Source organism: Catellatospora sichuanensis (assembly GCF_007483665.1).
Taxonomy (GTDB): Bacteria; Actinomycetota; Actinomycetes; order Mycobacteriales; family Micromonosporaceae; genus Catellatospora; species Catellatospora sichuanensis.
Genome location: NZ_VIQO01000023.1, coordinates 229,273 through 285,814, shown reverse-complemented (window position 1 = coordinate 285,814; position 56,542 = coordinate 229,273). Strand labels below are relative to the sequence as shown.

General features: G+C 72.0%; 52 protein-coding genes (2 of these 52 running past the window's edge). 29 read left to right on the top strand and 23 right to left on the bottom strand.

Annotated elements, in window-relative coordinates; genetic code table 11:
- The 4 genes in view from FLL47_RS29465 to FLL47_RS29450 are tightly spaced (at most 37 nt apart) and all read left to right on the top strand, a layout consistent with a single transcriptional unit that may run on beyond the window.
- Positions 1-417 carry the final stretch of an MIP/aquaporin family protein gene (locus FLL47_RS29465; protein ID WP_144124642.1) on the top strand. Its footprint begins 450 nt before the window's first position, so 417 of the gene's 867 nt are visible here — the last part of the coding sequence; the start codon falls outside the window, past its left edge; its stop codon occupies positions 415-417.
- Positions 418-454: 37 nt separating this feature from the next.
- Positions 455-1,972: a glycerol kinase GlpK gene (glpK, locus tag FLL47_RS29460; protein ID WP_144124639.1), complete on the top strand. Its 1,518-nt coding sequence runs from the start codon at positions 455-457 to the stop codon at positions 1,970-1,972.
- A 10-nt stretch (positions 1,973-1,982) separates the two neighbouring features.
- On the top strand, positions 1,983-3,683 hold the full coding sequence (locus tag FLL47_RS29455; RefSeq protein WP_144124636.1) for a glycerol-3-phosphate dehydrogenase/oxidase: 1,701 nt from the start codon (positions 1,983-1,985) through the stop codon (positions 3,681-3,683).
- Between the two features lie 19 nt (positions 3,684-3,702).
- Complete coding sequence (locus FLL47_RS29450; protein ID WP_144124633.1) at positions 3,703-5,160, top strand: M1 family metallopeptidase; 1,458 nt, start codon at positions 3,703-3,705, stop codon at positions 5,158-5,160.
- A gap of 215 nt (positions 5,161-5,375) precedes the next feature.
- Here FLL47_RS29450 and FLL47_RS29445 read toward each other — a convergent pair whose 3' ends face one another.
- Together FLL47_RS29445 and FLL47_RS29440 are read right to left on the bottom strand one after the other, a co-directional pair.
- The gene (locus tag FLL47_RS29445) at positions 5,376-6,698 is read right to left on the bottom strand and encodes a chloride channel protein (protein WP_144124630.1); all 1,323 of its coding nucleotides are present in this window, start codon (positions 6,696-6,698) and stop codon (positions 5,376-5,378) included.
- A gap of 24 nt (positions 6,699-6,722) precedes the next feature.
- Positions 6,723-7,649 carry a DUF5996 family protein gene (locus FLL47_RS29440; protein ID WP_186315976.1) on the bottom strand — a complete coding sequence of 309 codons (927 nt, stop codon included), beginning with the start codon at positions 7,647-7,649 and terminating at the stop codon, positions 6,723-6,725.
- Positions 7,650-7,720: 71 nt separating this feature from the next.
- Between FLL47_RS29440 and FLL47_RS29435 the strand changes: the two genes are divergently transcribed.
- Entirely contained in the window at positions 7,721-8,470 is a 750-nt protein-coding gene (locus FLL47_RS29435; RefSeq protein WP_144124628.1) for an AAA family ATPase, read from the top strand.
- Here FLL47_RS29435 and FLL47_RS29430 read toward each other — a convergent pair.
- A complete protein-coding gene (locus FLL47_RS29430; protein ID WP_144124625.1) occupies positions 8,467-9,132 on the bottom strand; it encodes a class I SAM-dependent methyltransferase in 666 nt (221 codons plus the stop codon). The two genes, FLL47_RS29435 and FLL47_RS29430, sit on opposite strands and share 4 nt — an antisense overlap.
- A 189-nt stretch (positions 9,133-9,321) precedes the next feature.
- Between FLL47_RS29430 and FLL47_RS29425 the strand changes: the two genes are divergently transcribed.
- The gene (locus FLL47_RS29425) at positions 9,322-9,525 is read left to right on the top strand and encodes a cold-shock protein (RefSeq protein ID WP_144124622.1); all 204 of its coding nucleotides are present in this window, start codon (positions 9,322-9,324) and stop codon (positions 9,523-9,525) included.
- A gap of 69 nt (positions 9,526-9,594) precedes the next feature.
- On the opposite strand, the gene lon is transcribed toward FLL47_RS29425, so the two are convergent.
- The 3 genes from lon to thrS form a co-directional block, all read right to left on the bottom strand.
- Entirely contained in the window at positions 9,595-11,952 is a 2,358-nt protein-coding gene (gene lon, locus FLL47_RS29420; RefSeq protein ID WP_144124619.1) for an endopeptidase La, read from the bottom strand.
- A 256-nt stretch (positions 11,953-12,208) separates the two neighbouring features.
- A complete protein-coding gene (locus FLL47_RS29415) occupies positions 12,209-12,949 on the bottom strand; it encodes a hypothetical protein (protein ID WP_144124616.1) in 741 nt (246 codons plus the stop codon).
- Between the two features lie 201 nt (positions 12,950-13,150).
- Entirely contained in the window at positions 13,151-14,407 is a 1,257-nt protein-coding gene (gene thrS, locus FLL47_RS29410) for a threonine--tRNA ligase (RefSeq protein ID WP_144124613.1), read from the bottom strand.
- Positions 14,408-14,667: 260 nt separating this feature from the next.
- Between thrS and FLL47_RS29405 the strand changes: the two genes are divergently transcribed.
- Positions 14,668-15,054, top strand: a complete 387-nt coding sequence (locus FLL47_RS29405) for a DnaJ family domain-containing protein (RefSeq protein ID WP_144124610.1) — start codon at positions 14,668-14,670, stop codon at positions 15,052-15,054.
- Between the two features lie 85 nt (positions 15,055-15,139).
- Here the strand turns inward: FLL47_RS29405 and FLL47_RS29400 are convergent, their stop codons facing one another.
- The 4 genes from FLL47_RS29400 to FLL47_RS29385 all read right to left on the bottom strand — a co-directional run bounded on the left by FLL47_RS29400 (position 15,140) and on the right by FLL47_RS29385 (position 21,987).
- On the bottom strand, positions 15,140-16,705 hold the full coding sequence (locus tag FLL47_RS29400; RefSeq protein ID WP_144124607.1) for an alpha/beta fold hydrolase: 1,566 nt from the start codon (positions 16,703-16,705) through the stop codon (positions 15,140-15,142).
- A gap of 52 nt (positions 16,706-16,757) precedes the next feature.
- The gene (locus FLL47_RS29395) at positions 16,758-18,032 is read right to left on the bottom strand and encodes an arginine deiminase (RefSeq protein ID WP_144124604.1); all 1,275 of its coding nucleotides are present in this window, start codon (positions 18,030-18,032) and stop codon (positions 16,758-16,760) included.
- A 182-nt stretch (positions 18,033-18,214) separates the two neighbouring features.
- Positions 18,215-20,134: a GH25 family lysozyme gene (locus FLL47_RS29390; protein ID WP_144124601.1), complete on the bottom strand. Its 1,920-nt coding sequence runs from the start codon at positions 20,132-20,134 to the stop codon at positions 18,215-18,217.
- Positions 20,135-20,142: 8 nt separating this feature from the next.
- Entirely contained in the window at positions 20,143-21,987 is a 1,845-nt protein-coding gene (locus tag FLL47_RS29385) for an NlpC/P60 family protein (protein WP_144124598.1), read from the bottom strand.
- Positions 21,988-22,121: 134 nt separating this feature from the next.
- On the opposite strand from FLL47_RS29385, the gene FLL47_RS29380 reads away from it, so the two are divergent.
- Positions 22,122-22,448 (top strand): plasmid stabilization protein, encoded by a 327-nt coding sequence (locus FLL47_RS29380; protein ID WP_144124595.1) that lies wholly within the window; start codon positions 22,122-22,124, stop codon positions 22,446-22,448.
- A 38-nt stretch (positions 22,449-22,486) separates the two neighbouring features.
- On the opposite strand, the gene FLL47_RS29375 is transcribed toward FLL47_RS29380, so the two are convergent.
- On the bottom strand, positions 22,487-22,711 hold the full coding sequence (locus FLL47_RS29375) for a hypothetical protein (RefSeq protein WP_144124592.1): 225 nt from the start codon (positions 22,709-22,711) through the stop codon (positions 22,487-22,489).
- Positions 22,712-22,848: 137 nt separating this feature from the next.
- Here FLL47_RS29375 and FLL47_RS29370 point away from each other — a divergent pair, with 137 nt between their 5' ends.
- The 3 genes from FLL47_RS29370 (at position 22,849) to FLL47_RS29360 (ending at position 24,025) form a co-directional block, all read left to right on the top strand.
- Entirely contained in the window at positions 22,849-23,178 is a 330-nt protein-coding gene (locus tag FLL47_RS29370) for a DUF2795 domain-containing protein (RefSeq protein WP_144124590.1), read from the top strand.
- An 81-nt stretch (positions 23,179-23,259) separates the two neighbouring features.
- On the top strand, positions 23,260-23,658 hold the full coding sequence (locus FLL47_RS29365; RefSeq protein ID WP_144124587.1) for a hypothetical protein: 399 nt from the start codon (positions 23,260-23,262) through the stop codon (positions 23,656-23,658).
- A gap of 124 nt (positions 23,659-23,782) precedes the next feature.
- The gene (locus FLL47_RS29360; RefSeq protein ID WP_144124584.1) at positions 23,783-24,025 is read left to right on the top strand and encodes a hypothetical protein; all 243 of its coding nucleotides are present in this window, start codon (positions 23,783-23,785) and stop codon (positions 24,023-24,025) included.
- 72 nt (positions 24,026-24,097) lie between these two features.
- On the opposite strand, the gene FLL47_RS29355 is transcribed toward FLL47_RS29360, so the two are convergent.
- Positions 24,098-25,681, bottom strand: a complete 1,584-nt coding sequence (locus tag FLL47_RS29355; protein WP_246158809.1) for an HAD-IIIA family hydrolase — start codon at positions 25,679-25,681, stop codon at positions 24,098-24,100.
- Between the two features lie 305 nt (positions 25,682-25,986).
- On the opposite strand from FLL47_RS29355, the gene FLL47_RS29350 reads away from it, so the two are divergent.
- Together FLL47_RS29350 and FLL47_RS29345 are read left to right on the top strand one after the other, a co-directional pair.
- A complete protein-coding gene (locus FLL47_RS29350) occupies positions 25,987-26,214 on the top strand; it encodes a DUF6766 family protein (RefSeq protein WP_246158807.1) in 228 nt (75 codons plus the stop codon).
- A gap of 35 nt (positions 26,215-26,249) precedes the next feature.
- Positions 26,250-26,699, top strand: coding sequence for a CBS domain-containing protein (locus FLL47_RS29345; protein ID WP_186315975.1), 450 nt, complete (start codon positions 26,250-26,252; stop codon positions 26,697-26,699).
- Between the two features lie 36 nt (positions 26,700-26,735).
- On the opposite strand, the gene FLL47_RS29340 is transcribed toward FLL47_RS29345, so the two are convergent.
- On the bottom strand, positions 26,736-27,674 hold the full coding sequence (locus tag FLL47_RS29340; protein WP_144124578.1) for a sensor histidine kinase: 939 nt from the start codon (positions 27,672-27,674) through the stop codon (positions 26,736-26,738).
- 244 nt (positions 27,675-27,918) lie between these two features.
- Entirely contained in the window at positions 27,919-29,520 is a 1,602-nt protein-coding gene (locus tag FLL47_RS29335) for a PP2C family protein-serine/threonine phosphatase (RefSeq protein ID WP_186315980.1), read from the bottom strand.
- A gap of 169 nt (positions 29,521-29,689) precedes the next feature.
- Between FLL47_RS29335 and FLL47_RS29330 the strand changes: the two genes are divergently transcribed.
- Together FLL47_RS29330 and FLL47_RS29325 are read left to right on the top strand one after the other, a co-directional pair.
- On the top strand, positions 29,690-34,117 hold the full coding sequence (locus FLL47_RS29330) for a HAMP domain-containing protein (RefSeq protein WP_425457775.1): 4,428 nt from the start codon (positions 29,690-29,692) through the stop codon (positions 34,115-34,117).
- A gap of 286 nt (positions 34,118-34,403) precedes the next feature.
- Positions 34,404-34,949 (top strand): response regulator, encoded by a 546-nt coding sequence (locus tag FLL47_RS29325; RefSeq protein ID WP_144124773.1) that lies wholly within the window; start codon positions 34,404-34,406, stop codon positions 34,947-34,949.
- Between the two features lie 39 nt (positions 34,950-34,988).
- Here FLL47_RS29325 and FLL47_RS29320 read toward each other — a convergent pair whose 3' ends face one another.
- Positions 34,989-37,295, bottom strand: coding sequence for a SpoIIE family protein phosphatase (locus tag FLL47_RS29320; protein ID WP_186315974.1), 2,307 nt, complete (start codon positions 37,293-37,295; stop codon positions 34,989-34,991).
- A 185-nt stretch (positions 37,296-37,480) separates the two neighbouring features.
- Between FLL47_RS29320 and FLL47_RS29315 the strand changes: the two genes are divergently transcribed.
- The 3 genes from FLL47_RS29315 to FLL47_RS29305 all read left to right on the top strand — a co-directional run bounded on the left by FLL47_RS29315 (position 37,481) and on the right by FLL47_RS29305 (position 39,595).
- A complete protein-coding gene (locus FLL47_RS29315) occupies positions 37,481-37,795 on the top strand; it encodes an STAS domain-containing protein (RefSeq protein ID WP_144124566.1) in 315 nt (104 codons plus the stop codon).
- A gap of 102 nt (positions 37,796-37,897) precedes the next feature.
- Positions 37,898-38,617, top strand: coding sequence for an ATP-binding protein (locus tag FLL47_RS29310; RefSeq protein ID WP_144124563.1), 720 nt, complete (start codon positions 37,898-37,900; stop codon positions 38,615-38,617).
- Positions 38,618-38,821: 204 nt separating this feature from the next.
- Positions 38,822-39,595: a SigB/SigF/SigG family RNA polymerase sigma factor gene (locus FLL47_RS29305; RefSeq protein WP_246158805.1), complete on the top strand. Its 774-nt coding sequence runs from the start codon at positions 38,822-38,824 to the stop codon at positions 39,593-39,595.
- A gap of 37 nt (positions 39,596-39,632) precedes the next feature.
- Here the strand turns inward: FLL47_RS29305 and FLL47_RS29300 are convergent, their stop codons facing one another.
- Positions 39,633-39,821 (bottom strand): hypothetical protein, encoded by a 189-nt coding sequence (locus FLL47_RS29300; RefSeq protein ID WP_144124557.1) that lies wholly within the window; start codon positions 39,819-39,821, stop codon positions 39,633-39,635.
- 93 nt (positions 39,822-39,914) lie between these two features.
- Positions 39,915-41,636 carry an arginine--tRNA ligase gene (gene argS / locus FLL47_RS29295; RefSeq protein ID WP_144124553.1) on the bottom strand — a complete coding sequence of 574 codons (1,722 nt, stop codon included), beginning with the start codon at positions 41,634-41,636 and terminating at the stop codon, positions 39,915-39,917.
- Positions 41,637-41,959: 323 nt separating this feature from the next.
- Between argS and FLL47_RS29290 the strand changes: the two genes are divergently transcribed.
- The 3 genes from FLL47_RS29290 (at position 41,960) to FLL47_RS29280 (ending at position 43,914) form a co-directional block, all read left to right on the top strand.
- On the top strand, positions 41,960-42,712 hold the full coding sequence (locus FLL47_RS29290; protein ID WP_144124550.1) for a class I SAM-dependent methyltransferase: 753 nt from the start codon (positions 41,960-41,962) through the stop codon (positions 42,710-42,712).
- A gap of 28 nt (positions 42,713-42,740) precedes the next feature.
- Positions 42,741-43,226 (top strand): hypothetical protein, encoded by a 486-nt coding sequence (locus FLL47_RS29285; protein ID WP_144124547.1) that lies wholly within the window; start codon positions 42,741-42,743, stop codon positions 43,224-43,226.
- A 76-nt stretch (positions 43,227-43,302) separates the two neighbouring features.
- On the top strand, positions 43,303-43,914 hold the full coding sequence (locus FLL47_RS29280) for a DUF305 domain-containing protein (protein ID WP_144124544.1): 612 nt from the start codon (positions 43,303-43,305) through the stop codon (positions 43,912-43,914).
- A gap of 45 nt (positions 43,915-43,959) precedes the next feature.
- Here the strand turns inward: FLL47_RS29280 and FLL47_RS29275 are convergent, their stop codons facing one another.
- The 3 genes from FLL47_RS29275 to FLL47_RS29265 form a co-directional block, all read right to left on the bottom strand.
- Complete coding sequence (locus FLL47_RS29275) at positions 43,960-44,469, bottom strand: SRPBCC family protein (RefSeq protein WP_144124542.1); 510 nt, start codon at positions 44,467-44,469, stop codon at positions 43,960-43,962.
- Positions 44,470-44,563: 94 nt separating this feature from the next.
- Positions 44,564-45,094 (bottom strand): DUF4396 domain-containing protein, encoded by a 531-nt coding sequence (locus FLL47_RS29270; RefSeq protein ID WP_144124539.1) that lies wholly within the window; start codon positions 45,092-45,094, stop codon positions 44,564-44,566.
- Between the two features lie 39 nt (positions 45,095-45,133).
- On the bottom strand, positions 45,134-45,931 hold the full coding sequence (locus tag FLL47_RS29265; RefSeq protein ID WP_144124536.1) for a methyltransferase domain-containing protein: 798 nt from the start codon (positions 45,929-45,931) through the stop codon (positions 45,134-45,136).
- 129 nt (positions 45,932-46,060) lie between these two features.
- On the opposite strand from FLL47_RS29265, the gene FLL47_RS29260 reads away from it, so the two are divergent.
- Positions 46,061-47,140: an AI-2E family transporter gene (locus tag FLL47_RS29260; protein WP_186315973.1), complete on the top strand. Its 1,080-nt coding sequence runs from the start codon at positions 46,061-46,063 to the stop codon at positions 47,138-47,140.
- Entirely contained in the window at positions 47,140-48,225 is a 1,086-nt protein-coding gene (locus FLL47_RS29255) for an NAD-dependent epimerase/dehydratase family protein (RefSeq protein WP_144124530.1), read from the top strand. Before FLL47_RS29260 ends, FLL47_RS29255 begins: the two co-directional genes overlap by 1 nt.
- Before the next feature lie 54 nt (positions 48,226-48,279).
- On the opposite strand, the gene FLL47_RS29250 is transcribed toward FLL47_RS29255, so the two are convergent.
- Complete coding sequence (locus FLL47_RS29250; protein WP_144124527.1) at positions 48,280-49,968, bottom strand: sensor histidine kinase; 1,689 nt, start codon at positions 49,966-49,968, stop codon at positions 48,280-48,282.
- A complete protein-coding gene (locus tag FLL47_RS29245; RefSeq protein ID WP_144124524.1) occupies positions 49,965-50,657 on the bottom strand; it encodes a response regulator transcription factor in 693 nt (230 codons plus the stop codon). Before FLL47_RS29245 ends, FLL47_RS29250 begins: the two co-directional genes overlap by 4 nt.
- A 299-nt stretch (positions 50,658-50,956) precedes the next feature.
- On the opposite strand from FLL47_RS29245, the gene FLL47_RS29240 reads away from it, so the two are divergent.
- Entirely contained in the window at positions 50,957-52,162 is a 1,206-nt protein-coding gene (locus FLL47_RS29240; protein WP_144124521.1) for an ATP-grasp domain-containing protein, read from the top strand.
- A 40-nt stretch (positions 52,163-52,202) separates the two neighbouring features.
- Here FLL47_RS29240 and FLL47_RS29235 read toward each other — a convergent pair whose 3' ends face one another.
- Positions 52,203-53,390, bottom strand: a complete 1,188-nt coding sequence (locus tag FLL47_RS29235) for an MFS transporter (RefSeq protein WP_144124518.1) — start codon at positions 53,388-53,390, stop codon at positions 52,203-52,205.
- Between the two features lie 140 nt (positions 53,391-53,530).
- Here FLL47_RS29235 and FLL47_RS29230 point away from each other — a divergent pair, with 140 nt between their 5' ends.
- From FLL47_RS29230 to FLL47_RS29210, 5 genes are all read left to right on the top strand, one after another.
- The gene (locus FLL47_RS29230; RefSeq protein ID WP_246158803.1) at positions 53,531-53,842 is read left to right on the top strand and encodes an ArsR/SmtB family transcription factor; all 312 of its coding nucleotides are present in this window, start codon (positions 53,531-53,533) and stop codon (positions 53,840-53,842) included.
- Between the two features lie 5 nt (positions 53,843-53,847).
- The gene (locus FLL47_RS29225; RefSeq protein WP_144124516.1) at positions 53,848-54,387 is read left to right on the top strand and encodes an SRPBCC family protein; all 540 of its coding nucleotides are present in this window, start codon (positions 53,848-53,850) and stop codon (positions 54,385-54,387) included.
- A 301-nt stretch (positions 54,388-54,688) separates the two neighbouring features.
- Positions 54,689-55,516, top strand: a complete 828-nt coding sequence (locus FLL47_RS29220; protein WP_144124513.1) for an endonuclease/exonuclease/phosphatase family protein — start codon at positions 54,689-54,691, stop codon at positions 55,514-55,516.
- Entirely contained in the window at positions 55,516-56,172 is a 657-nt protein-coding gene (locus FLL47_RS29215) for an HAD family hydrolase (protein ID WP_186315972.1), read from the top strand. The genes FLL47_RS29220 and FLL47_RS29215 overlap by 1 nt, the downstream gene beginning before the upstream one ends.
- A protein-coding gene (locus FLL47_RS29210) for a 1-phosphofructokinase family hexose kinase (RefSeq protein ID WP_144124508.1) crosses the window boundary here: on the top strand, positions 56,169-56,542 show its 5' portion. 550 nt of this gene lie beyond the right edge of the window; only the first 374 of its 924 coding nucleotides appear in the window; it begins with the start codon at positions 56,169-56,171; its stop codon lies beyond the right edge, outside the window. Before FLL47_RS29215 ends, FLL47_RS29210 begins: the two co-directional genes overlap by 4 nt.

Here is a 56,542-nt window from a genome sequence, read left to right as displayed (position 1 = left end):
GCGTTCCGCGACCAGATCATCGGCACGGCGATCCTGCTGTTCATGGTGCTGGCGCTGACCGACCTGCTCAACCTGCCACCGCTGGCCAACCTGGCCCCGCTGATGATCGGCCTGCTGGTGGTCGCGATCGGCATGGCTTGGGGCACCGCGGCCGGCTACGCGATCAACCCGGCCCGCGACTTCGGGCCCCGGCTCGCGTCTTATCTGACCGGTTACGAGTCCGCCTTCAGAGATCAGTATGGGAATCTCTATTTCTGGGTGCCGATCCTCGGACCGCTCATCGGCGGCCCGCTGGGTGCCTGGCTGTACCACCTCCTGATCGGCCGGTACCTGACGGCTGAGCAGGTGGAAGAGGCGGACACGCCGGTCGGCACGGTCGGTGTGAAGGAGTCCGGCACGTCCGAGAACAACGCGTGAGCAGAGCCGACCAGGACGTTCAGGGAGAGGACGCGAGATGGCTGACTTCGTGGGTGCGATCGATCAGGGGACGACGAGCACACGGTTCATGATCTTCGACCGGGGCGGCAACGAGGTCGGCAAGCACCAGCTGGAGCACAAGCAGTACCTGCCGCAGGCGGGCTGGGTGGAGCACAACCCGCTGGAGATCTGGGAGCGGACCAGCGCCGTGATCCGCACGGCGCTGGCGCAACGCAAGCTGCAGGCCTCCGATCTGGCCGCGGTCGGCATCACCAACCAGCGGGAGACCACCGTGGTCTGGGACCGCCGGACCGGGCGGCCCTACTACAACGCCATCGTGTGGCAGGACACCCGCACCGACCGCATCGCCTCCGCGCTGGACCGCGACGGCCGCGGCGACACCATCCGGCGCAAGGCCGGGCTGCCGCCCGCGACGTACTTCTCCGGCGGCAAGATCCAATGGATCCTGGAGAACGTCGACGGCGTACGCGAGGCCGCGCGAAGCGGGAACGCGCTCTTCGGCAACACCGACACGTGGACGCTGTGGAACCTCACCGGCGGGGCCGACGGCGGAGTGCACATCACCGACGTGACCAACGCCAGCCGCACCATGCTGATGAACCTGGAGACGCTGGACTGGGACGACGAACTGCTGTCGTTCTTCGACATCCCGCGCGAGATGCTGCCGGAGATCCGGCCGTCGTCGGACCCGTCGCTGTATGGCAAGACCAGGGCCAACGGCCCGTTCGCCGGGGAGATCGCGCTGCCGGCGTCGCTGGGCGACCAGCAGGCGGCCACGGTGGGGCAGGTGTGCTTCGCGCCCGGCGAGGCGAAGAACACCTACGGCACCGGCAACTTCATGCTGCTCAACACCGGCACCGAGCTGGTGCGCTCGAAGTCGGGCCTGCTGACCACGGTCTGCTACAAGTTCGGCGACCAGCCCGCGGTGTACGCCCTGGAGGGCTCCATCGCGGTGACCGGCTCGGCCATCCAGTGGCTGCGCGACCAGCTCGGCATCATCAGCGGCGCGGCGCAGAGCGAGTCGCTGGCCCGGCAGGTCGAGGACAACGGCGGCATGTATTTCGTGCCCGCGTTCTCCGGCCTGTTCGCGCCGTACTGGCGCTCCGACGCCCGCGGGGTGATCGTCGGCCTGTCCCGCTTCAACACCAACGCGCACCTGGCCCGCGCGGCCCTGGAGGCGATCTGCTACCAGTCCCGCGACGTGGTCGAGGCGATGGAGAAGGACTCCGGCGTGCGGCTGGAGTTCCTGAAGGTCGACGGCGGCATCACCGCGAACAAGCTGTGCATGCAGCTGCAGGCCGACATCCTCAACGTGCCGGTGAGCAAGCCGGTGGTCGCCGAGACCACGGCGCTGGGCGCGGCGTACGCGGCCGGGCTCGCGGTGGGCTTCTGGCAGAACACCGACCAGCTGCGCGAGCAGTGGCACGAGGACCAGCGCTGGGAGCCGACCTGGACCGACGAGCAGCGCGAAGTGGGCTACCAGGGCTGGAAGAAGGCCGTCGAGCGGACCCTGAACTGGGTCGAGGTCGGGTAAGGGGCCCACGATGGACGTCGTCGCGCTTTCCGCTGAGTCGCGCCGTCAGGCGCTGGCCGACATGGCCGCTCGTGAGCTGGACATCCTGGTGATCGGTGGGGGCGTGGTCGGCGCCGGTGCGGCGCTGGACGCGGTCACCCGCGGCCTGACGACGGGGCTGGTCGAGGCGCGGGACTGGGCGTCGGGCACGTCCAGCCGGTCCAGCAAGCTGATCCACGGCGGCCTGCGCTACCTGGAGATGCTGGACTTCGGGCTGGTCGCCGAAGCGCTGAAAGAGCGGGCGCTGCTACTGACCCGGCTCGCCCCGCACCTGGTCAAGCCGGTGAAGTTCCTCTACCCGCTCACCCACCGGGTGTGGGAGCGGCCGTACGTCGGCTCGGGCGTGCTGCTGTACGACACGATGGGTCTGGGCACCGGCAGCGGCCGCGGCGTGCCGCACCACCGGCACCTGAGCCACCGGCGGGCGTTGCGCGAGGCCCCGTGTCTGAAGAAGGCCTCACTGGTCGGCGCGGTGCAGTACTGGGACGGCCAGGTCGACGACGCCCGGCACACCATGACCGTGGTGCGCACCGCTGCGTCCTACGGCGCGATGGTCGCCAACCGGGCCCGGATCACCGAGTTCCTGCGCGAGGGCGAACGGGTGGTCGGCGCGACGGTTGAGGACATCCTCAGCGGCGAGACTTACGACATCCGCGCCCAGCAGGTGATCAACGCGACCGGCGTATGGACCGACGAGACGCAGCGGATGGCCGACACCCGTGGGCAGTTCCACGTGCGCGCCTCCAAGGGGGTGCACCTGGTGGTGCCGCGCGACCGCATCCAGTCGCGCACCGGGCTGATCCTGCGCACCGAGAAGAGCGTGCTGTTCGTGATCCCGTGGGGCCGGCACTGGATCGTCGGCACCACCGACACCGACTGGAACCTGGACCTGGCCCACCCGGCGGCCACCGCGCGCGACATCAGGTACATCCTGGAGCACGTGAACTCGGTGCTGGTCACGAAGCTGACCATGGCCGACGTCGAGGGCGTCTACGCCGGACTGCGCCCGCTGCTGGCGGGGGAGTCGGAGGAGACCAGCAAGCTGTCCCGTGAGCACCTGGTCGGGCACCCGGTGCCGGGGCTGGTCGTGATCGCCGGCGGCAAGTACACGACGTACCGGGTGATGGGCAAGGACGCGGTGGACGAGGCGGTGCGCAGCCTGGACCAGCGGGTCCCGGAGTCGATGACGCACGAGGTCCCGCTCGCCGGGGCGGAGGGCTACAAGGTGCTGTGGAACCGGCGGCACCTGCTGGCGCAGGAGTCGGGGCTGCACGTGGTGCGCATCGAGCACCTGCTCAACCGGTACGGCTCGATGATCCATGAGCTGCTGCGGCTGGTCGCCGACGACCCGTCACTGGCCGAGCCGCTGCCCGGCGCCGACGACTACCTGGGCGCGGAGGCGGCCTACGCGGCGTCGCACGAGGGGGCGCTGCACGTCGACGACGTGCTGGCCCGGCGCACCCGGGCGTCGATCGAGACCTGGTCGCGCGGCGTGCAGGCGGCCCCCACGGTGGCCCGGCTGATGGGTGGCGTGCTGGGCTGGTCCGACAAGGAGATCGAGCAGGAGATCGAGGTCTACACGGCGCGCGTGCAGGCCGAGCGGCAGTCGCAGGAGGAGCCCGACGACGAGTCGGCGGAGCAGGTTCGGCTGGCTGCGCCCGATCTTGGCTGACCGCCTCTACTGTGATTTCATGCGAATTGTCCCAGTAGTGCGTGATATCAGAATTTGGAGCGCCACCCTGCTGGCGGGCGCACTGCTGCTGGGCGGGTGCACGGGGTCACCGCCGCCCGCCCGGCCCGGGCCGATGGGCATCGAGCCCGGTCTGGAGGGCGACACCCCGGCCGAGGTCGACCTGGCCGGGATCGGCGACCCGTACTTTCCGTACTACGGCAACGGCGGCTACGACGTCACGTCGTACGCGCTGAAGGTGAAGTTCGACCCGGCCTCCGGGCAACTCGACGGCACCGCCACCGTCAAGGCCCGGGCTACCGTGCCGCTGGACCGCTTCCACCTGGACCTCATCGGCCTCACCGTGGGCTCCGTCGTGGTCGAGGGGGATCCGGCCGAGGTCAAGCGGGACCGCGACGAATTGGTGATCACGCCGACGAAGCACATCGACTCGGGGCAGGCGTTCACCGCCGTCATCACCTACGGCGGCAAGCCCGGCGAGACCCGCGAGCGCGACGCCGACCACAACGGCTTCTTCGTCGGGCGCGACGGCGCCGTCGCGGTCGGCGAGCCCCAGTCCGCGGCGGCCTGGTTCCCGGTCAACGACCATCCGCGGGACAAGGCGCTCTACACCATCGACCTGACCGTGCCCAACAAGCTCAGCGGGCTGAGCAACGGCGTGCTCAAAGGCAAGAAGACCGACGGCGACTGGACCACCTGGAGCTGGAACGTCACCTCCCCGATGGCCTCCTACCTGGCCACCATGGTCGTCGGCGACTACCGGGTGACGCAGACCGAGCACCGGGGCAAGCCGGTGATCTACGCGGTGGCGACGAGCGTCCCGGCGGGTGAGGCAGACCGCAACCTGGCGCGCACCCCCGAGGTCGCCGACTTCCTGGAGAGCCTGTTCGGGCCGTACCCGTTCGACGCCTACGGCGGCATCGTGGTCGGCGACAGCCGGGTCTCCGACGAGCTGGAGAACCAGACCCGCCCCATCTACCTGCCCAAGACCTGGGAGAAGGGGCCGGACACGATCATCCTGGCGCACGAGCTGGCGCACCAGTGGTTCGGTGACAGCGTCTCGGTGCAGAACTGGCGCGACATGTGGCTCAACGAGGGCTTCGCGACGTACGCCGAGTGGCTGTGGGACGAGCACCAGGGCGGCCGTACCGTGCAGGAGCACTACGACCGGCGCTACCGCGACCGCAAGGACCGGATGTGGCGGGTGCCCACCGCCGACCCGGGCAGCGACGGCATCTTCTCCAGCAGCGTCTACGAGCGCGGCGCGATGACCCTGCACGCGCTGCGCAAGCTCGTCGGCGACGAGAAGTTCTTCACCATCATGCGCACCTGGACCGCCGAGCAGCGCGACGGCAACGCCAGCACCGCCGAGTTCGTCACCCTCGCCGAGCGCATCGCCGCCCGCCCCCTCGACGCCTTCTTCCAACCCTGGCTCTACGGCAGAACCCGCCCCGAATAACCCGCCGCCGTGCCGCGCGGCGCAGCGCAGCGCGCTTGACCATCGGACTTGCCCGGCACCTGTGCGTATCTTGAGCACGCATTCGCCCATCTGCCGGGCAAGTCCGATGACCTTGGTGCGGCTCGCGACGGGCGGCGCGGCACGGCACGGCACGGCACGGCCCGGCCCGGCGCGGCGCGGCCGCGGGGTGAGGCGGGCCGGGCCGGCGGGTGCGGTCAGGGCTGGCGGGCGCGGCGGGCGAGGCCGTGTTCGACGAGATGTTCGGTCAGGAAGGCGACGACGGTGGCGATCAGGACGACCGGGGTCATGCTGAAGCCGGCCGGGCCCAGTAGGAGAACGACGAGGACCACGGCGCTGACGGGCAGCGGCAGCATGGCGACCGTGGCCGCGGCCATGCCGGCCGCCATCGCCGGGACCGCGCCGAAGCCCGGCAGCGGGCCGGCCAGCACGCCGAGTACGCCGCCCAGGGTCACCGCGGGGAAGATCGGGCCGCCGCGCAGCGCGGCCAGCGACAGCGCGTAACCCAGGCCCTTGAACAGGACCAGGGCCAGCAGCGCGGTCTCCGGCCAGGCCGTGGGGTCGGCCGCCATCGCGGCGAGCGTCTGCTGGCCCGACAGTGCGACCTCCGCCGGGGACCGCCCGGTGATCAGGGCGTACGCGGCCGCGCACGCGCCCACCCCGAGCGCGGCGAGCACGGTCAGTTCCAGCGGCCGCGCGGTGACCCGCGGGGCGAGGTGCTTGGCGAGTCCGCGTACGAGCCGGATGCCGATCGCCGCGACGACCGCCAGCGGCAGCGCCCACAGCAGGTCGCCGAGGTCGGGCCGGACGGGCACGGCGGGGATCGGCAGGTTCAGCGAGCCGATGGGCAGGCCTGACCACAGGCCGACGCCGGTGAACACGATCGAGCCGACGCCCGCCGCCAGCAGGCAGGGGATCACCACCGCCGACAGCGCCGCGCCGCTGAGCTGCACCATCTCGATCAGCAGCACGGCGGCGACGACGGGGCTGCCGAAGATCGCGGCGATGGCGGCCGCCGCGCCCGCCCCGCTGACGATCATCGCCGGGCGGCTGCCGGGTTCGACGCCGAAGACGTGCGCGGCCAGCAACGCAAGCCCGCCGCCACCGGCGATCAGCGGGGCCTCCGGTCCGAGCACCGCGCCCAGCGGCAGGCTGATCAGCGCCGCCACCAGCACCCAGGGCAGCTCGCTGGGGCGCGGCGGTGCTCCGCCCATGCCGTCGGCCGGGGTGTGCCCGCCGTGGCCCGGAGCCCAGCGGGCCACGGCGCCGACACCGAGGCCCGCGAGCGCCAGCAGCGGCAGCGGCCACCACCAGGGCGGCAGGTCGCGACCGGTCAGCGCGTGGGGGAGGTCGTGCCAGAGCCGGTGCTCGGCCTCGTGCAGTACGGCCAGGAAACCGAAGGCCACCAGCGACACCGGCACGCCCAACAGCCCGGCGATGCCCAGGACACGCAGGTACTCCGGTTGCCGGACGAGCGCGGTCTCGCGGTCCGCTGCCTGCTGCTGTGCCAAGTCCGACATGTCACCACGCTAGGCGGTTCCACCTCAGGATCTTGCGTAGACGGCGGATGACACCTCCAGCGCGTGCCGGTCCCAGGCGGCGAGCTCGGCGGCAGCCTCGTAGGTGCACTGCAGGAACGCCATCAGGGTCGCGTCCGGATCGTCGGCGGTGCGCACCACCTCGTACGGGAGCAGGAACTCGCCCAGTTCCATGTCGTAGACGGCCTGCTCGGGCAGAACCGGCCAGGCCTGGAAGCCGGGCGGCTCGGGGTAGGCGTACGAGTAGAACGCGCCCTCGGCGCCGCCGCCCGGCCAGAAGCCGCAGCTGCTCACCTCGTGGCTGTAGGCCAGCCGGCTGACCCGGTCGGGGCAGTTGGGCACCCCGCCCGGGTGCGGCGGCGCCTCCTCGCCAGAGAACCGGGTCACCGTGAGGTCCAGTGCGCCCCAGAACAGGTGCACCGGGCTCACCTTGCCCTGGAAGCGGCCCCGGAACGCGGTGAACACCCGGTGCGCCTGCACCATCGCCAGCCAGAACCGGTGCGCGGCGGCCGGATCGTACGCGCAGTGCTGGTCGTCCTCGGCGAACGGGATCGCCACCGGCAGCTCCACCGGCCGGGCCATGATGTCGACCGGCATGCCGAGGGAGTCCAGGGCTTCGATCACCGCCGCGTGGAAGTCGGCCACGCTGCGCGGACGCAGCTCCACCTCGCGGTTCTCACCGCCGGTGGTGTGCAGGTCGAGCACGTGCCGCTGGAAGTCGAACGTGATCTCCAGACCGGCCGAGCCGTACGGCATCAGCGACGTGGTGAAGCCGCGCACGTCGACGTAGAGCGGCACCTGCCACCAGTGGTTGACCATCGGCTCCAGCGCCAGCCGCACCTTGCCCACCACCTGGGTCCACAGGTGCAGCGTGTCTCGTGTATCCGACCACTGCGCGAGCGTCAACGCAGGCCAGACCCCCTTGCTGGTCACACCCTCAGCATGCCGGAGCCGGGCCGGGCGCGGCGGCCGTTCGGCGGGGCCGGCGGCGTTACGGTCGGGGGATGGCGAAGGCGGGCGGCGGGTTCCTGCGCTGGGTGGAGCTCGACGAGGACGGGGTGGACCCGGCGGCGTATCCGTTCGCGCTGCCGGTGGTGGCGGGGCTGCGCAAGGCCGGACGGCTGGAGCTGGACCCGAAGGTGACGTTCCTGGTCGGCGACAACGGCACGGGCAAGTCGACCCTGGTCGAGGCGATCGCCGTGGCGGCCGGGTTCAACCCGGAGGGCGGCTCGCAGAACTTCGACTTCGCCACCCGGGCCAGCGAGTCCGTGCTCGGCGAGCACCTGACGCTGGTACGCGGGCTGCGCAAGCCGCGCACCGGGTTCTTTCTGCGGGCGGAGTCGTTCTACAACGTCGCCACCGAGATCGAGCGCCTGGCCGTGCAGGGCTCCTACGGCGGGCGCAGCCTGCACGAGCGCTCGCACGGCGAGTCGTTCCTGGACCTGGTCACGCACCGGTTCGGAGCGCAGGGGCTGTACCTGCTCGACGAGCCGGAGGCGGCGCTGTCGGTGTACGGCTGCCTGGCCGTCATCGCGCGCATCCAGGAGCTGACCGCGCAGGGTTCGCAGTTCGTCATCGCGACCCACTCGCCGATCCTGCTGGCCGTGCCCGGGGCGTGCATCCTGCAGCTCGACGGCGGGGGCGGGATCACCCGGGTCGGCTTCGACGAGGCCGAGCCGGTGTCACTGACCCGCTCGTTCCTCGCCGAGCCGCAGCTCTACCTGCACCACCTGCTGTCCGGACCGGACGCCTAACCGCCGAGCCGGAACACGTTGATGCGGCTCAACTGCGCGTCGATGAAGGTCAGCGCGCTGCCGGCGTCGTAGGTCGCCACCTGCACCAGCTCCTTGGCGGGCAGGTAGTCCCGGCCCGGGTCGCCGACGTACACCGACGCGCCGCGGTCGGCGGCCCGCCGCAGGAACGGCAGCACCCGCTCGGCCATCTCGTCGCTGTAGAAGACGTCGCCGGCCAGCACCAGGTCGGCGTCGCCGCCGTCGCCGTCGAGCAGGTCGCCCTGTCGGCCTGTCACGGTCACCCCGTTGGCCCGCGCGTTGAGCTCGACGGCCGCAATGGCGTACGGGTCGATGTCGTTGGCGGTCACCGTGGCCGCGCCGGCCAGCCCGGCCGCGATCCCGACCAGCCCGGAGCCCGCGGCGAGGTCGAGCACCCGGCGTCCGCGCGCCACCTCGGGATTGTCGAGCACATACCGTGCCACGCCCTGGCCGCCGGCCCAGGCGGACGCCCAGAACGGGGTGGGCATGGCCTGTCCTGCCTCGGCTTCCATCCGGGCCCACCACACGATCGCGTCGACCGCGAGGTGCAGGCGGATCTCGGGCACGAGGGGCACCGGAGTCAGCGAGAGCCGGTCGAGCGCGTCGCTGTGCGCCGGAAGTGTTTTGTCCTTTAGGTCATGCATTGCGTAATCAACGCGACCTGTCACTCGCCCAGCATGCCCGATGCGGCGCTCGATCGGTCGCAGAATCGCCCTGTTCGTCGGCAAAAGTCATCCTTCCCGTGCATGGCGCGCTAGGGTCAGCGGTTGTGGGGCAATGGCCGCACCGCGCAGTGCGGTGCGGGGCAGTCGACGGCCCCGTGAGAGGGATTCATGGCAACCGGCACCGTCAAGTGGTTCAACGCTGAGAAGGGCTTCGGCTTCATCGAGCAGGACGGCGGGGGTGCGGACGTATTCGTCCACTACTCCGCCATCTCCGGTGGCGGATACCGCGAGCTCCAGGAGGGCCAGCAGGTCGAGTTCGAGGTCACCCAGGGCCAGAAGGGCCCGCAGGCGGCCAACGTCCACCCGCTCTGATCAGTGCAGCAAAGGGCGTCCCCGTCACCGTACAGGTGACGGGGACGCCCTTCCCGTTCGCCCCCGAGGTCAGGCCCCGGCCAGGGCCGGTTCCGCCGGGGTGGCCGTGTCCGGCCGCGCCACGCCGTCGGCGGGCTCAACCGGCCGCAGGGCCAGCGCCAGCACGTCGGCGACATCGGACAGCACGTGGATCGTCAGACCCGCGCGCACGTCCGCCGGCACGTCGTCCAGGTCCGGCTCGTTGCGGGCCGGGATGATCACCTCGGTGAGGCCCGCCCGGTGCGCCGCCAGCAGCTTCTGCTTGACGCCGCCGATGGGCAGCACCCGTCCGTTCAGGGTCACCTCGCCGGTCATGCCGAACTCCGGCCGGACCGTTCGTCCGGATGCGAGCGACGCCAGGGCGGTGACCATGGTGATGCCGGCACTCGGGCCGTCCTTGGGCACCGCGCCCGCGGGCACGTGCAGGTGGATCCGCCGCCCGGCCAGCGCGTTGGGGTCCAGCCCCAGCTTGCGGCCGTGCGAGCGCAGGTAGGACAGCGCGATGTGCGCCGACTCCTTCATCACGTCACCGAGCTGGCCGGTCAGGGTCAGCCCCGGCTCGCCGTCCATCGAGGTCGCCTCGATGAACAGCACGTCGCCGCCGGCTCCGGTGACCGCGAGTCCGGTCGCGACACCCGGCGTGGCGGTGCGCTCGGCCGACTCCGGGGTGAACCGGGGGCGGCCCAGGAACTCCTTGAGGTTGCCGTTGTCCACCTGCACCTGCGTGCTGTCGTCCGCCTGCTTGACGGCGACCTTGCGCAGGATGCGGGCCAGGGCGCGCTCCAGCTGGCGTACGCCCGCCTCGCGGGTGTGCTCGGCGGCGATCGCGCCCAGCGCGCCGTCGCTGATGGACACCTCGTCGGCGGTCAGGCCGGCCCGGTCGAGCTGCCGCGGCAGCAGGTGGTCCCGGGCGATGGCGACCTTCTCCTGCTCGGTGTAGCCGTCCAGGGTGACCAGCTCCATCCGGTCCAGCAGCGGGCCGGGGATGGTCTCCACCACGTTCGCGGTGGCCAGGAACAGCACGTCGGACAGGTCGAGGTCGACCTCGAGGTAGTGGTCGCGGAAGGTGTGGTTCTGCGCGGGGTCGAGGACCTCGAGCAGGGCCGCGGCCGGGTCGCCGGCGTACCCCGCGGAGACCTTGTCGACCTCGTCCAGCAGCACCACCGGGTTCATCGAACCCGCCTCCCGCAGCGCCCGGACCAGGCGGCCGGGCAGCGCGCCGACATAGGTGCGCCGGTGGCCGCGGATCTCGGCCTCGTCCCGCACGCCGCCCAGCGACACCCGGACGAACTTGCGCCCGAGCGCCCGCGCGACGGACTCGCCGAGGCTGGTCTTGCCCACCCCGGGCGGACCGGCCAGGGCCAGCACTGCGCCGGAGCCGCGGCCGCCCACGACCTCCAGGTTGCGGGCCGCGCGGCGGTTGCGCACCGCCAGGTACTCCAGGATGCGCTCCTTGACGTCGTCGAGGCCCGCGTGGTCGGCGTCCAGCACCGCCCGCGCGGCGGCGAGGTCGGTGTTGTCGTCGGTGCGGACGTTCCACGGCATCTCCAGCACCGTGTCCAGCCAGGTGCGGATCCAGCTCGTCTCGGGTGAGGCGTCGCTGGCGCGCTCGAGCTTGCCGACCTCGCGCAGGGCCGCCTCGCGGACCTTCTCCGGCAGGTCTGCCGCCTCCACCCGGGACCGGTAGTCGGCCGAGCCCGCGGGCTCGTCCTCACCCAGCTCCTTGCGGATCGCGGCGAGCTGCTGGCGCAGCAGGAACTCGCGCTGGGACTTCTCCAGGCCCTCGCGCACCTCACTGTTGATCTTCTCGGAGACCTCCTGCTCGGCCGCGTGCGCACGCGCCCAGCCGACCAGCAGCTCCAGTCGCGCCGTCACGTCCGGCGAGCCGAGCAGCTCCACCTTCTGCGCCAGCGTCAGCCACGGGGCGTAGCCGGCCGAGTCGGCCAGCTCGCCCAGGTCGGTCATCCGCTCCACGGCGTCGACGACCTGCCACGCGCCGCGCTGCTGCAGCTCGGCGACGACCAGGGCCTTGTACTCGCGGGCCAGCTCCTTGGCACGGCCGGCCGGTTCCGGCTCGGTGACCAGGGTCGCCTCGACCCACAGCGCCGCGCCCGGACCCGGCACGCCCGAGCCGATGCGGGCACGGGTCACACCGCGCAGCACCGCGGCCCGCTCCCCGCTGGGGAGTCGGCCGACCTTCTCGATCACCGCGGTCACGCCGTACGTGCCGTACTCGCCGTCCAGGCGGGGCACGGCCAGCACGGTCTTGTCACCGGACGCCCGCGCCGCGTCGATCGCGGCCTGGGTGTCCGGCTGGAGCGCCACCGCCACCACGTTGCCGGGCAGCAGGACGGCGTCATCCAGGGGAAGAACGGGGAGTGTGGTCATCTTCGACACCTGCCATCCTGAACTTGAGTCTTACCCACTCAAGTCCAGGACGACCTTGGTTGTTCCCTCAACCAAACGGTGTGACCCACGCCACTCCCGCCCCACTCGTCCGGCCGCGCCGCATCCCGCCCGCACTAGATCATCCGACTTGCCGGGCAATCGTGCGTATCTTGAGGCGGCTTTCGCACAAGTGCCTGGCAAGTCGGATGATCGAGGGGCGCCTGAGGGCGTCAGTGGCGGCAACCGGGCCGGCGGGTCAGCAATTCCCGCGCGGGATGTACAGCGGGCGATCGGTGTCGTCGGAGCTTTGCGCGGGGGCGGCCGCCGCGCCGACGAGCGAGGCTTCCGCGTGGCTCGGTTCGGCGACGGGCGTGATCACGGCGGGTGCGTCGTTCGGCACGTGGGTCGCCGCGGGCACATCGGCCTGCGCCGGAACCGCGTGGATCTCGGGCCCGTCCAGGATCTCCGGTGCGGTGTGCGTCTCGGACACGGCGTCGATCCCGGATGCGGCGGTGCGGCCGCCGTCGGGCGTGGCGTCGACGGCCGCGGAGACCGCCATGATCGCGGCGAACGCGTCTGCGGCAGCCGGCTCGGCGGCGGTGGGGGAGCCGGCCACTGCGGTCGGCGCCGGCTTCGGGGCGAGCAGGCCGATGGCCAGGCCGGTGATCACGGGCATCACGGCGTACGAGGAGGCGACGTCGGTGAAGTAGACGTCGAGGCCGATGTTGAACGCGCCGCCCAGGTAGAGGCCCAGGTCACCGGCGGTGGTGACGGCGGCCCAGACGAGGCCGACCAGCACGCCCTCGGGGCCCGCGGCCTCCGGACGCCGGCGCAGGTAGCGGATGGCGAAGCCGAGCACCAGCGCGACCATCGCGGTCAGCTTGATCGACTCGTACAGGGCCTCGTGCTTGCCCTCGGCGGGCAGCAGGATCAGCGAGATGCCGACCATGCCGAGCCACACTCCCAGCCCGTACCCGAGCACGCGCGACGACCTCATGGGCGAATTCCTCCTTTGACGCGGGGTTGTCACCCTGCTAACCGTTGTGAGCGGTTCGAGGTCGCTGCCGAAGCCGAGCGGTGTCTGTCCCGCTGCGGACAACCCGGGAGTCGTGGCCACGACTCCCGGGTCGTCCTGGCACTGTTCGGCGTGCCGCGATGCAGGCGTCTCTTCCGGGGGAGCGCCGTCGATGCGGGCCGCCTACGCCACGAGCGAGAGCGAAGGCGCCGGTTCCGGTTCGCGCGCCGCCGCGACCGCGGCGCGGATGAGGGCCAAAGCTTGGGCGTACGGCATCGGCGGCAGTTGCCGACCGTCGCGCAGCCGCAGCGAGACCTCGCCGGAGTCCGCTTCGCGGGAGCCGATGACGGCCAGGTAGGGCACCCGGCGCTGGGACGCCTCGCGGATGCGCAGCCCCAATGACCCTTCGAGGCTCAGCGACGCCCGCAGACCGGCGCGCAGTGCCTGGTCGGCGAACTGCCGGGCCGCGGTGTCCTGGGCCTCGCCGACCGGGGCGACGGCCAGCTGCACGGGGGCGTACCAGACCGGGAACGCGCCCTGGTGCACCTCCAGCAGGTGGGCCATCAGCCGTTCCATGCTGCCGACGATGCTGCGGTGCACCATCACCGGCCGGGCCGGGCTGCCGTCACGGCCGGTGTACGACAGGTCGAAGCGCTCCGGCTGCGCGAAGTCCACCTGCACGGTGGCCAGGGTCGACTCCCGTCCGGCGAGATCGCGCACCTGGATGTCGATCTTCGGCCCGTAGAACGCGGCCTCGCCCGGCGCCTCCTCGAACGGCACCCCGGCCTGCACCAGAGCGTCGCGCAGCAGCGCCTCGGCGCGCACCCAGCCGGCGTCCGCGCCGAGGTAGCCCGCGCCGGGCCCGCGCAGCGACAGCCGGTAGCCGTCGGCGGCGAAGCCGAGCGCCGGGTGGATCCGCGCGCACATGGCGAGGACCAGCCCGACCTCCGCGCCGACCTGGTCGAGCGAGCAGAACACGTGCGCGTCGTTCAGCGAGATCGCCCGCACCCGGCCCAGCCCGCCGACGACGCCGGACCGTTCGGCGCGGTACATGCCGCCAAGCTCGGCGATGCGCACCGGCAGCTCGCGGTAGGAGCGGCCGCGGGAGCGGAACACCATCGCGTGGTGCGGGCACAGGCTCGGGCGCAGCATCAGCGCCTCGGGATCGTCGGCGGGTGCGTCAGGATCGTCGGACATCGCCGGGAACATGTCGTCGGCGAACTTCGCCAGGTGCCCGGACCTCTCGAACATCTGGCGTTTGGCCATCGGCGGCGAGTAGACGTGCTGGTATCCGGCGAGGCGTTCCTCCTCGCGGACGTAGGACTCGATGGCGTGACGGGCGGCGGCGCCGGCGGGCAGCCACAGCGGCAGCCCCGCGCCGATCATCGGGTCGGAGTGGTAGATCTCAAGCTCGCGGCCGAGGCGGCGGTGGTCCTTCACGGTGTGCTCCCTGGGATCGAGACGGCCGGGGCACACGTGGGGCGGATACGCGCCGGCCCCGGGGCGTGTGCCCCGGGGCCGACGGTCGACTGAAGTTCAGCAGGTCAACGCGTACGAGCGCCGGGACGTCCCGGCGTCGTCGTGCTGACCATGCGCTGATGCATGACGAGCACCATAGCGTGGCCGCCGCACCCTGGGGCAAGCGATATCGGTCACCGAGGTACCTTCGGATCGAGGAGTCGATCATCCGGGGGTGAGCGGTGGCGCACTGGTACGAGTCGAGCATCGACAAGCAGATCCGTGAGGCGCAGGAACGCGGCGAGTTCGACGACCTGCCCGGCGCGGGCAAGCCGCTGCCCGGGGCGGGGCAGGCGCTGCCGGACGACTGGTGGCTGCGCGACCTGGTCCAGCGCGAGAACCTGTCCGCGGCGATCCCGGCCACCCTGCTGCTGCGCCGAGACGTCGAGGACCTCCCCGACGCGCTCGCGAAGAAAAGCTCCGAGCAGGCGGTACGCGCGTACGTCGCGGAACTGAACGTCCGGATCGTGCGGGCGCACCGGGGCGAACTCGCCGGTCCCGCGGTCGCCCTGGCGCTGGTCGACGCCGACGACACAGTCCGCCAGTGGCGCTCCCGCCGCTCCCGCTGACGTCCGAAGGAAGGGCACCTTCACATCGCCATGAGTTGTGGCAGGTGCCCTTCCTGACGGCTCTGGCGGCGCGGCCGCCGACCGGCTAGCCGAAAGGTTGCTGATCGGGCTGGCAGACGGTGCCCTTCGGCGGCGTGACGAGATCGACGAGGTAGCGCTCGCGCGCCTGGTCGATGCACTTGCTGGGGACCTGGTAGCTCGGGTGGCCGTAGCCGTTCAGGGTGAGCAGCACGGCGTTGCCGAGCCGCTGCTGCGTGGCCTGGGCGTTGCGGTAGGGCGTGCCGGCGTCGTACCGGGCGCCGACCAGCAGGACCGGCGTCTCGGTAGGCGCGTTCCACGGCCCGGCGTAGCGGTCCGCGGCGTCGGCGGGCCAGTTCGCGGCGCACGGCGCCCACAGCCACCAGCCCAGCACGGAGCCCCACAGCTTGCCCGCCCCGGTGAAGCGGGCGATCTCCCGCGGCCATTGCGACACCGGGCTGCGGGCCGGGCCGTCCAGGCAGCTGATCGCCGCGGACGTGGTAGCCCCGGCGAAGCCCGCGGGGCTCTGCATCTGGCGGGCCGAGGTCAGCAGTGCCGAGGCGTCACCCGCGGCGGCGGCGTCGAGGTCGGCCGCGAACTGCGGCCAGGTCAGCGGCAGGCGGAGCGGGTTGAACGTGGCGATCTGCAGATCGCCGTAGCTGAGCGTGCCGGGCGGATCGGCGTGCGGGGCCGGGATCGGCGCGCGGCGAGCCATGGCGAACAGCGTCTCCACGCGTTCGGCGACCGGTACGCCGTGCCCGGCGAGCGCGCACCGGCCCGCGGCCGCCTCCTGGCAAAGCTTGAGAAACTGCGCGAACACCTCGTCGGCCGACGAGACGTTGTTGACGGTCCGGGTCTCGGCGCTGGTGGTGTAGTCGACGGCGTCGACGATGCCGTCGAGCATCATCGCCCGGGTCCGGCCCGGGAACAGGTTGAGGTACGTCTGGCCGATCATCGAGCCGTAGGACAGGCCGACGTAGGTGAGCTGCTCGTCGCCGACGAGTTCGCGCAGCGCGTCGAGGTCGCGGGCGGTGTCCGCGGTGGAGATGTGCGACAGCAGCTTGCCGCTCACCTCGCCGCACCGCCGGGCCAGCTCGGTGACCTTGGCCTGGTACGCCTCCGACTCGGCGGCGGTGGACGGGATCGTCACGCCCTGCCAGAACTTCGTCCCGTCCGCCTCGCTGGGGAAGCACACGACCGGGGAGCTGCCGTCGGTGCCGCGCGGATCCCAGCCCACCACGTCGAAGCGGCCACCGCCCCACCCGTCGAAGTCCTCCCCGCCGCCGCGCACCAGCTCGACGCCGCCCTGGCCGGGGCCGCCGGGGTTCATGAACATCGAACCGATGCGCTCCCGGGGCCGGCTGGCGAGGTGGCGGATCACCGCGAGCTCGATGCGCGGCCCGTCCGGTTCGGCCCAGTCCAGCGGCACCGGCACCTTGGCGCACTGGAACTTCTCGCCCAGGCCTTCGCAGGCGGTCCACGCGATGCCCGGCTGGGCGCGTCCGGGGCCGGGCGTCGGCGCGGTCGTCTGCTGGGTCGTCGCGCACGCTGCCGCCAGGCACAGCACGGCCACGGCCGAGGCCGCGCGGGCCCGCAGGCGGCAACGCCGTGCGGTGCCACCCTTCGCCATCATGGACCCCCGTTCGCCGATGACGTGTCCGCTGCCCGCTCCGGCCGCGCTGCCGTCAGGCGTCGCGCAGCAGCGGGCAGGTCATGCAGTGGCCACCGCCACGCCCCTTGCCGATCTCGAAGCCGTCGATCTCGACGACCTCGATGCCCGCCTCGCGGTACTTGCGGTTGCTGTAGACGTTCTTCGAGTACGCCACGACCACGCCCGGCGACAGCGCCACCACGTTGTTGGCGCAGTCCCACTGCTCGCGCTCCTGCTGGGCCTCGTCGCCGCCGGTGGTGACGACGCGCAGGTCCTTCTCGTGGGACAGCCCGATGGCGTGCGCGACCGCGCCGAGGAAGCTGTCCTCGGCGGTGACTTCGAGCGTGCCTGCCTTGTCGCCGGGGCGGATGCTGTACGCCGTGGTGCCGTCGACGACCTTCGGGTAGACGGTGACCGTGTCGCGGTCCAGGAAGGTGAACACCACGTCCAGGTGCATGAACTGGCGTTTGCGCTCCAGCTGCACCGCGATGATCCGGTCGGCTCCGCCGCGGGCGAACAGCCGCTGTGCCAGGATCTCCACCATCTGCGGGGTGGTGCGCTCGCTGATCCCGATCAGGACGGTGCGGTTGCCCACCGGCATCACGTCCCCGCCCTCGATCGACGAGCGCCCGAAGGACTGTATGTCGAACTCGTCGTGCTCGTCCTTGCCCGCGTCCGGGAACCAGAAGTTGATCTTCTCCTGCCGGAACATCGGGTGGAAGCGGTACACCGTGCCCAGATTCACGGTCTCCAGCTGGCGCGAGGGCCAGTACATCGGGTTCAGCGAGACGCCCTCGTAGATCCAGCACGAGGTGTCCCGGGTGAACAGGTGGTTGGGCAGCGGCGGCAGGATGAACGACGAGCCGACCGTGGTCGCCACGGCCAGCGAGCGGCCGGCGAGCCGGTCGTCGTCGGCGAACCGCATCAGCTCGGCCCGGGTCACCCCACCGGTCAGGTGCGTGGCGAGCGTCTTCGGGTCCATGTTGGCCAGCGCCTCGCGCACCGCGTCGACCATGGGCGGGCCCACCGTGTACGGGCTGACGGTGTGCCCGATGACCCACTCCCGCGCCGCGGGCGACGCCAGGGCCTCGGTGAGCAGGTCGTGCAGCAGGAACACCTCGATGTCGCGGGCCCGCAGTTCGGCGACGAACTGGTCGTGCTCCTGCTGCGCCCGCTCCACCCAGAGCACGTCGTCGAAGAGCAGCTCGCCCCGATTGGACGGGGTGAGCCGGCGCAGCGCCAGGTCGGGGCGGTGCACCAGCACCTTGCGCAGCCTGCCGACCTCCGAGTGGACTCCGAATCCGGTCATCGCGCGCTCCTTCGCCGCAGCCCTCCCGCCGCCCTCGCCGCTGCCCCGAATGCTACGTCCGATTCACCTTCTTCGCGCCGAATCGCCGCTTCGCGAACCCCCAACCGAAAGGAAGGGCACCTTCACAACGCTATGCGTTGTAGAAGGTGCCCTTCCCATCATCGCAAGGCTCGGGCCAGGGGTTATGGACGCGGGCCGGTGCGGGTAGCCGGATGGGCGTGGCTCGCCGAGGGGGTCGGCCGTGGCGTGGTGCCTCCGCCCACGACGGCGGCCCGACTAGGGGACGGGCTCGGGGCGGCCGCCGGAGTCCGGCTCGGGGACGGGCTCGGCGCCGCGGTCGGCGTGCGGCTCGGCGACGCCGACGGGCGGGCGCCGGCCGCGGCTGCGCCCGACGGCGAGGTGCTCGGCGACGGTGCGGCCGACGGTGCGGTGCTCGGCGCGCCCGGCGGCGCCGGGTTCGCGGCGGGCGCCGGGACCGCGGTCGACCCGGTGCTGCCGTACGTGAACGTGACCTCGGCCGTGGCGCCCCCGGCCAGGCTGTTGGTCAGCTGCCAGACCAGGCCGGCGTCACCCGAGGCGTCGATCGCGCCCGGCGTGAAGACCTTGTCGCCGTTCCAGTCGCCGACCAGCGGCACCGTGTACACCGCACCGAAGCCCACATGCACCTGGGTCGGCCCGGCCGCGGCGACGTTGCTCAGGTAGTAGTCGTGGCGCTCGCCGTCCATGTCGACGGTGCCGGGCGTGAAGGTGCGGTTGCCGTCCCAGTCGCCGACGATCGGCGTCTTGGCGGCGTCGCCGTACTCGAACTCGAGCTCGGTCAGCGGCTTGGCGAACGTGTTCGTGAGCTTCCACTCGTGCAGCTTGCCGCTGCTGTCCACCGCGCCCGGGGTGAACGTGCCGTTGCCGTCCCAGTCGCCGACCACCGGGATGTCCTCGATGTCACCGAAGCCGGTGTGGATGTCGGCGGGCCCGCTGCGGAAACCGTTGGCCAGGTAGAAGTCACGGCGCTTGCCCTCGGCGTCGACCGTGCCGGGCGTGTACGTGCCGTTGCCGTCCCAGTCGCCCACGATCGGCGCCTTCTCCGCGTCGCCGTACGTGAAGTCCAGCGCCGGGTCGGGGGTGCCGTCCAAAGTGTTGGACAGCCGCCAGCGCCAGGTCTCGCCCTCGGCGCTGACCAGGCCCGGGGTCATCGTGCCGTTGCCGTCCCAGTCGCCGACGACGGGGCGGGGCAGCGGTCCGGCCGGGTTCGCGGCGAGGCTCGCCAGGTCGGCCAGGTTGCCGTTGAAGACGTTCTGGTCGCCGGGCAGTTTGCCGTGGTTGGCGTACTGCCACAGCGTCCAGCGGTCCCACCCGGCGGGCAGCCCGCGCACCTTGTCGGTGTAGCTGGACACGAACAGGTAGTGGTCGCCGAAGTCGGCGTTGCGCCCGGTGCACGGGTTCCACCAGTTCGGGTTCGTGTAGATCATCGTGGCGCTGCCGGTGCGCTCACGGACCCGCTCGGTGAAGTCGCGGATGAAGCGGACCAGCTCGTTCTTGGACTTGCCCCAGCACGGACCGGGCGCGACGAGCTTGCCGCCCAGCTTGTACGGCCACTCGATGTCGAGCATGGGCGGCAGGCTGCGCCCGTCGTTGCGGTACTGCGCCCGGTCCAGGAAGAAGTCGGCCTGGGTGCGCCCGTTGGTCCTGTCCGGCCGGGCGAAGTGGTACGCCCCGAAGAGGATGCCGTTCTTCCTCGCCCCGCTGTAGTTGTCCTTGAACGAGGAGTCGACGTAGTGCACGCCCTCGGTCACCTTGGCGTACACGAACTTGGCGCCCTTGTCGGCGACCTTGTCCCAGTCGATGTTCCCCTGGTGGTGGGAAACGTCGATGCCGGTGACGGGGTACCCGCCCGGCGCGGCCGCCATCACCCGCGCCGCTGCGGGCGGCGCTGCCAGCTCCGACGGCGTGCCCGCGCCCGCCCAGCCGTCGGTGATCGGCCTGCCGTCGGGCCCGAGCGGATCCGGGGGCGGCGCGGCCCCGGCCGGCAGCGCGGTCAGGGACAGGACCAGCCCGGCCGCGGCGAGGACGACACGGCGGGCTCCGGCGGTGCGGTGACGGTTCACGGCTCTCCTCAGTGCAGAACGGTGGGCTGGTCCAGCGGTGGCACGCCGGGTGGCGGCGCGAAGTCGGCTGCCGCGCTCGCCGACGGATCGGGCGACGAGCCGGTCGGCGGCGTCCCGGCGTGCCCACCCGGAGCAGCGGAGGGCCCGGCCGGGGCAGGGGTCGGGGTGGCCGGTCCCGGCGTGCCGGCGGGGCTCGGCACCGGTCCGGTGGGCAGGGGCGGGCCGGGCGGGGACGTGGCGGGCCGGGATGCCGAGGGCAGGGCGACGCCAGGGGACGGGGTGCCGGGCACGGGCGCGGCCGGGGAGAGGCTCGCAGCGGGGCGGGGCCGGGGGAGCATGCTCGGCGGGGCCGACGGGCCAGGCGACGGGGACGGGCCCGGGGCCGCCGGTGCGCCGGCGTACGCGAAGACGGTCTCGGCGATCCCGCTGACCAGCGCGTTGGACAGCCGCCATTCGTGGCCCGCGGCGGGGTCGGCGACCCCCGGGGTGACGAAGCCGTCGCCGTCCCAGTCGCCGGTCACCGGCAGCTGCGCCACGTCCCCGAAGGACACCTCGGTATCGGTCGCCGGGTCGTCGAGGCTGTTGGTCAGCTCCCAGTCCCGGTGCTCGCCGTCGTGGTCGACGACGCCGGGGGTGCTCACCCGGTCGCCGTTCCAGTCGCCGACCACCGGCGCCTTGTCCACGTCACCGAACCCGACGTGCACGTCGTGGTCGCCGCCGGTCAGGCTGTTGGCGAGATACCAGTCACGCACGTCGCCCTCGGCGTCGACCACGCCCGGGGTGAACGTGCCGTTGCCGTCCCAGTCGCCGACCACCGGGGCCTTCTCCACGTCGCCGAACCCGACCCGCACGTCCGGCTCGCCGCCGCGCAGCGAGTTCGACAGGTACCAGTCGTGGTGGTCACCGGTCAGGTCGACGGTGCCGGGCGTCCACCGGCCGTCGCCGTCCCAGTCCCCGACGATCGGCTGCTTGCGTACGTCGCCGAAGAGGAAGTCGGCGTCGGTCGACGCGCCCCGCGGGTCGTCGGACAGCCGCCAGCGCCACGCGTCGCCCTCCGGCACGGCCGCCCCGGCGGTGACCCGGCCGTCGCCGTCCCAGTCACCGGCCACCGGATACCAGACGGCCTCGTTCTCGACCACGTTGCGGTAGCGGTAGGACTTGTACTTCTTCCTGCTGTAGCCCGAGTCCGACCAGGTGCGGTGCTTGACCGAGGGCGGCGTCTGCTCGTACATGACGAAGTCGCCGCCGGGCTCGCCGACCCAGCGCTCGAACAGCACCACGTGCGAGCCGTCCTTGGGCCGGGCCCTGTTGTGGTAGAGCAGCATGTCGCCGGGGCGCATCTCCTCGAAGTCGACGCGCTCGCCGACCTGGTGCAGGTCCCCGGTCCAGTGGTTGCGGCCGAGCTCCCAGGCCATCGAGACGTAGCCTGAGCAGTCGGTGCGCCACCCCTTGCGGAACTTCAGCTGGCTGTAGCCGACCTGCGCGTCAGCCCAGATCGCGGCGCGGGCGAGGATCTGCATGCGGGTGATCGGTTGGCCGAGGCCGCGCGAGGGTCCGGCCAGGCCGTCGGGCTGCAGCGGCAGGCCCTGCGCGTCGACGCCCTGCGGGCGCAGCACGTCCGGGTCGTCGGCGCCGTCGGGCACCGCCGCCGCGGGTGCGGCCAGCGCGAGCGCCGTGGCGACGGCCAGCAGGCCGACGGCGGCCCGGTGCAGTGGACCACGGCCGCGGTGCAGGGCGGGACGCGTCGGCGCGGCCCCGGCGCCGTGCGCCGCGCTCCGTTCCTGCTCGCGGTGCCGCAGGCACCGGTCGGTGAGGGCGCCCCCGCTCTCCTCGCATGATCCGCAATGCCGCATGCCGTGTTAACGGAGCGGTGCCGGATGGCGTTGCGCCTGGTCGGGCGCGCCGTGGCGCGATCTTCCGGGCGCGCCGGACGTTTCGGTCCGCGGGGTGGCGGGAATCCCTACAGCAGCTTGAAAGGAGATCGACGATGCCTCAGCAGGCCTGGAGCGACAAGCGTGAGCGCCAGTACAAGCACATCAAGGCCAGCGCGAAGGAACGCGGCAAGTCCGAGGACGTCGCGGAGGAGATCGCCGCGCGCACCGTGAACAAGGAACGGGCCCGCGCCGGTGAGGCCAAGCAGTCCAGCGCGCTGTCGAAGAAGGACATCTCCTCGGGCCGTCGCGGTGGGCTGCGCTCGCATCGCGGCGAGGGCGGCCGCACCCGCGACCAGCTCTACGAGGAGGCCAAGAAGAAGAACGTCAAGGGCCGCTCGACCATGACCAAAGCCGAACTCCAGCGCGCCGTCGACCACTGAGGGCGGACCCACCGCGGCGGTTCGGTGCGGGCGCCGGCTCAGGACGCGGGCGGTGTCATCACGGCATGCGTGTGCAGTGCGTCGAGGACCTCGTCCTGGGCGTACTCGCCCTCCGGCAGCGTGTCGATGGACAGCAGCACGTCCGAGGGCATGTCCTCGGCGACCGCTCGGCGGCGCAGCTCGGCGACGCTGAGCCGCTCCTCCCCGATGAACAGCGTGTCCAGCAGCGTCTCCAGCATCTCGCCGGAGGTGTCCTCGGCCATCGCCCCGCCTCCTCCCGTACGCGATCCGGCGGCAGTCCTACCCAGTGTCCGCCTGGTCGCACCTTCGCGAGGCGTATCCGCCGGGACAAATCGGGTGAAGACGTTTCAGTTCGTCGGTCTGCGGGAATCCGAGCCGTATGACGCACACACCGTATGGCAGCAGGCAAGCCATCGACCCCGTCGAGGACGACCTCGATGCGCGGTCCTGGGACACGCCCGGCCGCGACGGCGTCGTAGGCGACGACGAGCGTGACCCCGACCGCCGCGAGCTGCGCGCCAGCATCGGCCGGCACGTGTCGCTGGCGACGTTCCCCGCCACCGCCGAGCAGCTGCTCGACGTGTCGCGCCGTGGCGACGCGCCCGACGAGGTGCTCGACGAGCTGGGCACGCTGGAGGGCGGGCGCACCTTCGAGAACGCCCGGGAGCTGTGGCAGGCCCTCGGACTCGAGGTCGAGGAGCGCTTCTGAGGCGAGCCGGCGCGGCGGCGGCCGGGCACGCACGGTCCGGAACACCCGCGCGGAGGCGGCCCGGCATGGTGAGGTCATGACATGGCCGACGAGCACGGCACGGGGCTGGTGCCCGGGATCGACGATCCGGGGCCTATCGGCGCGGTGCGCGAGGGTATGCACGTCGTCGACAGCACCGGGGCCGAGCTGGGCACCGTGCAGGACGTCAAGATCGGCGACGGGGCCGCGGTCACCGCGCAGGGCCAGCGGATGAGCGAGTCGGTGAGCCTGTTCGGGCGGATCGCGCAGGAGGCCGCCGGTCCGGAGCCGGACGTCGAGCAGGAGCTCGCCGAGCTGTTGCTGCGCGAAGGCTACCTGAAGATCAAGAGCAGGGTGCCGCTGCGGCGCGGCCGTTATGCCGGGGCCGCCCAGATCGCCGGCGTGCGCGACGGGGTGGTGACTCTGAACGTGCCGGCCGACCACCTCGCCGCCGAGGTGTGAATCGGCCCTGAACGGGCCGCGGGACGGACCAGTCCCCGCGGACGGAGGTCGGCAGATGTGGGTGTGGAGGAGTGGTCGCTTCCGCGGCGGCGACTCCTTCAGACCTCGGAGGGAGTCGGTTCGGGTGGACAGGATCGCCGCGAAGTTCGTGCATGGCGCTGCCGAGATCACACGGGAGATCGAGGTGGACTCGGCCACCGATCCGCCGGAGACGTACTCGATCTGGCTGCCGACCGGGCTGGACGCCGGCCGGGACCGGTGGGCCGGGGACGACCCGTGGGAGGCCGTGTACGTGCGCGAAGCCAACCCGGCCGGGGAACCGGCCTGGATCTACCGCTTCCGCGCGCTGGTCGACCCGGAGGAGTGACCCGCGCGAGCGTCCTTCGGCCGCGGGCCACGGCGCCTGCGCGTCGCGCCGTCTCGGGCCGTCGCAGATCGCTCACGGCCTGGTCCGAGCCAGCAGCTCCACGGCGGCGACGACCTCGGCGGGGTCGATCTCACCGAGGCAGGGGTGGCCGGGCTGGGCGCAGGTGAGCGCGCGGGTGTCGCGGCAGGGCGCGTCGGGGTCGCCGAGCCGTACGTGCGGGACGCCGTGCGGGCCCCATCGGGCGAACGGCACCGTCGGAGCGAACATGCTCACCACGGGGGTGCCGACCGCCGCGGCCAGGTGTGCCGGGCCGGTGTTGCCCACGACCAGGCAGGCAGAGCCGGCCAGTAGGCGGCCCAGCGCGGCGAGGTCCGTCTGCCCGCCGAGGTTGCCCGCCACGTCGCCGGCCACCTCGGCGGTCAGTTCGGTCTCGTCGGGTCCCCCGGTGACCAGCACCTCCCGGCCGGAGAGCGCCAGCTCCCGTACGATCTCCACGGCGATCTTGCGGGGTAGCCCGCGGGCCGAGGCACCGGCGCCGGGGTGGACGACGACGCGGCCGGTACGCGCTCCCGTCGCCGGCAGCACGGTGCGCAGCCGCCCGTCGTCACCGGGGGGCAGGCCGTAGCCGGCCGCGGCCGCCAGCGACAGCGCGCGCTGCGCCTCGGGCAGGTCGTCGGGCACGTGGTGGCGTACGTCGAGCAGGGCCCCGGGATAGTCCTCGCAGACGGCGCTGATCCGGCCGACCCCGGCCAGCCGCAGCAGCAGCGCGGTGGGCAGCGGCGACTGGGCCGCCGAGGTGAAGATGACGGCCTCGTCGATCTGCCAGCAGCGCACCGTGTCGATGAGCCCGTCCACGGCCGACCGGTCGACCGGCGCCGGGTCGCGTTCGGCCCACGGGGTGCGCCATTCCAGGACCCGGGTCACGCCGGGCAGCAGCCGTCCTGCGGGCACCCCCAGCGGCCCGGTGAGCAGGGTTACCGAGTGTGCCCGCGCGGCCAGCGCCCGCAGTGCCGGTCCGGCGAGCAGCACGTCTCCGGCCGAGCCGGCGCGCACCGCGAGCACGTTGCCGGGCTCGTCGGCTCCCGCCGGGCCGGGGCGCAGCAGCTGCCGGCGGGCGAGGATCCACTCGGCGGCGGTGAGCAGGCTCGAAACGCGGTACGGAGCCGCGGCGGTCTCGGCCACGCAGGTCTGCCCGGTCGGCACCAGCAGCCCGGTCGCCCCGGCCGCTGCCGCGGCCTGCAGGTCCGTGCCGAGGTCGCCGACCATCACGCAGCGGTGCGGGCCGATCCCGAGCGCACGGGCTGCGGCGGTGATCAGGCCGGGCGAGGGTTTGCGGCAGGCGCACCCGTCGGCGGGGGTGTGCCAGCAGGTCTGCCACGTGTCGAAGGGGCCGAGCAGCTGCTCGATGCGGGCGTCGACCATCTCGGCCTGCGCGCGGGTGACGAACCCGAAGCCGACGGCGGACTGGTGCGACACGACGCCGATCCGCAGCCCGGCGTCCCGCAGCAGGTCCAGGGCGGCGCGTACGCCGGGCATCGGCACGACCAGATCCGGGTCGCTGAGCCGGGGCACATCGCGGATCAAAGTGTTGTCGCGGTCGAACAGCACCGCGTCGAACAGGCCGGTGGGGCTGCTGTCGATCTCAGCTCTGCGCACTCGCCCGGCTTACCCTGTCTTGCTTGACCCAAACGTCCCACAGAGTGGTTTCCGTCATGAATGCCGCAAGCATCCTTTTCCTGACCGAGGTATTGGTCTAGCAGCCTAGGAAGGTCTAGGCATGGTGATCGGGCCGTCACCGCCTACGCGAACCGGGCGTTTGTGGGGCATGGCGCGGGGAACGGGGCAGTGGTGACATCGGAATCGCCGCGGCCGCGGCGGCTGCTGCGCGACCATGCGCTGTCGGTGGCGATGTTCGGCGCATTCGCCGTGTTCATCGTGCTGCAGAGCCTGTTCGCTGGCAGGTGCGCAACGAGGAGCTGGCCGACTACGGCGTGACCGCCGACTCCTATTGGCACTACCTGCGCACCGGGCACTTCGCGGAGGCGGTGTTCGAGAACTGGGAGTCGGAGTTCCTGCAGAGCGAATTCCTGGCCGTCGGCGCGCTCATCGTGCTGAGCATCTTCCTGCGGCAGCACGGTTCGCCCGAGTCGAAGCCGGTGACCGCGCCGCACGGGCAGACCGGCGAATGAGCACGGCGCGGTCCGCGCACGACGACACTGGGAGCGTGGGGGAGCAGATGATCGGACGAACGATCCGCGACGTCATGACCGGCCGGCCGGTGCGCGTCGACGCCGGCACGACGCTGACCGAGGCGGCTCGGCTGATGCGAGACCATGGCATCGGCGACGTCCTGGTGACCGACGGCGAACGCCTGATCGGCATCGTGACCAGCGGGGACATCGTGCGGGTGGTCGCCGCGGAGCGCGACCCCGGCACCGTCGTCGCCGGCGAGCTGACGAACCGGGAGCTGGTGACCGTGCACGCGGACGACGACACCGGGGAGGCCGCCCGGATCATGAAGGAGCGCTCGCTGCGCCGCCTGCCCGTCTGCGAGAGCGACCGCGTCATCGGTGTGATCACGTGGAACGACCTGACCCGCGGCCAGCGACCCCAGCCGCCCGACTCGGACGAGGGTGCCCCCGGGGTGGGCTGGTCCACCCGGCCGGACGGCTGAACCGGGTTGCACCGGGGCGCGGCCCGCGCGGCCGAGTCAGGCGTTGAGGCCGAGGCGGACCGTGCAGCCGTCGGCCGCCGCGTCCACGGTGAGGTCGTCGCTCATCTGACGGGCCAGCCACAGTCCCATGCCGCCGGCGCCCACCGCCCGGTCCGTGGGCACATAACCGCTGTACGGGCTGAAGCAGTGACCGCCATCGGACACCGAGCACAGCGCCCGCTCGCCGTCAGACCACAGACGCACCCGCACCGGGGGCGCCCCGTGCAGGATCGCGTTGGTGGCGACCTCGCTGACGGCCAGCACGAACCCCTGCACGGCGTACGCGGACACGCCGTCACGGAGCAGTATCTCCTCGACGGCGGCCCGTAGCGCGGCCAGGTCGTGCGGGCCGGCGACGTCCAGCCTGGGTGGGCCGTTCTCCAGCGGGTCACGCCAGCGCATGCGGGCGTCGCCCAGCAGGGTCACCGGATCGGTGTAACCGGCGCTGGGCACCCGCCCGCCGTCGGCGAGCAGATGGGAGTGGCTGCTCTCGCCGGCGCGGAGGATCTCCGCGGGGACCCGCCGACGGTCGTAGAGGCAGAGGTTCCAGATCGGGTAGCGGGCGAGGACCTGGCCGAGCGCGGCGTCGAAGCGGGCCCACTCCCACTGCCCGCTCGGGCGCGATCCGAAGTCGATCTCGGTCACCACACGAACCCGGTTGCTGCCCCGCTGCTGCTCGCGTTCCACGAGGTCGCGGTATGCGGTCAGGGCTGCCACGGTGCCGCCGTACACGTCCTCGCGGGGCAGTTCGACGACCTGGTGGTAGCCCAGCGCGTCGCGCAGGCGGGCGGCGTTGTCGGGGCGACAGATCAGCACGACGCTGTCGCCGGCCGCCGCGCCCTCCCGCAGGAACGGGACCACCGCGTCGAGCAGCTGGTCGTCGTCGTGATACTGCAGGGCGTCGTGGCGGCTGGGTGTCTGGTGGGGGAGGCTCATGTGCCCGCCTCCGTCGCCAAGCGGTGCGGCTCGCGGACGGGGGACGGCACCGTGCGGCGAGCGCCGTCGGGGTGTGCTGCGAGCGCCGTTGCGTCCACCGTGGTCCTTCCCGAGCCCGTGCCGGACTCGTCGCCTTGCTCCGCAAAGTCGGATATCAAATGCTATTCCGCCGCGGTGGCGGTGCCGGCGCCCGCCACCGGTCGTGCCGCAGCGGGGTGCGGGGAACTGCCGCCCCGTTGCGGTGTCACCGCTCGGCGTCGTTGCGTACCGCCACGATGGCCATGTCGTCGCGGGGCGGGTCGACGGAGAAGTCGACCGCTGCGGTGCGCAGCCGGGCCGCGATCACGTCGGCCGGGTGGCCGGCCAGGTACGTCAGCCGCCGCGCCAGGCGTTGGGTGCCGAAGAACTCCTGGCTGTTGCGGCGTTCGGTGACGCCGTCGGTGAAGAACACGAGGGTCTCGCCGGGGTGCAGCACGAGCTTTGCGGGCGGGCAGGTGACCGGGGAGACGAGGCCGAGCGCGGTGCCCCAGCGGCCGGCGGAGGAGACGCGGCCGTCGGCGTGCAGCACCAGCGGCCGGTCGTGGCCGGCCAGGTGCAGGGAGACCTCGACGTCGGAGCCGCGGCTGCGGGTGTCGAAGGCGGCCAGGGCGAGGGTGCAGTATCGCTCGGAGCGTTCGCTGAGGGTGTCGTTGAGGGTGGCGAGCACCGACTGCAATGGCCGGCCGTCCTTGACGAGCACTCGGATGACCTCGCGGATCAACCCGGTGACCGCGGCGGCGTGTACGCCCTTGCCGGACACGTCGCCGACCATCACCAGCCAGCGGCCGTCGGGCATGGGCATGATGTCGTACAGGTCGCCGCCGACTTCGACGCCGCGGCCCGCGGGCACGTATTCGGCGCCGATGCCCAGGCCGGGGATCGTCGGCAGTTTCGCGGGCAGCAGTGCCTGCTGGAGGGTGTGCGAGACGGTCTGGCGTTCCTCGTGGATGCGGGCGTTGTCCATGGCCAGGGCGCAGCGGCGGGCGACTTCCTCGGCGACGGGGATCTCGTCGGGGTCACGGGGGGAGTCGGTGTCGCGGCCGATGCTGAGCACGCCGAGCCATTCGCCGCGGGCGAACAGGGGCACGGCGATTCCGGACAGGGAGGTGGGCAGGGGAACGTTCTTCCCGGCCAGGAGTGCGTCTGCGACGGGCGGCGCGAGCAGCGACCGGGTGAGGTCGTCGCTGACGGCGTCGAGCCAGGGGCTGAGCGCCTCGTCGGCGTGGGCGGCGCTGGCGGGTTCGAGGCGGCGGCCCGGGGTGGCGCGGTGCAGCGTGCACCAGGTGCCGAGCCGGGGCACGACGAGCCGGGGGATCAGCGCCAGGGTGAGGGTGAGGTCGAGGGACTGTGCGAGCAGTTCGCTGACTTCGGCGAGGAACGCCAGGGAGGTCTGCCGGCGGCGGTCGCTGTCTCGTAGCCGCTGGTGTTCGAGGGCCATGCCGAGCCGTTGCGCGGCCAGGTGGGTGAGGGTGCGGGCCTGCAGGGTGTCGGTGGCGTCCAGCCGTAGTTCGGCCGACCAGGGCAGGCTGACGGGCACGGTGATCCGGCGGGTGGTCGAGGCGGGGTGCAGCCGCTTGCCGTGGGCGGCCACGACTTGCGAGCCGTCGCCGTCGCCGCGGTCGAGCCAGACGGCGCTGCCGGTGCCGTCGGTGTGCGCGGCGAGGGTGCGCAGCAGGTCGCCGGCGAATCCGTGCACGGTGCCCGTCTCGTCGGCGGTGGTGGCCACGTCGAGCAGGGCGTCTACGGCGGCCAGCGCTCCGGCGGCGTCGTGGGGGGAGGGCTCCAGGTCCGGAGCGCGGTTCGGCACCCTAGTAGTGTCCGCCGTTCGGCGTCGGGTTTCCACTGCGGGCCTGTTGCCGCGTGCCGCTGGCTCGCTTCCGGGGTCGGTACGGACGATGATGAAGCGTGCGCCGCGACGGTGTGGCGCGGCGATGGGCCATGAGGCGCGAGTCGGCCATCGAGGGGAGTGGGTCCTGGTGACGGCGAATCGGACGACGGCGAATCGGACGACGGCACAGCGCGAGCGGGCGGACGACGCCGACGCGCGGTGGCAGGAGGTCGCGGCGGCGTTGCGGGCGGTGCGCAACGGTGACTTCAAGGTGCGTCTGTCCCGTGGTTCCGGCATCGTCGGTGAGGTCGCGGACGCCTTCAACGAGGTCGTGATGATGCAGGAGCAGCGCAACCGCGAGTTCCTGCGCATCTCCCGGGTGGTCGGCCGGGAGGGCCGGGTCACCGAGCGCCTGGACGAGGAGGCGTACGAGGGGGCCTGGGCCGACGGTGTGCGTGCGGTCAACAGCCTGATGGACGACCTGGGCCGGCCCACTGCCGAGATCGCCCGCGTGATCGTGGCCGTGGCCGAGGGCGACCTGAGCCAGCACATGACGCTCGACATCGACGGGCGGCCGCTGCGTGGCGAGTTCCTCACCATCGGCCGGACCGTGAACCGGATGGTCGACCAGCTGTCCTCGTTCGCCGACGAGGTGACCCGGGTGGCGCGCGAGGTCGGCACCGAGGGCAAGCTGGGCGGCCAGGCCGACGTGCGCGGCGTGTCGGGCACGTGGCGGGACCTGACGGACAACGTGAACTTCATGGCGTCGAACCTGACCGCGCAGGTGCGGTCGATCTCGCAGGTGACCACGGCCATCGCGCAGGGCGACCTGTCGCAGAAGATCGCCATCTCGGCGCAGGGCGAGGTGGCGGACCTGGCCGACACGATCAACTCGCTGACCGACACGCTGCGGGTGTTCGCCGAGCAGGTGACCCGGGTGGCGCGGGAGGTCGGCACCGAGGGCAAGCTCGGGGGCCAGGCCGAGGTGCCGAACGTGGCGGGCACCTGGAAGGACCTCACCGACGCGGTGAACTACATGGCGTCGAACCTGACGGCGCAGGTCCGCAACATCGCGCAGGTCGCGACGGCGGTGGCGCGGGGCGACCTGTCGCAGAAGATCGCGGTGGCGGCGCAGGGCGAGATCCTGGAGCTCAAGGACGTCGTCAACACGATGGTGGACCAGCTGTCCTCGTTCGCCGACGAGGTGACGCGTGTGGCGCGTGAGGTGGGTTCGGAGGGCAAGCTCGGCGGTCAGGCGCAGGTGGCCGGGGTGTCGGGCACCTGGCGGGACCTGACCGAGAACGTGAACCAGCTGGCGGGCAATCTGACCGCGCAGGTCCGCAACATCGCCCAGGTCACCACGGCCGTGGCGCGGGGCGACCTGTCGCAGAAGATCACCGTCGATGCGCGGGGCGAGATCCTGGAGCTGAAGAGCACCGTCAACACGATGGTGGACCAGCTGTCCTCGTTCGCCGACGAGGTGACGCGTGTGGCGCGTGAGGTGGGTTCGGAGGGCAAGCTCGGCGGTCAGGCGCAGGTGGCCGGGGTGTCGGGCACCTGGCGGGACCTGACCGAGAACGTGAACCAGCTGGCGGGCAATCTGACCGCGCAGGTCCGCAACATCGCCCAGGTCACCACGGCCGTGGCGCGGGGCGACCTGTCGCAGAAGATCACCGTCGATGCGCGGGGCGAGATCCTGGAGCTGAAGAGCACCGTCAACACGATGGTGGACCAGCTGTCCTCGTTCGCCGACGAGGTGACGCGTGTGGCGCGTGAGGTGGGTTCGGAGGGCAAGCTCGGCGGCCAGGCGCAGGTACGCGGCGTGTCGGGCACCTGGCGGGACCTGACCGACAACGTCAACGTCATGGCGTCGAACCTGACGGCGCAGGTCCGCAACATCGCGCAGGTCGCGACGGCGGTGGCGCGGGGCGACCTGTCGCAGAAGATCGCGGTGGCGGCGCAGGGCGAGATCCTGGAGCTCAAGGACGTCGTCAACACGATGGTCGACCAGCTGTCCGCGTTCGCCGACGAGGTGACGCGCGTGGCGCGTGAGGTGGGTTCGGAGGGCAAGCTCGGCGGCCAGGCCCAGGTGCCCGCGGTCGCCGGCACGTGGCGCGACCTGACCGACAACGTGAACTTCATGGCGTCGAACCTGACCGGCCAGGTCCGCAACATCGCTCAGGTCACCACGGCCGTGGCCAAGGGCGACCTGTCGCAGAAGATCACCGTCGACGCGCACGGCGAGATCCTGGAGCTGAAGAACACCGTCAACACGATGGTCGACCAGCTGTCCTCGTTCGCCGACGAGGTGACGCGTGTGGCGCGTGAGGTGGGTTCGGAGGGCAAGCTCGGCGGCCAGGCGCAGGTGCGCGGCGTGTCGGGCACCTGGCGGCACCTGACCGAGAACGTCAACCAGCTCGCCTCGACGCTGACCACGCAGCTGCGGGCCATCGCCCAGGTGTCGACCGCGGTGACCCGCGGCGACATGACCCAGCGCATCTCGGTCGAGGCGCAGGGCGAGGTCGCCGAGCTGAAGGACAACATCAACCAGATGATCGTCACCCTGCGCGACACCACGAAGAAGAACGCCGAGCAGGGCTGGCTGGACTCCAACCTGGCCCGCGCCGGCGAGCTGCTGCAGGGCCAGCGGGACCTGGAGCAGGTCTCCCGCATGATCATGTCGGATGTGACGCCGCTGATCGAGGCGCAGATCGGCGCGTTCTTCCTGTCCGAGCCCGACGGCGAGGACATCCGGCTGCAGCTGACGGCGGCCTACGGCTATGCCGGCGGCGGCACCGCGGCGAACTATGCCGCCGGTGAGGGGCTGGTCGGACAGGCCGCCGTGGACCGGCGCACCATCCGGGTCGGGTCGGGCCGCACGAAGATGACGGTTCGGTCGGGTATCGCCGACACGAAGGTGTCCGACCTGATCCTGGTGCCGATCGTGTTCGAGGGCGAGGCGCTGGGCGTCATCGAGTTCGGCAGCGTCACCCCGTTCTCGGAACTGCACCTGGACTTCCTGGACCGGCTCGCGGGCACGCTGGGCATCGCGCTGAACACGATCCTGGCCAACCGCCGCACCGAGGAGCTGCTGGCCCAGTCGCAGCGACTGGCGCAGGAGCTGCGCGACCGCTCCGTGGAGCTGCAGCGCACCAACAACGAGCTGGAGGAGAAGGCCGCCCAGCTGTCGGAGCAGAACCGCAACATCGAGATCAAGAACCGGGAGATCGAGCTGGCGCGCCTCGGCCTGGAGGACAAGGCCCGGCAGCTGTCGGCGGCTTCGCAGTACAAGTCGGAGTTCCTGGCCAACATGAGCCACGAGCTGCGTACGCCACTGAACTCGCTGCTGCTGCTGTCGCGGCTGCTGGCCGACAACCCGGAGGCCAACCTCACCCCGAAGCAGATCGACTTCGCGCGCACGATCCACAGCGCCGGTTCGGACCTGCTCGCGCTGATCGACGACATCCTGGACCTGTCGAAGATCGAGGCCGGGCGGATGGACGTCGAGCCGGGCGAGGTCCGCTTCCAGGACATCTGCGACTACGTGGAGCAGGCGTTCCGGCCGCAGGCCGAGGAGAAGCGCCTGGAACTGCAGCTGACCCTGTCCGGGCAGCTGCCCGCCGGCATGATCACCGATGCGCAGCGGCTCCAGCAGATCCTGCGCAACCTGCTGTCGAACGCGGTCAAGTTCACCGACTCGGGCACGGTGCACCTGGAGATCGGGCCCGCGCCGGCGGACCTGGTGTTCGAGGAGCCGTCGCTGAGCCAGTCCGGCGAGGTGGTGATGTTCGCGGTGCACGACACCGGCATCGGCATCTCGGCCAGCAAACTGGCGCTGATCTTCGACGAGTTCCAGCAGGCCGACGGGACGACCAGCCGCAAGTACGGCGGCACCGGCCTCGGCCTGTCGATCAGCCGGGAGCTGGCGCGCCTGCTCGGCGGCACCATCACCGTCACCTCCGCCCCGGGGCAGGGCTCGACCTTCACCCTGTACCTGCCGGGCATGCTCACCGGCCCCACCACCGCGCCGACGCTGCCGCTGCTGCCGGCGCTGACCGGGGTGGGCGCGCCCGCCGGGGCCGTGCCGGTCAGCCCGGCGGCGCAGGCGCAGTACGCGACGCCGATGTCGCGGCCCATCATCGGCCGGGCCGCGACCGACACGCTGGGCGACGAGGTGTCGTCCACCCTGGACGGGGCACGGGTGCTCATCGTCGACGACGACGTCCGTAACGTCTTCGCCCTGGCCAGCGCTTTGGAGCACCACGGCATGCAGGTCCTGTACGCCGACAACGGCAACGACGGCATCCAGTTGCTGGCCGAGCACCCGGACATCGACATCGTGCTGATGGACGCGATGATGCCCGAACAGGACGGCTACGAGACCACGCGGATCATCCGGCGTAACCCGCACCTGACGACGTTGCCGGTGGTGTTCCTGACCGCCAAGGCGATGCCGGGTGACCGCGAGGCCGCGCTCGGGGCGGGCGCCAGCGACTACATCACCAAGCCGGTAGACCTCGACGAGCTGCTGCGCCTGATGGCGCGTTGGATCGGCCGGCAGGAGCAGGGTGCATGAGCGCGCTTGGTGGGTATGCCGCCGACGGGCGCAGCGAGGAGAAGGCATGAGTGAGCTATGCGAGCGAATCGGTGGGCTTCGTGGTCACGCCGCCGACGAGCGTAGCGAGGAGAAGGTGTGAGCGAGCTATGCGAGCGAATCGGCGGGCTTCGTGGTCACGCCGCCGACGAGCGTAGCGAGGAGAAGGTATGAGTGAGCTATGCGAGCGAATCCGTGGACTTCGTGGTCACGCCGCCGACGAGCGTAGCGAGGAGAAGGCGTGAGCGAGCTGGAGACGGGTTTCCTGATGGCTAAGGTGCTGCTGGTCGACGACCGGCAGGACAACCTCATCGCGCTGGAGGCGATGCTGCAGGGGCTGCCCGTCGAGCCGGTCGCGGTCAGCAGCGGCGAGGCGGCGCTCAAGCGGCTGCTCGTCGACGACTTCGCGGTGATCCTGATGGACGCGCAGATGCCGGGCCTGGACGGGTTCGAGACGGCGGGGCACATCAAACGCCGTGAGCGGACCCGGCACATCCCGATCATCTTCCTCACCGCGGCCGACCGTGATGCCCGGCTGGCGCTGCGCGGCTATGCCGCAGGTGCGGTCGACTACCTCACCAAGCCGTTCGATCCGTGGGTGCTGCGGGCGAAGGTGGCCATCTTCGTGGACCTGTGGGTCAAGACCCAGCAACTGCGCCAGCAGGCCCAGCAGTGGGCCAGGTTGTCGGGGGCGGCCCAGGACGCGGTGCGGCTGCTCGAGGAGCCCGGCCTGGACAACGTCGAACGTGCCCGCGAGGCGCTGCGTGCGGCGCTGCCGCACGACCCCGAGCCGCTGACCCGCCGCACTCGCTGACCCGGTCCGGCCGGGTCCTGCGGCGCTCGCCGGTAACGGTCAGGCGGCGGAGACCTCCAGGGCCAGCAGGCAGGCCTCGTCGTCGCGTTCGGGCGGGGTGAGTTCCCACAGCCCGGCGGTGCCGGTCTTGCGGTAGGCGGCGGCGACGCGGGTGGCGAATTCGGCCAGCGGGTCACGTTTGCGCTTGTGCAGCACCCCGTCGGTGAACGACACGAAGCTGTCGCCCGGTTGCAGGCGCAGCGTGTGGGTGTCGAAGCGCTGGCCGTCGAGCAGGCCCAGCAGCGGCCCGGCCGGGTCGTCGACGACGGCGGCGACGCCGTCGCGTACCAGCAGCGGCTGCAGGTGGCCGGCCGACGCCCAGCGCAGTGTCTGGTCGGCCGGCTGGTAGTGCCCGATCAGCAGGCTGGCCAGCGGCCCGTCGGGCGCGCCCATGAGCATGCCGTTGACGATGCGCAGGATCTCGGCGGGTGCGGTGCCGGCCGAGCCGAGCGTCACCACCGGGAACCGCAGCCGCACCACCGCGGCGGCGGCGACCAGGCCGGTGCCGAACGCGTCGCCGATGACGAACAGCAGCGACCCGTCGTCGAGCCGTTCGGCGTCGCAGAAGTCGCCGCGCAGCTGCGTACGCGGTGCGGTGGCGGCGTAGTGGCGGCCGGTCACCGCCGCGCCGGGAGTCTGCAGCACCAGGTCCCGGCCGGGGTAGAGCAGCCGGGTGAGGTTGGCGGTCAGCGACTGCTCGGCGGCGAGCTGGATCTGGCGTGCGGCGGCGATGGTCTCGCTGCGGGTCCAGCGGTCCTCGGCGGCGTGCTGCTCGCTGACGTCGTGCAGGACCAGCCGGATGAGGCGGATGTCGTCGCCGGCGAGGTCGGCCTCGGCGAACACGCGCACCGGCACCACGCCGCGGCTGGTGTTCAGCCGCAGCAGGGCCAGGTCGGGCCGGCCCTGGGCGAGGCCGGCGAGCAGTTCGCGCAGCAGGCCGCGGTCGGCGGCGGCGAAGAACGACCCGAATTTGTCCAGCGTGGTGGGGCCGTGTGCTTCGTCGCGCCCGATGAGCCCGTACAGGCCGGGGGACCATACCGCGTCCCTGGCCTGCAGATCCCATTCGGCCCAGCCGGAGCGGCTGAGCGTCTCCAGACGCGCCATGCGGGCGTCGTTGCTGACCGTGGCGTCGATGCGCTCCCAGGACGCCAGCAGCGCGTCGCCGACGCGGGCGGCCCGGCGGTTGAGGATGACGCGGCGGGGTCGGCCGTCGACGAGGGCGTCCTCGACGACGGCGTCGCGGGCGAAGGGCACGTCGTCGGTGAGCAGCTTGACGTAGGCCTCGAAGACGCCGTTGACGCGCAGCCGCGGGTAGACGTCAAGCAGCAGGCGTCCGACGGTGTCGCCGTCGGAGGCGCGTACGGCGGGTCCGGCGGCGGCGATGACGAAGTCCTCGACGGTGCCGTCGTCACCGCGCACCGGGGTCAGCAGGTGCCCGCGGCCGCCGAGCACGTCGAGCGCGGTGGCCAGCCACACCGGCAGCGCCGCGGGGGTGGTGTCGGCGGTGGACCACAACCGGCGCAGCGCCCGGCCCGCGCCGGCGGCGAGCCGGTCCAGGAAGGCGCGGTCGGCGGCGGTGAACTCGCGGGGCTCGCCCCAGACCAGGGACAGCGCACCGACCATGTGGTCGTCGACGGCCAGCGGGTACACGGCGCGGGCGGGCCCGGGGCCGATCAGGACGAAGTCGTGTGGCTGCAGGCCGTCGAGCAGCAGCGGGCGTCCGGTGCGCACCACGGCGCCGATGGTGGTGTTGAGCGAGCTGGGCGAGCGCTGCCATTCGCTGGCGACCTGGGCGGGCCAGCCGTGGCTGGCGACCAGGCGCACCGCGCCGTCCACTTCGGCGGTGAACACTGCTGCGGCCGCGCCGGGCGGGTCGCCGAGGCCGACGGTGACGAGCACGTCGGCAAGCGTCGGGAAGTCCGGTGCGGCATCGAGGGCGGCCAGGCATTTGCGCAGCACCCGGGCACGGGCCTGGGCCAGGGGCCGGGACGGGTCGTCGTCGAGGCCGACGATGGTGCGCAGGCCGGGCATGGGCCGGCCGGGCAGGTCCAGGGGCGCGGCGGCGGCCGCGGGCGGGTCCTGGGCTTCGGCGGTGTCGGGCACGGTCGCGCCGACGAGGTCGGCGGCCAGGTCGACGACGCTGACGTTGCGCTGCTGGGACATCGCCGACAGGCGGGCGAAGGCGGTCTCGGGGTCGCAGCCGTACCGTTCCGCGAGCAGGCCTTTGGCCTGTTCGATGAGGCCGCGGGTGCGCATCGCCTTGCGCAGGCCGGCGAGCTCGGCCTCCAGGCGCTGCACACGGGTCACCCAGTCTGCCTCTGCGGGCCGGGATTCGGCTTGCCGTGCCATGATTCGTACTCTGCCCATCGGGGTCGGCGCCGAAACGGTGATCTCATCATTGTCCGGCAGGAGCGTGACCGCTGGGACGGCGGGTGTGCGAACCGGGCCGGGCGTGCGTTAATGGAACTGTTTCAGGTGGCGGAGGGAGTGGGATGGACCGGGGTTTCGGTGTCGAACGGGTCGTGGACGCAGACCGCATCGTGGTCAGGGTCCGGGGCGAGATCGACCTGATGACCGCGGGCAGCCTGCGTGACGAGCTGTGTGACGCGGTCAAGCAGTCCCCCGAGGTGGTGGTCGACCTGGCCGGGGTGGGCTTCCTCGACTCGACCGGCGTGCGTGCCCTTTTCGACGCCTACCGGTCCGCCAACGAACTCGGTCACCGCTTCTATGTGACCGGTGCCCGCCAGTGGGTGGCCAAGGTGCTCGACGTGACCGGCGTCGGCAAGCTGCTGGCCCCGCCGGCCTGAGCCCGGCCCCGCCTGGTGAGGCGGGCGCGTTGACCTATTTCCGAAATTTTCACCGGCGCAGGCTTGGTCGCCGTGCCAGAGGGGCACGTGAGGAGTATGTCCATGCTGGTGTGCCATGTGCGGCGGCAGCAGCCCTTCGCGCTCATCGCGATGGCCGGGACGCTCGACCAGGACACACTCATCCAGGCGGGCGTCACGCTGGCCGACTGCCTGGCGGCCCAGCCCGAGGCCGTCGTCCTCGATCTGGCTGACACGCGTTGTGCCGACGAGCGGCTCGTGCCGTGGCTGCACCGTGCCGCGGTCAGCGCTTCCCGCTGGCCCGGTGTGCCGATCATGGTGGCCGCGCCGCCGTGCCCGGTGCCGGTGGCGCACCCGGGGCTGTCCGTCTACGACGACGCCGGCCTGGCGGAGAAGGCCGCCGAGGCGTTGCCGGTCAGCCCGCGGCGCTCGGTGACCCTGCCGCCCACCCCCGCCAGCTGTGCGCGCGCCCGTGATCTGGCGCAGCGCGCCTGCGCGGCGTTCGGGCTGCCGCGGCTGGGGCAGCTGGCGCAGCTGCTCGCGTCCGAGCTGGCCGCGAACGTGGTCACGCACGCGCGTACCGACATGGAACTGACGCTGCGCCGCGCGGGCGAGGCGGTGATCGTGGCGGTCCGGGACGGGGATCCGCGGCTGCCGCACGAGTCCGGCCCGGAGGACCGGGGTGCCGGCCTGGAGCTGGTTTCAGCGATGGCCACCGATTGGGGAAGCCTGCTGACCAGTGGCGGAAAGGTCGTCTGGGCGTTGGCTTCGGTGGCCGGGCCGCGGCGTGCCGCGACTTCCTGAGGGTCCTGCGCGCGTATACTTGAGCCCTGCCGTGCGAACGGCAGAACGTGGCCCGGGCGACCAGGCCACGACGGCGCTCTAGCAGCAGGGCGCCGTGGCCCGCCAGGAACAGCCTGCCGGCCCGTGCGGTGCACGGGTGACGCGACGCAGGCGATGGCAGGTGTGAAGATGCCGACCGCTACCGTTTCGTCCCCGAAGTCCGCCATGAGCGCTGTCGATGTGCTGGCGAGGTTCGAGGACTCTTTGCTGCTGCTCCACCGCCTTCCCGACGGCGACACCGGTCGGGGCCGGTTGCGTGACGAGATCATCTGCGGGTGCGCGCCGGTGGCGCGGCGCCTGGCGATGCGGTTCCGCAACCGCGGCGAGGACGTCGAGGACCTCGTCCAGGTGGCCACCATCGGTCTGATCAAGGCCGTGGACCGGTTCGAACCCGACCGCGGGGTGCCCTTCGCCAACTACGTCATGCCGACGATGCTGGGCGAGATCAAGCGCTACTTCCGCGACCGCACCTGGACCCTGCACGTGCAGCGTTCCCTGCAGGAGCTGCATCTGGCGGTGTGCCGGGCGATTCCCGAACTCAGCCAGTCCCTGCAGCGCACGCCGACCGCCGAGGACGTCGCGGTGTATCTGGGCGTCACCGAGGACGAGGTGCTGCGCGGCATGCAGTGCGCCGCGGCGTACACGGCGAGTTCGCTCAACGCGCCCGCGACCGCCGACGACGGCGACGGGGAGCTGCAGGACCTGCTGGGGGAGTGCGACGACACCCTGGAGGCGCTGCCCGAGCGGGAGGCGCTGCGGCAGGCGATCGACACCCTGCCCGAGCGCGACCAGCGCATCCTGCGGATGCGTTTCGTCGACAACCTGACCCAGTCGGAGATCGCCGAGCAGGTCGGCGTGTCGCAGATGCACGTCTCGCGCCTGCTGACGCGCGCCTTCCAGGCCCTGCGGGAGGAGCTGACCACCGCCGACGCCGTGTGAACGCCGCCGCCCCGCACCGCGGGGCGCCCGGACCGCCTCAGTCCGGGGGCTCGCCTGCCACGTCGGGCGGCTCCCGGTCGAGGCGGTCCTGCTCGCTCTCACCGGCGGCGGTGCCCAGGTCGTCCAGCCCCGGCGGGGGCAGCTCGCGGTCGGGCTCGGGCAGCGGCTCCCGCTCCGGAGGCGGCTCGAAATCCTCGGCGGGCGGGGTGAACCTCGGTTCGCTCATAGCAGCCCACGTACCCGACCGGAGGTGGGCTCACACCCGCCAGGACCTCCCGGCCCGCACCACCGGAGGGGGCGACGCGGACCGGGACGCGGCTCACATGCGCTCGGGCGCCTCGATGCCGAGCAGCCCGAGGCCCTGCGCGATGACCCGGGCGGTGAGGTCGCACAGCAGCAGGCGGCTGGCCCGTACCGGGCCGTCGGCTTTGAGGACCGGGCAGTTGTCGTAGAAGGCGGTGTACGCCCCGGCCAGGCTCTGCAGGTAGCCGGCGAGCCGGTGGAACTGCAGCGTCTCGGCAGCGTCGGCGACGACCGCGGGGAAGCCCAGCAGTTGCATCGCCAGCGCCCGCTCGGCCGGGGAGTCGAGCAGCACCGTCGCGGCGCGGTCCGGTGTCACCCCGCCCTTCCTGAAGATCGAGTTGATCCGGGCGTACGTGTACTGCAGGTACGCCCCGGTGTCGCCGGAGAACGACAGCATCCGGTCCCAGTGGAAGCTGTAGTCCTTGATCCGGTCGCTGGACAGGTCGACGTACTTGATCGCGCCGATGCCGACCATGCGGGCGACCTCGGCCCGGGTGTCGGCGTCGAGTTCGGGGTTCTTCTCCAGCACGATCGCCGCGGCGCGGGTCACCGCCTCGTCGAGCAGGTCCACCAGCTTGACCGCCTCGCCTGCCCGCGACGCCAGCTTCTTGCCGTCCGCGCCCAGCACCTGGCCGAAGCCCACGTGCACGGCCCGTGCGGGCTCGGCCAGCCAGCCCGCCTCACGCGCGGTCTGGTACACCATCTCCAGATGCTGCTGCTGCGGCGAGCCGACCACGTACAGCAGCCGGGTCGCCTTCAGGTCCTGGGTCCGGTGCCGGATCGCGGCCAGGTCGGTCGCGCCGTAGCCGTAGCCGCCGTCGCGTTTGCGCACGATGATCGGCATCGGCTCACCGTCGCGGCCGGTGAAGCCCTGCGGGAAGACGCACATCGCGCCGTCGCTTTCGCGCAGCAGACCGAGGGCGTCGAGGGCGTCGACGACCGGGTCGAGCATGTCGTTGTAGTACGACTCGCCGAAGAAGTGGTCCGAGGTCAGGGTGACGCCCAGCTTGTCGTACACGGCGAGGAAGTACTTCTTGCTCTCGTCGACCAGCAGCCGCCACAGGCGCAGCGTGGTCGCGTCGCCGGACTGCAGCGCCACCACCCGCCGCCGGGACCGCTCGGCGAACGCCGGATCGGCGTCGAACTTCACCCGTGCCGACTGGTAGAAGCCGTTGAGGTCGCCGACCGACAGCTCGTGCAGGGCCTCGCTCTCGCCCAGGTCCAGCAGGTGCTCGATGAGCATGCCGAACGGGGTGCCCCAGTCGCCGATGTGGTTGGCACGCCGCACGTCGTGGCCCAGCCAGTCCAGCGTCCGCGCGACGGCGTCGCCGATCACGGTGGTGCGCAGGTGGCCGACGTGCAACTCCTTGGCCACGTTCGGCGCGGAGTAGTCGATGATCACGGTCTCCGGCGCGACGGCCGTGGGCACGCCGAGCCGCTCGTCGGCGCTCATCGTGGCGAGCAGCCCTGCCAGCGCGTCGTCGCGCAAGGTGAGGTTGATGAACCCCGGCCCGGAGATCTCCGCGGTGGCGACCAGGTCGGCCAGGTCGGCGCGGCCGAGGGCGTCGGCGGCGATGTCACGCGGCGCGCGGCCGAGCCGCCGGGCCAGCGGCAGCGCGCCGTCGGCCTGGAAATCGGCGTGCTGCGACCGGCGCACCACCGGATCCACACGCTCGCCCGCCACCTCCGCGAAAGCGGCCGCCAACCGGTCGTTGAGGAGACTCTCCAGGTCAGTCACGTGAACTCAGCTCTCTCGCAGGGAAACGGGCAGGAGCAGCCCGCCGGAGCGGCATCGCACCGGGCAGGCCACTACAAAGATCAGACAGAAGGTGCTGAGAAAGGCAGCGCCGCGCGCGAAAGGGCGTCAGCGAGCTGCCATGATTCGTCGTCGCTCGATCACGACGACGAGACCCGGCCGGCGCACGGCGACACGGCCACGAAGGCCGGCGCGCACCACAGCGGGAAACATGCCCATGACCCTACCCGACCCCGCCACCGGGAAAGGAAGGGCACCTTGTAAACGGCATGCGTAGCGGAGGGGCACCTTCCTAACATGAGCGGATGACCGACGACGCGGACGGGCAGTACCGGTTCTACGGCCAGCTGGCCCGGTGGTGGCCGCTGATCTCGCCGGTCGCCGACTACGCCGAGGAGATGGCGTTCACGGCGCGGCTGCTGCGCTCGGCGTCGATCCCGGTGCGCGAGGTGCTGGAGCTGGGCAGCGGCGGCGGACACAATGCGGTGCACCTGCGGGAACATTTCACGATGACGCTGTCGGACCTGTCCGCGGAGATGGTCGACGTGTCGCGGCAGCTGCACCCGGGCTGCGAGCACCACGTCGGGGACATGCGCACGCTGCGGCTGGGCCGCACCTTCGACGCGGTTGTCCTGCACGACGCGGTGAGTTACCTGACGACCGAGGACGACCTGCGGCAGGCGTTCGCGACGGCGTACGCCCACTGCCGGCCCGGCGGCGTCGCCGTGCTGCTGCCCGACGAGACGGCGCAGACCTACGAACCCGGCGCCGACCACGGCGGCGCCGACGGCCCCGACGGGCGCGGCGTGCGCTTCCTCGAGTGGTCCTGGGACCCCGACCCCACCGACACCTGGACCCTCACCGAGTACGCGTTCCTGCTGCGCGAGTCCGACGGCAGTGTGCGCACGGTCCACGAGACCCACCGCACCGGCGTCTTCGCCCGCGAGGTGTGGCTGAAACTGCTCGCCGAGGCCGGGTTCGCCCCCGAACTCGTGACCGAGCAGACCACCGAGGACCGCACCCCCCGCGACTGCTTCATCGCCCACCGCCCCGCGTAGAGCCGCCCCGACGGGATACGGTGGCGGCATGCGGCGGCTTTCGACGGCCCGACCGGGTCGGACGGCCCGGGTGCTGTTGCTGCTCGCCACCCTGGTCGGCCTCGCCGCGATGCACACCCTCGGGCACGGCGGCGCAGCCCACGCCGCCATGACGCCGATGCCGGGCCACGGAACCGCGCCGGCCGCCGAGGGGACCGCAGCGGGCATGACCGCGACGGTCGCCGCCATGGCCGCACACGTCGAGGCCGTTCCGCAGGAAGGGTGCCCCGACGGCCACTGCGCCCGGCTGCTGGTGCCGCCCGGCCGCCACACCGCTGGCATGGACTGGTGGGACCTGTGCGTGGCGGTGCTGACCGCTCTCGGCGTGCTGCTGCTGTTGTTCTGGCTGCTGGGCGTGGTGTCCCGCCGCCATCCTGCAGGCCCGTCCCGCGCCCGCGCGGGTGCGGCCTCGCGCGGCCCGCCCGTACGCGGACTCGGTCTCACCCTGGCCACGGTGTCGGTGATGCGGCACTAGGACCCGTGCTGCCGCGCTCCGGCGCGGCAGGTCCTGCCGTACACCCCTTTCCCGACACCGAGAGGTCGATTCGATCATGTTCAGCAACACCTCGCTGCGCGCTGCCCTGATGCCGGCCGCCGCAGCCGTCACCGCCCTGGTCCTCGCCGGCTGCGGCGGCGGCCATTCCGGCATGGACCACGGCTCCGGCGCGACGCCCACGGCGACCGCGAGTTCGGCGATCGGCTCGTTCAACGACGTCGACGTGGCGTTCGCCCAGGGGATGATCCCGCACCACCAGCAGGCGGTGCGGATGGCGCAGCTCGCGCCCACCCGCGCGGCCGACGCCCAGGTCAAGGCGCTGGCCGAGCAGATCAGGGCGGCCCAGGACCCGGAGATCGCCACGATGACCGGGTGGCTGCGGACCTGGCAGCGGCCGACTGCCATGCCCGGCCACGAGACCGGCCACCAGGGCATGCCCGGCATGATGAGCGACGCTCAGCTGGCGGCGCTGGAGGCCACGTCGGGCCGCGACTTCGACCGGATGTTCAGCGAGCTGATGATCGCGCATCACGAGGGCGCGGTCACCATGGCGCAGCAGGAGCTCGCGAACGGCGCGAACCCCGCGGCCAAGGAACTGGCCCAGCAGATCGTCGCAGCCCAGCAGGCTGAGATCGTCACGATGAAGGCGCTGCTGGCGCGCCTGTGAACCGGTCCGGGTGGCGCGGCCCCGCCGCGCCACCCGGGCGCTCGGTCAGGCGTCCGCGCCGGCGCGCCGGCCGGTGCACAGTTCGTCGAGCCGGCGGAGCGTGTCCTGCATGCTCTCGATCCAGATCCGGCCGTCGTCCATGGACACCCGCTCGTCCTCGGGTGCCCGCGAGCAGTCGTAACTCTCGGTGACGATGGTCGCGCCGGGTCCGTCGGGGAGGAGCTGGTAACTCCACCGGTGGCCCCACCGGGCGTCCGGCGCAGCGGCGTCGGGGTGGCCGCGGCCCGCCACGGGCTCCCAGCTGATCCGCCTGTCCTGCTCGAACTCGACGACGTGGTTGTCCATCTCGTAGTCGCCGTGGGCCGAGTAGTACATCCGCATCACGAAGACGTCGCCGACCCCGGTGACGGCCGTCTGCGTCACGGCTCCGCGAAGCATGCCGGAGCCGTCCAGGGCCAGGTGGCGGGCCGGGTCGGCAAGCACCCGGAAGATCGCGGCCGCGGGGGCGTCGATGCGCCGGGACACGCGCACCGCGGGGCTGCCGTCGCCGTCCATGGGCGGGCCTCCTCCATCAGGAAAGGTGGATGGTCCGCCGCATGGTAAACGCCCCGTCCGACAGGACGGGGCGTTCGGGTCGTGGCCGCAGGCCTCAGTGGTACTGGTGCACGACGGCGTGGCCCTTGCCGCGGGAGATGAGCCAGCGGTTGACGGGGACGGTGAGCACGAACGCGATCAGCAGCGAGAACGCCAGTGCCGCCCAGAACAGCCAGCTGTTCAAACCGGAGTCCATGGCGCCGGGCACGCCGACCATGATGGCGTTGTCGATCAGCTCCATCACCGCGATGGACACCGTGTCCGCGGCGAGCGCGACCTTCAGCGCCTGCCGGAAGCCGACCCCGGCGCGCAGCACGCTGCGCATGGTCAGCGCGTAGCCGAAGACGAACGCCAGGGCCACCGACAGCACGACCGTCGGCCCGGCCGCCCAGCCCAGCGCGGTGCCGATGACCATGCCCAGGACCTCGCCGATGGCGCAGCCGGTGAGGCAGTGCAGCGTCGCCGAGGCGGCCATGCGCCAGGTCGCGGCGGGGGCAGCGTGGACATGGGGGGTGTGCTCGGTCGCCGCGCTGCGGGCGGCTTCGTCGGTGACGTGGCCGTGGGCGGCATGGTCGTGGTGATCCATGCCGCCCAGCATACCTCCGAATACCCCCTGGGGGTATGGTCAGACGTGACAGATGATCTCGCCGTGCGGCACCGCGAACCAGCCGTCCTCGGCCGCCACCCACTCCCGCCAGCCGTCGGCGATCCGCCGCAGGTCGGCCGTCGTGGCGTAGCCGGCGGCGACGGCCTGCCCGGCCAGTGCCGACTGCACGACACGCTCCGCCCACATGCCACCCCACCAGGCCCGCTCCGCGGGGGAGGCGTAGCACCAGACGCTCGCGGTCGCGGTGACGTCGGTGAACCCCGCCGCTCGCGCCCACGAGTGCAGGCGTCGGCCGGCGTCGGGTTCGCCGCCGTTGTCGCGGGCGATGCGCCGGTACAGCGCCAGCCACTCGTCGAGCGCCGGGATCAGCGGCCACCAGGTGAACGCGGCGTAGTCGCCGTCGCGGGCGGCCACCACCCCGCCGGGCCGGCACACCCGGCCCATCTCGCGCAGCGCGCCGACCGGGTCGGACAGGTGCTGCAGCACCTGGTGGGCGTGGACCACGTCGAACGAGCCGTCGGGCAGGCCGAGGGCCTGCACGTCGGCGACCAGGAAGTCGACGTTGGCGGTGGCGCGGGCGGCGATCTCGGCGCGGGCCAGACCCAGCGCGTCCTCGGTCAGCTCCAGCGCGGTGAGCCGGGCCGGGGCGACCGCGTCGGCCAGGTCGGCGGTGATGGTGCCCGGCCCGCAGCCCACGTCCAGCACCGACCGGCCCGGCCGCAGGTGGGGGAGCAGGTAGGCGGCGGAGTTGGCCGCGGTGCGCCAGCGGTGTGACACCAGCACCGTCTCGTGGTGTCCGTGCGTGTACGTCGTCATGGTTGATCCCTCCTACCGGGAGAGTCTAAAGATCGCGTCCCGGCATATAGGAGAACAATCTCACTTCGTGGTCATGTTTAGGAAAGATGCAGGTGAGGGAACATACGTTCGGTGGCGAACGGACATCGAGTGAGCACGGCCGATGTCTTCCGGTGGGCGGTGGCCGCCTCGTGCGGCATCGCCCTGGTGGGCGTGGTGCTGGCCGCCGTCTGGTCGGTACGCGGAATTCTGGTGCTGGTCCTCGTGTCGCTGTTCGTGGCGGTCAGCCTCGACCCGGCGGTCCGCTGGCTGGTGCGCCACCGCATCCGCCGCCCCTACGCCGTCACCATCATCCTGGTCGTCGTCGCGGCCCTGATCGCGCTGGTGCTCGCCGGGATCGGGCCGCCGCTGGTCCGCCAGGCCGGGCAGCTCACCAGCGACCTGCCTGCCCACATCCAGGACCTCGACGAGCGCTCACGCGCGTTCCGGGAGCTCAGCGCCAGGTACGGGCTCGGCGACCGGCTCAACGAACTCGTCGCCTCGGTGCCCGAGCGGGTCGGCACGAGCCTGCTGAGCCTGTTCCGCACCTTCCTCGGCGTGCTCGCGGCCGCGCTGACCGTGCTGGTGCTGTCGCTGTACTTCCTCGCCGACATGCCGCGACTGCGCCGCCGGGTCCAGCTGATGGCCCCCGACCGGCAACGCGAGCGGGCGCGCCGCATCGTCGACGTGGTCGTGGACAAGGTCGGCTCGTACATGATCGGCAACCTGCTGATCTCGGTGATCGCAGGGGTGATCGCCTACGTCGGCCTGCTGGTGCTGGGCATCCCGTTCGCGCTGCCGCTGGCCCTCGTGGTCGCGGTGACCGACCTCATCCCGCTCGTCGGCGCGACGCTGGGCACCGCGGTCTGCGGGCTGGTCGCGGCCCTCACCTCCGGGCTGTGGCCCGCCGCGATCGGCATCGTGATCTGGCTGCTGATCTACCAGCAGATCGAGAACTACGTCATCGTGCCGAAGGTGATGAAGCAGAGCCTGGACATGCCCGCGCTCGCGGTGCTGCTGGCCAGCCTGCTCGGCGCCGGGCTGCTCGGACTGGTCGGCGCGCTCATGGCCATCCCGATCGCCGCCACCGTCAAGACGGTGCTGGTCGAACTGCGCCGACCGCTGCCACCCGAACATCTGCCCGAGCCCGCCGACGATTCAGATCACCGACCTGCGGGTACGGAGCCGTGATGCGAGTCGTCGTGGTGGGGGCCACCGGCAACATCGGGACCGCGGTCCTGCGCCGGTTGGTCGACGGAGGAGAGTTCGACCAGATCACGGGCGTGGCCCGGCGGCTGCCCGCGCGGGACGCCGGTCCGCCGTACGACCAGGTGCAGTGGCACCGCGTGGACGTCGGCGCGCCGGAGGCGACGCGGGAGCTGGCTGACCTGTTCGCGGGCGCGGCCGCGGTGATCCATCTGGCCTGGCAGATCCAGCCCAGCCACGACCGGGCCCGGATCCGGCACACCAACGTCATGGGCACCGCCGGCACGGCCGCCGCCGTGGTCGCCGCCTCGGTGCCGGCGCTGCTGGTCGCGTCGTCGGTCGGGGCGTACGCGTCCGGCCCGAAAGACGACCGGGTCGACGAGGACTGGCCCGTCACCGGCGTGCCCGGCTCGACCTACAGCCAGGACAAGGCCGACGTCGAAGCGCTGCTGGACCGCCTCGAGGACGAGCAGCCGCGGTTGCGGGTGGTCCGCATCCGCAACGGGCTGGCCTTCCAGCGCTCTGCCGCGGCGGAGATCGCGCGGCTGTTCGCCGGTCCGCTGGCCCCGCTGGGCCTGCTGCGCCACGGCCGCCTCCCGCTGCTGCCGGGCGGACGCACGCTGCGGGTGCAGGCGGTGCACAGCGACGACGTCGCCGATGCGTACGCGCGGGCGATTCTGGCCCAGGCGCACGGCGCGTTCAACATCGCCGCGGAGCCGGTGCTCGACGCGGCCAGTGTCGGCGCCCGGTTCCACGGGATGGCCGTGCCCGTGCCGCCCGCACTGCTGCACGCCGCCGCAGCGCTGACCTGGACGGCCCGCCTGCAGCCCACCGAACCCGGCTGGATCCGGCTCGCCGCGAACTGCCCGCTGATGTCCTGCCACCGCGCCGAGGCCGAACTGGGCTGGCGACCGCGCACCGATGCCCTCGATGCGCTCGCCGAGCTGCTCGACGGCATGGCCCATGGCACCGGCGACGGCTCGCCACCCCTGCGCGCCCGGCCCGGGGCCGCCGCCCGGCTGCTCGCCATGGCCGGGGGACGGCTGCCGGGCCACGGCGACCCCTACTGAGACCGGAGGAGTGCCCGTGTCCGCATCGCAGACCAGCCGCGGCAGCAGGGTGGGTCACGTGGTCGGCAGGGAGATCGTGAACGTCGTACCGTGACCGGCCTCGCTGACCACCCCGATCGTGCCGCCGTGGTCGACGGTGATCTGCCGGGCGATGGTCAGCCCCAGTCCGCTGCCGCCGGTGGCCCGCGTCCGTGCCCGGTCCGCGCGCCAGAACCGGTGGAAGACGCGTTTCTGATCCTCTGCGGGGATGCCGGAACCGCGGTCGGTGACCCTTACCTGCACGGTCTGCCCGGCCCGCAGCGCGGCCAACGTGACCGTCGTGCCCGCCGGCGCGTGCCGGACCGCGTTGGTCACCAGGTTGCCCACCGCCTGCCGCAGCCGGCCCGCGTCGGCGTGGACCAGGAGCGCAGACCCGGCGACCACCTCAAGATCGACGGTGACGGCCGCGGCTGCCGGCTGGTGCGCTGCCCGGCAGTTCTCCAGCAGCTCGCCGATGTCGACTCTGGACCGGTGGTATGCGAGCGCACCTGCCTCGGCCAGGGCCAGGGTCTGCAGGTCGTCGATGATCCGCTGTTGCAGCATGGCCTCCTCGTGCAGCGAGCGGAACAGCGTCGCGTCGGCGGTGACCAGGCCGTCCTCCAGGGCCTCCAGGTAGGCGCGGACGTTGGCGAGCGGAGTGCGCAACTCGTGGGCGACGTCGGCGATCATCCGCCGTTGCCGCTCCTCCGCGTGCTGCAGCGAATCGGCCATCCCGTTGAACGTGGCGCCGAGCTGGGCCAGTTCGTCACCGCCCTCGACGCTCACGCGCTGGTCCAGGGAACCTTCCCCGAAGCGGCGGGCAGCCACCGTCAGGCGCTGGATGGGGCGCAGCACATGGCGGCTGAGCAGCAGGGAGCCGAGCACGATGGGCACGGCGACCACGCTGAAGGCCAGGATGATCGGCGTGGTGTCGATGCCGTCCTCCGAGCTGACGGCCAGACGCAGCGGCTCCGGTCCGACGATGCCGATCCGGGCGAGGAAGACCTCGCCCAGGCAGGTGCGCAGGTGCTGTGCCGGATCGGGCTCCGCGGTGCGGGAGGCCTCGGGCCGGGCGGCCTTGGGGCGGGAGCCGGGGGCGGCCGCCTCGCTGGGCGAGTCGGCACAGCGGTCGACCTCCTCCCGGTCGCGGGTGATCGAGTACGGCTGGCTCGCCGAGCCCGTTCGGCACTCGGTCACCAGGTCGGGCGGGGCAGTGGACTGCGTGATGAGCGGCAGTCCGTAGTGGGTCGTGACGGCCTGGGCCGGCACGCCCGCGCGGGACAGGCAGGCGGCGAACCGGATCTCCTGCCGGTACCGCTCGATCGCCAGCAGCGTGGTATCCCGCTCCTTTCCCGACTCTTCAGGCAGGTCGAGCCGCGGTCGGGCGTCGAGCGGGAAGGTCAGTTTCGTCATCGGGGTCACCGGTTCGCCCGCGAGCACCGCGGTGTCGACGATGCCGACCTGCCCGTCCTGCGTGTCGAGCCGGATGCGCCGGCCGGTTCTGTCGGCGATGCCGGCTGCCACCTCGGCTATGCCTTCCCAGGTGCCGTGATTGCGGCCGTACTGGGTGACCTCTTCGGCGATCTGCCGCATGACCTGCTGCTGGGCGGTGGCGGACGCGGTCACCGCGTTCTCGGCGAGGGTGAAGGTGAGGTATGTGCTGGCTCCGGTGGCGAGCAGCACGACGATGGCCACCAGGGCGAACACCCTGATCCGGAAGGTCATGCGGGCGGTTGCGGGATGCGGTAGCCGCGGCCGTAGACGGTCTGCACGTACCGCGGCTCGCTCGGGTCGGGCTCGATCTTGCGGCGTAGGTTGACGATGTGCACGTCGACGGTGCGTTCCAGGACGTCCTGGTCGAAGCCGAAGGCGCGATCGATGATCTGCGATCGGGTGAAGGCGCGCCCGGGTTCGGCCGCGAGCACCTCCAGGATGCCGAACTCCTTGGCGGTCAGCGCCACCGGGCGTCCGCCGACCCGCACCTCGAAGCTGTCGGCGTCCACGACGAGGTCGCCGACGACGAGCGGTGCCCTGGCGCCGGCCGCGACCCCGGCCGAGCGGCGCAGCAGGGCGCGTACCCGGGCGACCACCTGGCGAGGGCTGTAGGGCTTGGTGATGTAGTCGTCGGCGCCCAGGTCGAGCCCGAGCAGGATGTCGTTCTCGGTGCTGCGGGCGGTGAGCAGGATGATCGGCACGGTGGACTCGCGGCGCAGGATGTGGCACACGTCCAGCCCGTCGACCTCGGGCATCATCACGTCGAGCAGGACCAGGTCCGGGTTGCGGGCCCGGCACTGATCGAGCGCGGCGCGGCCGTCGGCCACCCCCAGCACGCTGTGTCCCTCGTGTTCCAGGTACATGCGAAGCACCTGCACGAGCTTCGGGTCGTCGTCGGCGACCAGGATCCGGGCTGCCACGTGTCACCTCCGTCGTCGTATCGCTGTGCGGATTGTGCCTCGGCACGTGTGAACAACGTGTTAGCGAGCAGCCGGCTTCGATGGAAAGATTGCGAGAATGGTTGCTCATCCGACGTCCTGACCTGGAACATCGTTCGCTAATCGCATCTTAGTCAGGTCTTAATAAGTGGCCTTATACGTTGCGCTGCATTGTTGGCGGCAGCGGAAGAGGTCAATTCGATGAATGGTTTCGCGATCGTGGAAGACGCCTTGGCCGTCGGTGGCTGTGCATGCCGCACCGTGGTCGAGGAGGTGGCGGCATGACCGCGGTTCTGCTGGTCGGCTGGCGTCCGAAGGCCATCGCCGCACTGCGCCGGCTCGGTGCGGAGGTCACCTGCGTGTTCCGGCCGGGCGAGGACGACACCGCGGCGTCAGGGCAGCGGCCGCACCGGTCGGTGCGGGTCGCCGATCCGGCCGGTGTCGAGTCGGTCCTGTCCGGTCTGGCCCGCCACGACCTGCGTCCCGCCGACTTCGACGTCGTGTGCAGCCAGCAGGAGTTCACCATGGTGACCGCGGCGGTGGTCGGCGGCGACCGGTCCTGGATGCCACTGCCCACGGCCATGAACCTGCGTGACAAGCAGCTCCAGAAGCTGCGCATCCGGCAGGCGGGTCTGCGCGTCGCCGACTGCTGGATCGTCGACGACATCCGCGAGTTGCGGGTTCCGGCCTACCCCAGTGTCCTCAAGCCGCTGGCGGGCGCCGGAGCGCGTGACACCGTCGTGCTGGGCAGCCAGGAGGCCGCCGACCACGCGCGCGAGCGCCTGCTGGGCACCCGTCGGCGCGGACCGTGGCTGCTGGAGCGGTTCATGACCGGCCACGAGCACGCCGTCGACGGTGTCGTGCGCGACGGGCGGCTGCGTCAGCTGAGCATCTCGCGGTACCAGAGCAATCTGATCCGGATGCAGGACGGGGCGCACATGCTGTACGTGGCGCAGGACCCGGCCGAACACCCGCGGCTGTATCGGCAGGGCTGGGAGCTGGCGGAGGCGGCGATGCGCGCGCTCGGGCACACCGATGGCGTCTTCCACATGGAGGCGTTCCTCGACGAGCACGGTTTCGTCTTCAGTGAATGCGGTGGCCGGATCTGCGGGGGCAAGGCCGATGTGATGGCCGAGTTGAAGTTCGGCATCGACCTGCACGACGAGTGGGCGCGGGCGGTGCTGCGCCTGCCCGCCGGGCGGCAGCGGCCCGGACGCGCGGGCAGCTATGCCCACGGCTGGATGCCGCTGCCGCCCGGCCGGCTGGTGTCGGCGCCCGACCCTGCGCAGATCTCCGCGCGGCCCGGCGTGCGGGAGGCGCACGTATGGCTCACCCCGGGCGACCGGGTGGTCGACCCGCGCACGTCCTCCGGCGCCGGGCTGGGCACCGTGCTGGTCGAGGGCGACACGGTCGCCGACGTCGAGCGGAACTTCGGCGCGCTCGTGCGGTGGGTGCAGGACGCTTCGAAGGTCGACCAGGACGCGTGACGCCGCGACGGGCGTGCCCGTCGCGGCGTCACGCAGGACGTCAGGCGGGAGCGCGGCGCAGCTCTCGCACCGGGCGCACGGCCAGCAGGACGATGCAGCCCAGCACCCCGACCAGGGCGGACACGCCGAGCACCTGGTCGGCGCCGATGAGTAGGGCCGCGGGCGCGGCGAGCACCTGGCCGACGGGGATTCCGGCGACCGAGCCGGCGATCTCGTAGGCCGACACCCGGTTGAGCACGTCGCCGGGCACCTGGGTCTGCACGCTGGTGGCCCACATGACCGACCAGAAGGCCCACGCCGCGCCGCCCATCGCGTGCGCCGCGAGCAGCAGCTCGAACGGCGCGTGCACGGACACCGACAGGGGGATCAGGGCGAAGCCGAACATGGCCAGGCCGCCGGCGGCCAGCGGCCGGGCCGGGCGCACCCGCATCGCGACCAGGCCGCCCAGCACGGTGCCGCCGCCCATCGCCGACATCGCCCAGCCGTACGCGCTCTCGCCCAGGTAGGCGGTGATCACCCCGGAGCTGAGCGGGATGTTCGGCCCGAACAGCAGCACGCCGAACACCACCCAGATCAGGATCACGCTCCACATCCAGCTGCGGGTCCGGAACTCGTGCCAGCCTTCGCGCAGGTCCCGGCGGATCGTGACGTCGGTCTGCGGGGCGCGCACGACCGGTGGCAGCCGGAGTGCGAGCAGGCACAGCGCGCTGACGGCGAAGGTGGCGGCGTTGATGGCGTACACGGTGCCAGGCCCGGTGAGCACGACGAGCGTCGCGGACAGGGCCGGCCCGAGCAGCTGCGCCCCGGCGTCGGCCACCCGCAGGGCGCCGTTGGCGCGCTGCACGTCGGCGGCGACGCGCGGCACCATGCCGGCGACACCGGGCTGGAACATGGCGGTGGCCGCGCCGGCCAGCGCCGACATCGTGATCAGCAGCCAGAGCGGAGCGTGGCCGGTGATCAGGGCGACGGCGACGACGGACTGGGTGACCATGCGCACCACGTCCGCGCCGATCATCAGGCGGCGGGCGCCGAAGCGGTCGGCGAACACCCCGCCGAACAGGATGAGGGCGATCAGCGGCGTCATCCACGAGGCGAGCACCAGTCCGACGCCGGAGTCGCCGTGCCCGGCGGAGCGCACCGCCAGCGCCACGGCGACGGGCAGCATGCCGTCGCCGAGCAGGGCGACGGCGCGGGCGACGAAGTAAAGGCCGAAATCACGGGTCCACATGCGACCCGTACCCGGTGGTACGACTGTCATGCTGATCAAGAACCCAGAACTGTTAAGACTCCTTCCCGATTTTGACAAAAACCTGGGATGAATTTGTGTAGGACTTGACAGGCATATAACCAGACAGGCATGTTAAGAGCGTGACGGTGGTGGGCGCGTTCGCGGTACTGGGTGAGGCGAACCGGCTGCGCATCCTGGAGCACCTGCGCGGCTCCGAGTGCAGCGTCGGCGAACTGGTGGACCGGCTCGGCATGAGCCAGCCCGCGGTCTCCAAGCACCTGCGGGTGCTGCGCGAGGCGGGTTTCGTGTCCAGCCGCATCGCCGCCCAGCAGCGGATCTACCGCATCGAACCGGAGCCGTTCGCCGAGATGGAGCACTGGCTGGCGCAGTACCGCCGGCTGTGGGACCGCCACCTCGACGCGCTGGAACGGCATCTCGACAACCAGGAGTGACGATCATGAACGCCATCGACCCGGGACCGATCTGGCCGGTCGAATGCCACCCGTCGGGCGGCCGCTGGACCCTGGTGCTGCAGCGCGACCTGGCGCACCCGCCCGCGAAGGTGTGGGCCGCGCTCACCGAACCCGGGCAGCTCGCCCAGTGGGCGCCCTTCCTGGCCGACCGCGATCTCGGCAAGGCGGGCGCGGCGACCTTGACGATGATCGACGGCGAGCACGCCGAGGATCTGCCCGCGACCGTGCAGCGGGCCGAGCCGCCGCACCTGCTGGTCTACACCTGGGGCGAGGACCTGCTGCGCTGGGAGCTGACGCCGACGGCCGACGGCACCCGGCTGACCCTGCGGCACACCATGGCCGACCGGACCTGGCTGCCCAAGGTCGCGGCCGGCTGGCACCTGTGCCTGGTCGTCGCCGGGCGGATGCTCGACGGGAACCCGGTGCCGCCGATCCGCGGAAACGAGGCCAAGGACCACGGCTGGGTCGAACTCGACGAGGCGTACGGCCGCGAGCTGGGTATATCCGGGGAGGCGACGCCGTGACGGCCACACCGGGCTTGCCTGACCTAGCCGAGCCGCCGCTGTAGTACCGCGCCACGGCTAGGGCGATCTGCTCGAAACGGACGTTCGCCGAACGGTGATCCGTTTCTGTGGGCGATGGACGTCGCCATGACGACGTTCAGCGTCCACAGAAACGGATCATCAGGGAGCCGCGCCGTTGCCGAGTGGCGGCGCGGGTGGGCGCGGTGTTCCCCCGGCAAGTGGAAACGGATACGCTGCTGCGCTGCGAGGGCGGTCGAAGACGGCCGTGACGGCATTGTGCGGGCAGGAGTGTTGAGCGGCGATGAGCGTAGACAACGGTTACCTGAAGGTCATGTCGTGGAACCTGTGGCTGGCCGGCCGCTTCGTCGACGACTCCCGGCCCAAGCAGTTGGCGTTCCTGCGCGAGCAGGCGCCCGACGTGGTCGGCCTGCAGGAGACCCTCGGCGAGGCGGCCCGTGAGCTGGCCGAGGACCTCGGCTGGCACTACCACCAGGGCGGCAGCTGCGGCGTCGTCTCGCCCCACCCGATCGTCGCGCGCTACGGCGACGAGTCCCTGCACGGCGTCGGCGCGCGGGTCCGACTGCCCACCGGACGTGAGCTCGTGGTGTGGAGCGCGCACCTGAACTACGAGCCCTACGGGCCGTACGACTTCCACCTGTCCGGCATGACCGTGCCGCAGGTGCTGGCGCGCGAGGAGGAGGCGGGCCGGCCGCAGCAGATCGCCGACATCATCGACGCGATGCGCCCGGCGCTGGCCGAGAACCGCCTGCCGGTGCTGCTCACCGGCGACTTCAACGTGCCCTCGCACCTGGACTGGCCGAACCTGCCGTGGCAGGTCAGCGTCGCGGTCGAGCGGGCCGGCCTGCGCGACTCCTACCGGGTGGTGCACCCGGACGCCGTGGCCAAGCCCGGCCACACCTGGTCGCCGTTGAACCACTGGCACGAGCAGCAGGAGGGCGTGCTCGAACCGCAGGACCGCATCGACTTCGTGCACTATGCGGGACCCCTGCGGCCCGTGGCGTCCGACACCGTCGGCGTGGGCGAGCCGCGCCGGATGCCGCACCATGCGGACAATGAGTGGACCTCGGACCACTGGGCGGTACTGAGCACGTTCGTTTTGGAGTCATGATGCCGTTCGACCTCGGCGCGTTCGACGCGGTCCTGCTGGACATGGACGGCACCCTGGTCGACACCGAGTCGCTGTGGATCGAGGCGGTGCTCGGCGTCGCCGCCGACCTGGGCGCGGACCCGCTCGACCAGGCGCGGCTCATCGGCGGGACGGTGGCGTCCATCGTCGCGGTGGTCGGCGCGGCCACCGGCGGGCGGCACGCGCCCGCGGACCTGGAGCTGTGGATCGACCAGGCGGTCAAGCGCAAGGTCGCCGAGGTCGGCGTGCGGCTGCGGCCCGGCGCGCGGCGGCTGCTCGACGACCTGATCGCGACCGGCACGCCGTGCGCGCTGGTCACCTCGTCGGGCCGGGCCGACACCGAGCTCATCCTCGACGTGCTGGGCCGGGCGGCGTTCGCGCACACGGTCACCGCCGACGACGTGCCCCGGCACAAGCCCGACCCGCTGCCGTACGCCACCGCGGCGGCACTGCTCGGCGTGGACCCGTCACGCTGCGTGGCCATCGAGGACAGCCTGGCCGGGCTGGCCTCCGCCGAAGGCGCGGGCTGCACCACGGTCGCCGTGCCCCACCTTCAGGACATTCCGGACTCGCCCCGCCGGAATGTATTTACCAGCCTCGAAATGATCACCGTAACGACGGTTAAGGTAACTCGATGATCCTCACCGTCACGCCCAACGCCGCGCTCGACGTCACCTATCAGGTCGACGCGCTGACCCCGTACGCGACGCACCGGGTCGCGGCGGTCGCCGAGCGCGCCGGCGGCAAGGGCGTCAACGTGGCCCGGGTGCTGCACGGACTCGGCACACCGGTGCTGGCCACCGGCCTGGCCGGCGGACCCACCGGGCAGCGCCTGCGCGAGCTGCTCGTCGCCGACGACGTCGCCGAGGCGTTCCTGCCGGTGACCGGCGACGCCCGGCGCACCGTCGTCGTCGCCGACCGGGCCGACGCCACCGGCTTCTGGGAGCCCGGCCCGAACGTGTCCGCCGCGGAGTGGTCGGGGTTCACCGCGCACTTCGCCGCCCTGCT

Excerpts from the sequence above, each read along its gene's own strand:
- glpK (WP_144124639.1), top strand. The coding sequence starts at position 455 with ATGGCTGACTTCGTGGGTGCGATCGATCAGGGGACGACGAGCACACGG.
- FLL47_RS29455 (WP_144124636.1), top strand. The coding sequence starts at position 1,983 with ATGGACGTCGTCGCGCTTTCCGCTGAGTCGCGCCGTCAGGCGCTGGCC.
- FLL47_RS29450 (WP_144124633.1), top strand. The coding sequence starts at position 3,703 with ATGCGAATTGTCCCAGTAGTGCGTGATATCAGAATTTGGAGCGCCACC.
- FLL47_RS29445 (WP_144124630.1), bottom strand. The coding sequence starts at position 6,698 with ATGTCGGACTTGGCACAGCAGCAGGCAGCGGACCGCGAGACCGCGCTC.
- FLL47_RS29435 (WP_144124628.1), top strand. The coding sequence starts at position 7,721 with ATGGCGAAGGCGGGCGGCGGGTTCCTGCGCTGGGTGGAGCTCGACGAG.
- FLL47_RS29430 (WP_144124625.1), bottom strand. The coding sequence starts at position 9,132 with ATGCATGACCTAAAGGACAAAACACTTCCGGCGCACAGCGACGCGCTC.
- FLL47_RS29425 (WP_144124622.1), top strand. The coding sequence starts at position 9,322 with ATGGCAACCGGCACCGTCAAGTGGTTCAACGCTGAGAAGGGCTTCGGC.
- lon (WP_144124619.1), bottom strand. The coding sequence starts at position 11,952 with ATGACCACACTCCCCGTTCTTCCCCTGGATGACGCCGTCCTGCTGCCC.
- FLL47_RS29415 (WP_144124616.1), bottom strand. The coding sequence starts at position 12,949 with ATGAGGTCGTCGCGCGTGCTCGGGTACGGGCTGGGAGTGTGGCTCGGC.
- FLL47_RS29400 (WP_144124607.1), bottom strand. The coding sequence starts at position 16,705 with ATGATGGCGAAGGGTGGCACCGCACGGCGTTGCCGCCTGCGGGCCCGC.
- FLL47_RS29395 (WP_144124604.1), bottom strand. The coding sequence starts at position 18,032 with ATGACCGGATTCGGAGTCCACTCGGAGGTCGGCAGGCTGCGCAAGGTG.
- FLL47_RS29385 (WP_144124598.1), bottom strand. The coding sequence starts at position 21,987 with ATGCGGCATTGCGGATCATGCGAGGAGAGCGGGGGCGCCCTCACCGAC.
- FLL47_RS29380 (WP_144124595.1), top strand. The coding sequence starts at position 22,122 with ATGCCTCAGCAGGCCTGGAGCGACAAGCGTGAGCGCCAGTACAAGCAC.
- FLL47_RS29375 (WP_144124592.1), bottom strand. The coding sequence starts at position 22,711 with ATGGCCGAGGACACCTCCGGCGAGATGCTGGAGACGCTGCTGGACACG.
- FLL47_RS29370 (WP_144124590.1), top strand. The coding sequence starts at position 22,849 with ATGACGCACACACCGTATGGCAGCAGGCAAGCCATCGACCCCGTCGAG.
- FLL47_RS29365 (WP_144124587.1), top strand. The coding sequence starts at position 23,260 with ATGGCCGACGAGCACGGCACGGGGCTGGTGCCCGGGATCGACGATCCG.
- FLL47_RS29340 (WP_144124578.1), bottom strand. The coding sequence starts at position 27,674 with ATGAGCCTCCCCCACCAGACACCCAGCCGCCACGACGCCCTGCAGTAT.
- FLL47_RS29325 (WP_144124773.1), top strand. The coding sequence starts at position 34,404 with ATGGCTAAGGTGCTGCTGGTCGACGACCGGCAGGACAACCTCATCGCG.
- FLL47_RS29315 (WP_144124566.1), top strand. The coding sequence starts at position 37,481 with ATGGACCGGGGTTTCGGTGTCGAACGGGTCGTGGACGCAGACCGCATC.
- FLL47_RS29310 (WP_144124563.1), top strand. The coding sequence starts at position 37,898 with ATGCTGGTGTGCCATGTGCGGCGGCAGCAGCCCTTCGCGCTCATCGCG.
- FLL47_RS29305 (WP_246158805.1), top strand. The coding sequence starts at position 38,822 with ATGAGCGCTGTCGATGTGCTGGCGAGGTTCGAGGACTCTTTGCTGCTG.
- FLL47_RS29300 (WP_144124557.1), bottom strand. The coding sequence starts at position 39,821 with ATGAGCGAACCGAGGTTCACCCCGCCCGCCGAGGATTTCGAGCCGCCT.
- FLL47_RS29290 (WP_144124550.1), top strand. The coding sequence starts at position 41,960 with ATGACCGACGACGCGGACGGGCAGTACCGGTTCTACGGCCAGCTGGCC.
- FLL47_RS29285 (WP_144124547.1), top strand. The coding sequence starts at position 42,741 with ATGCGGCGGCTTTCGACGGCCCGACCGGGTCGGACGGCCCGGGTGCTG.
- FLL47_RS29280 (WP_144124544.1), top strand. The coding sequence starts at position 43,303 with ATGTTCAGCAACACCTCGCTGCGCGCTGCCCTGATGCCGGCCGCCGCA.
- FLL47_RS29275 (WP_144124542.1), bottom strand. The coding sequence starts at position 44,469 with ATGGACGGCGACGGCAGCCCCGCGGTGCGCGTGTCCCGGCGCATCGAC.
- FLL47_RS29270 (WP_144124539.1), bottom strand. The coding sequence starts at position 45,094 with ATGGATCACCACGACCATGCCGCCCACGGCCACGTCACCGACGAAGCC.
- FLL47_RS29265 (WP_144124536.1), bottom strand. The coding sequence starts at position 45,931 with ATGACGACGTACACGCACGGACACCACGAGACGGTGCTGGTGTCACAC.
- FLL47_RS29255 (WP_144124530.1), top strand. The coding sequence starts at position 47,140 with ATGCGAGTCGTCGTGGTGGGGGCCACCGGCAACATCGGGACCGCGGTC.
- FLL47_RS29250 (WP_144124527.1), bottom strand. The coding sequence starts at position 49,968 with ATGACCTTCCGGATCAGGGTGTTCGCCCTGGTGGCCATCGTCGTGCTG.
- FLL47_RS29240 (WP_144124521.1), top strand. The coding sequence starts at position 50,957 with ATGACCGCGGTTCTGCTGGTCGGCTGGCGTCCGAAGGCCATCGCCGCA.
- FLL47_RS29235 (WP_144124518.1), bottom strand. The coding sequence starts at position 53,390 with ATGTGGACCCGTGATTTCGGCCTTTACTTCGTCGCCCGCGCCGTCGCC.
- FLL47_RS29225 (WP_144124516.1), top strand. The coding sequence starts at position 53,848 with ATGAACGCCATCGACCCGGGACCGATCTGGCCGGTCGAATGCCACCCG.
- FLL47_RS29220 (WP_144124513.1), top strand. The coding sequence starts at position 54,689 with ATGAGCGTAGACAACGGTTACCTGAAGGTCATGTCGTGGAACCTGTGG.
- FLL47_RS29215 (WP_186315972.1), top strand. The coding sequence starts at position 55,516 with ATGCCGTTCGACCTCGGCGCGTTCGACGCGGTCCTGCTGGACATGGAC.